Raw genomic sequence first — 57,063 nt, forward strand, 5'->3', positions numbered from 1 at the left:
TCATCCTCCTGATGATATGCCAAGTATCGTTTCTTTTTTTCGTGGACATCAAATTTGTACACCCGAACGAATCACTTGTCGAATCAGATTTTAACCAAATGTAAATAGGTTATTTTCTGGCCTCCTCCACCGCCATATTCTGCGGGAAGGAGATAAAACCCAATCGAAACAACATCTTCTCCCTGGCGCGCTCTTGTTTCGGTTCCCGGCCGCCCTTGCACTGCGGAAAAACGTGCAGCCGCGTGGATTTCCACCGAAACCGCAAAAGAAACTGTTGCATTCCAAAAACGATTGAGCGATATAGCACCCGTCGCCGCTTCGGTGGCCCACGGTTCAGCGAACTACCCCGGACCGGTGGATTTGAGCGGGTGTAGCTCAGGGGTAGAGCACAACCTTGCCAAGGTTGGGGTCGAGGGTTCAAATCCCTTCGCCCGCTCCAGTTTTCCCAGCAGATACAGAACTATCAAAAAAGAATTTCAGCTCTGCACCATGATTGGCTGTGCCACAGGCATGGCGTTCAGCCGCATTGCGCGTTGAACAGAGGCCGGAAGATGCCACTGATCACCTCACGCCATCAAAGTATTATTCATTACTTTTACATAATTTATTCAAAGTAAAAATGAATATTAAATACATATCCGCTAATAATACATAATTATTTCTTAATTTGCCAAGTATATAATTCCCCATCAAAGTGCATGATGCCGACACAGAACCCATGAAGGGATCAATTTCCTATCGGAGTTGTTGCCATGAGAAATATTCCTGTCGTTGGAAAATTCCTGACGGTATTTGCGCTGTTCGGCATTTGCGCAATCTTGATCGCGGCTTATTCCGCAGTGCAGATCAAGACAATCGACAAGAGCTATAGCGACCTTATCGAGCATGACAGCGCGGCAGCCCTCAACCTGGCACTGGCAAACCATGCCTTGTTGAACGGACGCGCCGCTTTGGCCGATATGATGATTGCCTTTACGGAAGAGGGCAATGCCGCCGCCGAAGTCGAGGCAAAGGCCACGCGTGGGGAATTTGCCCATTTGCTGGATAAAGCCATCGCCTCGGTCCCCGGTGACAGCCGTCTGCCCGCACTCAAGGACGAAGCGCTGAGACTCTACAATATTACGTGCAAGAATGCCTGGAATCTGGGCCGCACCGCATCGAACGTGGAGGAGGCACTGGCATCGCAAAAGGCATTCGGCATGGAATGCCAGCCGGTCTTCGCCAGGATCGGCGCGAAACTGACGCAGATCGCCACGGAAATCACAACCCGCAACGACACGGAGAGCGGCGCTCTGACGGAGACGAGCGACCAGACCGCGCTGATTACGGTCGTAGCGGTCATCCTCGGTTTCCTTACGGTGGTCGTCGCCGGATATTTCGCGATCCGCACCTGGCTTGTCACGCCGATGCAGGGGCTTGCCGGCACCATGCAGAGGCTTGCCAATGGCGACCTTTCCGCCAACATCGACGGAACGGACCGGCGCGATGAGGTCGGCACCATGGCCAAGGCCGTGCAGATCTTCAAGGACAACGAGCTGAAGGCCCGCCGGCTGGAAGCGGATGCGGCCCAGGTGCGCGACCAGTCCGAAGCGGACCGTCAAAGGGCCGCCGATATAGACCGCAGGCGCGCGGCGGAAATGGCGGAGGCGACAAGCGGTCTGGCAGGCGGCCTGAAGCATATGGCCGACGGCGACCTCTCCTATCAGCTGACGACGCCTTTCGCGGCGGATTTCGAAAGCCTGCGGGCGGACTTCAATATGGCCGTCGGTCAGTTGAACAAGACATTGCTCTCGGTTGCCGAGGTCACGGCGACGATCGATGGCGGCTCGCAGGAACTGAATTCGAGTGCGGGAGACCTGTCGCACCGTACCGAAACACAGGCCGCTTCGCTGGAGGAAACAGCCGCCGCGCTCGACCAGATCACCAGCAACGTCAGCAATTCGACGAAGCGCACGGAAGAGGCGCGAAGCGTGGCGGTGGAGGCGAACCGATCGGCGCAAACCTCCGGTCAGGTCGTCGCAAATGCGGTTGACGCCATGAAGCGCATCGAGAGCTCCTCAAGCCAGATTTCCAACATCATCGGCGTCATCGACGAGATTGCGTTCCAGACCAACCTTCTGGCGCTCAATGCAGGGGTCGAGGCAGCCCGCGCGGGTGAGGCGGGCAAAGGTTTTGCGGTTGTCGCGCAGGAAGTGCGTGAGCTGGCGCAGCGTTCGGCGCAGGCGGCCAAGGAAATCAAGGAGCTTATCCGCAACTCCGCCGACGAGGTTCAAAACGGCGTCAAACTCGTGACCGCCACGGGCGATGCCCTGAAGGTCATTGAAGGTCACGTCATCGCCATCAATACGCAGCTCGACGCCATCGCAACCTCCGCAAGGGAGCAGTCGGTCGGCTTGGCCGAGGTCAACAGCGCGGTCAACCAGATGGATCAGGTGACGCAGCAGAATGCCGCGATGGTCGAAAGGGCCAAGGCCTCCAGCACATCGCTTGCCGGCGATGCCGAGACGCTCCGCGAAATCATCGGCCAGTTCAGGCTCGACGGCACCGCCGCAACCGCCCGCAAAACCCGAAACGCCCATCAGCCATCGACGCAGCTGCGCGTTGCGGACAATGCCCAGCCGAGACCATCGCCGGCACGGCGCATGATGGGCCAGGTGGCCGCGGCACTCGGCGTATCGACCGCGTCAAAAGAGCAGAGCTGGGCCGAATTCTGATCCCACCCGCTCAAAAGACACCCGGATCATTATCCGGGTGTCTTGAAGTTGGTGACAAAGGTTGAAAACCTCCTCCGTCATGCCGGGCTTGACCCGGCATCCAGCCATGGCGCGTCGGTGCCATGAAAAGAATCTTCCACGATCAATGACTTGATCGCACTGGACCCCGGATCAAATCCGGGGTGACGGCACTAGGAGTTCCCATGCCGGCCCTGATAATCAGGCAGCCTCGTCCCACTCAGGCGCGAGCCCATCCGGCGAGACAATGCGGCCATCCTGCTTGGCGAGCGCATGGATCGCCGCCATTTCATCGGCCGAAAGCTCGAAATCGAAGATGGCGAGATTTTCATCGACACGGGCTTCGCTGACCGTTTTCGACAGGGCGACGACACCCTGCTGCTGCACGAGCCAGCGCAGCACCACCTGCGCCACCGACTTGCCTCGGCCTGCGGCGATCTCGTTCAGCACCGGGTCGGCAAAGACCTTGCCATCGGCCATGCCGTAATAGCCCGTTACCGACATGCCGGCAGCCTTGGCGGCAGCGATAACCACATCCTGATCGATATAGGGGTGGTATTCGATCTGGTTGGTCACGATCGGAGCCTTGGAAAGCTTCACCGCCTCGGCCATCAGCGCCGTATTGAAGTTGGAGACGCCGATATGGCGCACCTTGCCGGCTTGCCTCACCTCGTTCAGCGCTCCGATCTGTTCGGCGAGCGAGACCGCGTCGTTCGGCCAATGCAGCAGCAGCAGGTCGACATAGTCGGTCTTCAGCTTTTTCAGGCTTTCATCGACGGAGGCGAGGAAGGCCTCGTGCTTGTAGTTCTCGACCCAGACCTTGGTGGTGAGAAACACCTCGCCGCGTGCAATGCCCGAAGCAGCAATGGCTTCGCCGACCTCGGCTTCGTTGCCATAGATCTGGGCGGTATCGATATGACGGAAACCGGCCTTCAGCGCATGCGGAACGATGCGCAGGACATCGGGGCCGGGAATGCGGAAGGTGCCGAAGCCGAGCGCCGGGATCGAAGCGCCATTTGCGGTGACATCAAACATATATTTTCTCCTTTGAGGTTGCCCGGCCAGCCTGGGACATGGCCGGGAATTTTGCGAAAAGCTCAGGCGGTTTTCAGCGTCAGCGCGGCACGGCGGTCGAGCGCGCTGCTCCAGAGGGTCAAAAGCAGGGCGATGGCGACGAGGATGGCGCCGACCCAGGGCGTTGCAGCAAGGCCCATCGGCGATTCCACCACCAGACCGCCAAGCCATGCGCCAATCGCGATGCCGAGATTGAAGGCGGCGATATTGAGCGCCGAGGCGACATCGACCGCGCCGGGACGGTGTTCCTTGGCAAGCTGCACGACATAAAGCTGCAGGCCGGGAACATTGGCGAAAGACAGGAAACCGAGCGCGGCAAGCGTGATGAGCGTCAACACCGGCGAGAAGGCCGTGAAGGAGAAGACTAGCAGCACGATGGCTTGCGCGAGGAAGAGACCGATCAGCGCCTTGGCCGGGTTATGGTTGGCGATCCTGCCGCCGCCAATATTGCCGGCCGCAATGGCGATGCCATAGAGCACGAGGATCAGGCTGACGCTCTTTTCCGAAAAGCCGGTCACATCCTGCAGGATCGGCGCAAGGAAGGTGAAGGCGACGAAGGTGCCGCCGTAACCGAGCGCGGTCATGGCGAAAACGATGAGCAGGCGGCCGGAACCGAGAACGCGGACCTGATCGAAGAGGCTTGCCGGCGGCGCTTTCTTGAGCGTGTTCGGCAGAAGCGTGGCGATGCCCAGGAAGGCAATCACGCCAAGGGCGGCAACAGCCCAGAAGGTTGCGCGCCAGCCGAAGACCTGCCCGATATAGGTGCCGAGCGGAACCCCGGTGACGATGGCGACCGTCAGCCCCATGAACATCATGGCGATGGCCGAGGCGCGGCGGTTTTCCGGCACGAGATCGGCGGCGATGGTGGAGCCGACCGAGAAGAAGACGCCATGGGCGAAGGCGGCAATGACCCGGGCGACGAGCAGCATCTCATAGCTCGGCGACAGGGCCGCAGCGCTGTTGCCGACGATGAACAGGGCCATGAGGCCGAGCAGCAGCGGCTTTCTTTCGATCCGGCCGGTCAGCGCTGTCAGGATCGGCGCGCCGAAGGTGACGCCAAGCGCGTAGACGCTGACGATGAGACCGGCCAGCGGCAGGGTGATGTGAAGATCGTTGGCAACCGTCGGCAGCAGGCCGACGATGACAAATTCCGTTGTTCCGATCGCATAGGCCGCGATCGTCAGGGCAAATATGGCCAATGGCATGATGACTACCTCTCCGCCCGGAGCGGGATCGCGGGCGTTCTGGACAGCAGGACTGTCGGTTTGGATCATTTGGACAGCGGCGCTGTCCGGTTGGATCAAATCTATGGATGCAATATGGGCGAAGGGGACTTGCATGATAATCGGCAAGATCGGATAAACGCCTTTGAATTGATTTCACAGATGGTGAGGCGATGGACAACAGGGCCGGAGAAATGGAAGTCTTCGTGGCAGCGGCGGAACTCGGCAGCTTTTCCGCGGCCGGACGCAGGCTGAAGCTTTCCCCCTCGGCGGTGAGCAAGCTTGTCACACGCATCGAAGACCGCCTCGGCACGCGACTGCTGGCCCGCTCCACCCGGCTTGTCACGCTCACACCGGAGGGCGAAGTCTATCTGGCGCGGGCAAGGCGCATTCTCGCCGACATCACTGAAACGGAGCAGATCGTGGCGAGCGGCGGCAAGGTGGTGCCGCACGGCCTGCTGCGCGTCAACGCGACGCTGGGCTTCGGGGAACGTTATCTCCTGCCGCTTGCACCGGAGTTTCTGTCGCTTTATCCGGAGATCGAGCTGGATATCTCGCTTACCGATGGCGTCATCAGCCTGATCGAGGAACGCACCGATATTGCGATCCGCTCCGGCGCCATGGGCGATTCATCCCTGAAGGCAAGAAAGCTGAAAGAAGTCCGCCGCGTCATCGTCGCCTCCCCTGCCTATATCGAAAAACGCGGCATGCCGGAAAAACCGCAGGATCTGGCGCAGCACAATTGCCTGAGCTTCAATTTCAGCCGCAGCCTCAACGAATGGCCCTTCCGCGATCCCGGATCGACGGAGGTGTATCGCTTCCCCATCACCGGCAATGCATCGGTCAATAGCGGCATGGCGATGCGCAGGCTCTGCCTCACGGGTCTCGGACTAGGAAGGGTCGGGGAATTTCATATCGAACCCGATATCAAGGCCGGCCTGCTCGTCCCTGTCCTTGAGGACTATAATGCCGAGGACATGGAGGTAATCCATGCGGTTTATGCCGGCCACGAGCATCTCGCCGCCCGCGTGCGCGCCTTCATCGATTTCCTCGCCACAAGGGTCGGGCGCTGATTGGGCCGGAAGATGATTGGCCGTCTCACACCAGGCCGTGAACGAGCTTTGCCAGCCAGTCGACGAAAACGCGGACCTTGTTGGTCACATGCCGGGTTTGTGGATAGACCACATAGATCGGCATGGCCTCGCGCCGCCATTCGGAAAGCACCGGTACCAGTTCACCCCGCGAAAGCGCATCCCTCACCATGAAGACGGGAAGCTGCACGATGCCCATGCCGGCCAGTGCCGCGTTGAGATAGGTACGGCTGTCATTGACCGAGACGACATAGTTCGGGGTCAGTTCAACGCTGCGCACACCATTGTCGAAGGATGCCGGCATGATCTGGCCGGTGGTGGCATTGAGGTAGCCCACCGAATAATGATCCTTCTCCAGATCCTCCGGTTCTCGCGGCATGCCGAAGTTTTCGATGTAGGATGGCGAGGCGAATGTTTCGAACCGGAGTTCGCCCACTTTTCGGGCAATCAGCGACTGATCGCGCAGCACGCCGACGCGCAGCGCACAGTCGACATTCTCCGCTATATAATCGACCAGACGGTCGCCGACACCGAGATCGAGACGGATATGCGGATAACGCTGGTAAAATTCGCAAAGATGTGGGATAACCACCAGGTCCGCGAAGACACCGGCCATTTCCACCCGCAACCGGCCGGATGGCTGCACCTGTGCGCTGGACATGCTGCCGTCAAGTTCTTCGATTTCCGATAAAATCTGTGAGGCCCGCTCATAATAGAGAGCGCCGTCCGTTGTCAGCATCACCCGGCGCGTGGTGCGGTTGAGAAGTGTGGTGTGCAAATGCGCCTCAAGCGCCTGCACCATGTTGGTGACAGTGGTTTTCGGCATGTTCAGCGCGGTGGCGGCGCGGCTGAAATTGCCGGTTTCCACAACTCGCGTAAAAACCCGCATGGCGGAGAGCTGATCCATTCACTGCCTCGGAGATATGATTATCCGTGATTTCGGAATAGTGTTTTCAAATTTGCATGCTTGATCGTTTCGATCCGAACAATAATATGGATTTCAGATTTTGCAATACGATCCGCCTATTGGTGGCGGCGCAAAGGATCTGGAGTCATGAACGCGCATTGGGAAAACATCGGCAGCAGCGAGGCGTCCGCGCCGAAGCTCTCCGTGCGCCGTTATGAAGGTTCCTGCCTCTGCAGCCATCCGCCTGTCGTGCTTTATCTGCGCGGCGGATCCTTTCTGGAACCCGGCCTCGAGCCGGGCGGCAATTGCCCCGAGCTTCCGGTGGCCCGCGCGCTTGCGGAAAGCGGTGCAGTGGTCGTGGAAGCCGATTACAGCAAGCCGTCCGGCAACGAGTTTCCGATGGTGATCGACTGCGCCTATGAGGCGCTCGATCATCTGAGCCGGGATCGCAAGCACTATGGCGGCGCGAAATCGCTGCTGTTTGTGGCCGGCGAAGAAGCAGGCGGCAATGTGGCGGCGGGGCTTGCCTTGAAGGCCCGTGACCGCATGCCGGGCAAGCTCGCAGGCCAGATTCTTCTGTCGCCCATGATCGACCCGATGATGACGACGGAATCCTTCCGCGACGCGGACAGGATCGGCATGCGCCAGCGTTGGGCCGATGGCTGGAGCCATTACCTTGCCAAGGCGTGCGGGTTCTTCCACCCCTATGCCGCGCCCTGCCAGTGCACGCGGCTGAACCGGGTGGCGCCGGCGCTGATCTTTACGGCCGAGGACGACCCTCTGCGCGACGAAACGGTCAATTATGCAGACCGCCTCATCGCCTCAGGCGTCAGCGTCCGGCAGCATGTTTTTCCCGCCGGCGTCGGCTGGACGGGGCTCTATCAAGGAGAGGGCGGCGGATGGGTCTCATCCGTCTGTTCGGAATTCAAGACCTTCGTTGACCAGTTGAAACACTGAATACCGCATTTATTGAGAAACTGACCGGCTCCTGATCCGAGCCAAGGAGAAACCCATGACGCTGAACACCAAGCGCCGGGCCCTGACGGGTGCCGGTATCGGGCTGGCTATGTCCGTTGCAGCCGCAGCATTGTTTTTCGACCTCCCCACCAGCCGCGATGCAACGGCCGCTTCCACCCCGGCTGAAACACCAGCGATCCCGGTTACCGTCGCCAAGGTGGAAAGCCGTGACGTGATGCGCTGGGAAGAATTTTCCGGCCGTCTCGAAGCCGTTGACCGGGTGCAGATCCGCTCCCGCGTCGCCGGCCAGATCAAGGCCGTGCATTTCCGCGAAGGCGCGCTGGTGAAGGAAGGCGATCCCCTCTTCACCATCGATCCGGCCCCCTATCAGGCTGCCGTTGCAGGCGCTGAAGGACAGGTCGCTTCCGCCGAAGCCAAGGTCAGCCTGGCGAAGACGGAACTCGACCGTGGCCGCAGGCTTTCCGACAACCGCACCATCTCCCAGAGCGATCTCGACCAGCGCCAGAGCTCGTTTGCGGATGCCGAAGCCCAGCTTCGCGCCGCCCGCGCAGCACTGACCACGGCCCAGCTTGATCTCGGTTATACCGAAATCATCGCACCGGTTTCCGGCAGGGTCGGCCGCATCGAAATCACCGCCGGCAACCTCGTCGCCGCCGGCTCGACCTCGCCTGCACTGACGACGCTGGTATCGGTCAACCCGATCTATGCCAGCTTCAACGCCAGCGAAGGCACGGTTGCGAAGGCGCTTGCCGAACTGCCGAAAACCGATGGCGCCCTGCCCGCTCTCGAACAGATCCCTGTCGAAATCGGCACGCTTTCGGATGAGGGCACGCCGATCAAGGGCACCCTGCACCTGATCGACAACCAGGTGGATTCGGCAAGCGGCACCATCGGTGTCCGCGCCATCTTCGACAATCCGGACGGCAGGCTCATTCCGGGCCAGTTCGTGCGGGTGCGCATGGGCGAACCGAAGCCGGAAAACCGCATCGTCATCAGCGACCGCGCCATCGGCACGGATCAGGACAAGCGTTTCGTCTTCGTGGTCGATGCCGAAAACAAGGTGAGCTACCGCCAGATCAAGCCGGGTGCACCGGCTGATGGCCAGCGCATCATCGACAGCGGCCTTGCCGCCGGTGATACGATCGTCGTCAACGGCCTGCAGCGCATTCGCCCCGGTGCAACCATCGCACCACAGGCGGAGGACAAGGTTGCTGCCTCGCAGTAAGTAACCGCCTTTTTGATCAATAAGCGTCCCGCCCTCCCGCGAGACGCCCCTTCAGACAGAACCGGCCTTCACCGGCGGCAGAAAAGCCGCCGGAACGGCCTTTGCATTCCAAAATATACCCGGAGAGGGACTGGATATGAATATTTCCAGATTTTTTGTCGACAGGCCGGTATTCGCCGGCGTTCTGTCGATCCTGATTGTGGTGGCAGGCCTTCTTGGCATGCGCGCCCTGCCGATTTCCGAATATCCGGAAGTCGTTCCGCCATCCGTCGTCGTCCGCGCCACCTATCCGGGTGCGAACCCGGCCGTTATCGCTGAAACCGTCGCCACGCCGCTTGAAGAACAGATCAACGGTGTCGAAGGCATGCTCTATATGGGCAGTCAGGCGACATCCGACGGCGTGCTGACGTTGACCGTGACCTTCAAGCTCGGTACCGACCCCGACAAGGCGCAGCAGCTGGTGCAGAACCGCGTTTCGCAGGCCGAACCGCGCCTGCCGGCGGAAGTCCGCGCACTCGGCATCACGACGGTCAAGAGCTCGCCCGACTTCATCATGGTCGTCAATCTGGTGTCGAAAACCGACGCCTATGACATCACCTACCTGCGTAACTACGCAACGCTGAACGTCAAGGATCGCCTCGCCCGCATCGAAGGCGTGGGCCAGGTGCAGGTCTTCGGCGCAGGTGACTATTCCATGCGCGTCTGGCTCGATCCGCAGAAGGTCGCCGAACACGATCTGGCTGCCAGCGACGTCTCCGACGCCATCCGCCAGCAGAACGTACAGGCGGCAGCCGGTGTCATCGGCGCTTCGCCGAGCCCCAACGGCGTCGACCTGCAGCTCAACGTCAATGCCCAGGGCCGTCTGACGACGCCGGAAGAATTCGGCAACATCATCGTCAAGAGCGGCGCCAACGGCGAAATCACCCGCCTGCGCGATGTCGCCCGCATTGAACTCGGTGCTGCCGATTACACGCTGCGCTCGCTGCTCGACGGTGAACCCGCCGTGGCTGTGGCAGTTCTCCAGGCTCCCGGCTCCAACGCCATCGAAATCGCCGATAATGTCCGCGCCACCATGGACAATCTGCAGCTGGCAATGCCTGATGGCGTAAAATACGAGATCGTCTACGACACGACGAAATTCGTGCGCTCCTCCATCGAGAAGGTTGTCGATACACTCCTCGAGGCCGTTGGCCTCGTGGTGCTTGTGGTCATCCTCTTCCTGCAGACATGGCGCGCATCGATCATTCCGCTGATCGCCGTTCCGGTCTCGATCATCGGCACCTTCGCCGTCATGTATGCTTTCGGGTTTTCCATCAACGCGCTAACGCTGTTCGGGCTTGTGCTCGCCATCGGCATCGTGGTGGATGACGCGATCGTGGTCGTCGAAAACGTCGAACGAAACATCGAAAACGGGCTCTCGCCGCGTGACGCCACCTATAAGGCGATGCGCGAAGTGTCCGGACCGATCATTGCGATTGCGCTGGTGCTGGTCGCGGTTTTCGTGCCGCTTGCCTTCATCTCCGGCCTGTCCGGCCAGTTCTACCGGCAGTTCGCACTGACCATCGCCATCTCCACCGTCATTTCGGCGATCAATTCGCTGACGTTGTCACCCGCTCTTGCGGCGCTGCTGCTCAAGGAACATGGTGCACCGAAAGACTGGCTGACCCGCTTCATGGACCGGATTTTCGGCTGGTTCTTCCGCGGCTTCAACCGCGCCTTCGGCGCCGCCTCCAATGGCTACGGCAAGACCGTGGGCGGGCTGGTGACGCGCAAGAGCCTGGTGATGCTGGTCTATATGGCGCTGGTTGCGGCAACCTACGGCATGTTCACGACAGTTCCGAGCGGCTTCGTGCCGGCGCAGGACAAGCAATATCTCATCGGCTTCGCCCAGCTTCCGGATGGAGCAACGCTCGACCGCACCGAAAGCGTTATCAAGCGGATGAGCGACATTGCGCTCGAAACACCCGGCGTCAGCCACGCCATCGCCTTCCCCGGCCTGTCGATCAACGGCTTCACCATCGGCTCCAATTCCGGCATCGTCTTTGCGGTTCTCGATGACTTCGAAAAGCGCAAGACACCGGAACTGTCCGGCGGCGCCATCGCCATGCAGCTGAACCAGAAATATGCGGGCATTCAGGATGCCTTCATCGCCATGTTCCCGCCGCCGCCGGTCAACGGTCTCGGCCAGACGGGCGGCTTCAAGCTGCAGATCGAGGACCGCGCCGGTTACGGCTACCAGACGCTTGACGAAGCGGCGAAAGCCGTGATCGCCAAGGCATACCAGACGCCGGAGCTGGCGGGCATCTTCTCCAGCTTCCAGATCAACGTGCCGCAGCTCTTCGCCGATCTCGATCGCGCCAAGGCCGAGCAGCTGGGCGTTTCGGTCAGCGACGTCTTCCAGACGCTGCAGATCTATCTGGGTTCGCTCTATGTCAACGACTTCAACGCCTTCGGGCGGACATACAGCGTGCGTGTGCAGGCGGATGCGCAGTTCCGCGCCCATGCGGAAGATATCGGCCGCCTGAAGGTTCGCTCCGCAACGGGTCAGATGATCCCGCTTTCGACGCTGCTGAAGGTGGATGCGACGACGGGACCGGAACGCACCAACCGTTATAACGGCTTCCTTGCAGCCGATATCAACGGCGGTCCGGCACCGGGCTATTCCTCTGGACAGGCGCAGGCGGCGATGGAGAAAATCCTCGCGGAGAACCTGCCGGCCGGGATTGACTACGAATGGACGGACCTGACCTACCAGCAGATTCTGGCCGGCAACTCCAGCATCGTGGTCTTCCCGCTGGCGCTGCTCTTGGTTTACCTCGTGCTGGCTGCGCAATATGAAAGCCTCACATTGCCGATCGCGATCATTCTGATCGTGCCACTCGGTGTGCTCGCGGCCCTGACCGGCGTCTGGCTGACGGGAGGGGATAACAACATCTTTACGCAGATCGGCCTTGTCGTCCTTGTGGGCTTGTCGGCGAAGAACGCGATCCTGATCGTGGAATTCGCCCGCGAGCTGGAATTCGAGGGACGAACGCCGCTTCAGGCGGCGGTCGAGGCAAGCCGGCTTCGCCTTCGCCCGATCCTGATGACCTCGCTCGCCTTCATCATGGGCGTGGTGCCGCTGGTCGTCTCGACAGGTGCGGGTGCCGAAATGCGCGCGGCCATGGGTGTCGCTGTCTTCTCCGGCATGATCGGCGTGACGTTCTTCGGCATCTTCATGACACCGGTCTTCTACGTGCTGGTGCGCAAGCTGTCGGGCAACCGCCCGCTCATCCAGCACAAGCAGGAAGAACCGGCCAATTCGGACTACAAGCTCGAAAAGGCCGGCTGAGACCATACTCCCATCCACCGCCACCTTCGACGCAAGCCCGCCGCGCATCCCCCCGGATGCGCGGCGTTTTTCATGGGCGGGAACGTCTATGCAACCATCCTGAAATAGAATCAGATTCAAATGCTTAAGTGGCAAATACGGCTATATTGCCCCGCTTTAAAACTGTCGAAAATCAATATAGAGCCATCACACGAAGAGAACCGCAAGAAACAGTGCTATTTTATGCTTTGTATTTTGTGGTAATTTCCAAGAACAGGGTGATTCGGACTAAATGATTTAGTTCAGGGGCTACATGATGGAGCAGGACTACGAAAGCTGGGCAGCGACCGTTGCCTATTCGATAGTGATGCATGAAGGTCTGGATCTGGCGCTTTCCGCGCAGAACCTGGACAGGGGCAAGACCAAGAACAATCGCGAGCGGCTGATGGAGGCCATTCGAACATCGTTGCTTGAGGCACGTTTTCGCAGCCATCTGACGGCAGCGCACCGGCTCTGAACGCTGCGCCTGATATCGCAGCGGCTTAGACCGGAAGCAGGTCGGTCCGAACCGCGGCCTTCAGCGGCAGATGGTCCGAGGCGATACGCGCCAGCGCGCTGTCATGCGCCTCCACCTGCTCGATCAGCCCTTTTCGATTGGCGATGATCCTGTCGAGCGCCAGCACCGGCAGGTTGGACGGAAAACTCGGCACCGCCGGCGGCAGGGCGCCGAAAGCATCCCGGAACGTATTGAGCGACGAACCGTTGCCGAGACGCCATTCATTCAGGTCTCCCATGAGAATGGTCGCACATTCGTTGCGCGCTTCCAGAAGGCCGATCAGCGCTTTCGCCTGCTGGGCGCGGGAATGCCTGAGAAGGCCGAAATGGGCGGCGATGACCCGCAGCGTGCCGCCGCTTTTCAGATCCAGTTCCACGACGAGCGCGCCGCGCGGCTCCAGCCCCGGCAATTTCAGCGTATGCACATCCCTGACGGCGCCTTCCTTGAACAGGACGACATTGCCGTGCCAGCCATGGGCCTTCACACCGGCCAGCACCGGCACTGGGATGAGGCCGCTTTCCCGCTCCAGCCGGGCGAGATCAAGCAGGCCGGTGCGTTCGCCGAAACGGCTATCCGCCTCCTGAAGCGCGATGATGTCAGCGCCGATTTCCTGAATGACGCGGCTGGTTCGATCGGGATCGAACTTGCGGTCACGACCAACGCATTTATGCACATTGTAGGAGGCGATGACCGGGAAGGAATGGTCTTTCGTCGCCGGCGCCGCACTCTGCCGCTGACGGCGGTCGCGCAGCGACTGCATGACGAAAGCGGACAGGCTGGTGTTTTTCGTCAAAGCCGTTTTTTCATCCTCCAGCAAACCGTTCTTTTTCACGCGTTTATGCCTCCGGTCTCGCGCTGCGCCTGTCGGACACACCGCACTCTAAAGATAAGGCGAAGCGAGCCACAGGACACGCTCCACAAAACGGACAACGAATGGCCGCGCATTCAGTTCGCTGAGCCGCACGGGCAAGGCGGTCGCACGTGCATCCCGGATGCGCTCCCCGATCGTTGCTGCGAATTCCTCATCCATAACTTCGAGATCGATCTCAAAGTTCAACCGCAAAGAACGCGGATCGAGATTGGAAGAACCGATGTAGCTCCAGCGCCCGTCGATCACCAGAAGCTTGGAATGGTTGAAAGCCCCCGTCGCCCGCCAGATGCGGCAATAATTCTTCAGCATCTGGTCGAATTGCGCCGTCATCGCCCTGTCCACAAGCACCAGATTGTTGCTTTTCGGCACGATGATATCCACCACGACCCCCCGCCTTGCTGCGGTAATGAGCGCCGAAATAAGCTCCCGATCGGGGAGAAAATAGGGCGACATGATGAGAATGGAGGAACGGGCGACGGAAAATGCCCCCATCAGCATCTTGTGACTGGTCTCGATGCTCCTGTCCGGCCCCGAGGAGCAGACGCGGGCGACGATCTGCGAGCCCGGCACGCCGTCGGGAATGGCGATATCCCAGACCGGCGCATCCAGAAGCTCCTTTGTCGTGAAGCGCCAGTCCTCCGCCGCGATGGAGAAAAAATCCGATACCACCGGTCCGGTGATCTTGAAATGCGTGTCGTGCGACTGGCTTTCGCCGCCAAATTCCAGCGTGAACCCCTCGCGGATATTCATGCCGCCGCTAAATGCAATGCGCCCGTCCACCACGAGGATCTTGCGGTGGGTGCGCAGATTGGCATAGGGCAGCCGCAGCCCCATGATGACATTGCCGTTGAAGACATCGCAGACGATGCCCTTTTCCCTGAGCGTCGGCAGGATGCTCGGCACGGAATAACGCGCGCCCACCGCATCCACCAGCACACGCACCTCCACGCCGCGAAACTTCGCCCTTTCGAGCGCCGCGACAAAACGGGCGCCGATCCGGTCATTGTCGAAAATATATGTTTCGAGAATGATCGACCGCTTCGCCTCCCCGATCGCCTCCAGCATGGCGGCATAGGCCGCGTCTCCGGTCACAAGCGGCTCGATACCATTGCCTGTCGTCAACGCATGGCGCGTCACCCGGTCGCCCAGCGTCTTCATCGCCTCGAAACGCCGTCCGAAGCGCGCGGCGATCATGTCCCCGCTCGCATCCAGACGCGCCACGCGATCCATGATCTCGTCCAGCATGAAGGACCGCTTCTGCGTGATATTGGACCGGCGGATGCGGTTGATGCCGGCAATCGCATAGATGACCGCACCGACGATGGGCGACAGAACGATAACACCGACCCAGCCAAGCGCGGAGCGGACCTCCTCCTTCGTCATCGTGGCATGCACGGCCGCCACGGTTCCCATCAAAATCGAGAGAACGGCAAGGATATGCGGCCAATAGGCAATGACGAGATCAAGCATGGTACAACTATAGAGTACTTCGGCAATCCCGCAATGACACGCAGGAAACGCTGGCAGAGACAAAGAACCTGACCGCGCCATGCTTTTGCGGGACAGACCCTTGCGGGATTAACGGTGGAAACCGGCCTTGCGATATGTCATGAGAGCGCATCTTGATCTTTGGCAGTGGCAGGGCGAGGTGCACTTGCGGGCTTTCTGCCTCGTTTGAAAGCAAGAAGGCCGTGATGCAGGAAAATACACAGGGCGCTGTCATCGTCATTTCCAGCCATGTCATGCGTGGCTCCGTCGGCAACCGCGCGGCGGTCTTTGCGCTTGAGACGCTGGGTTATCCTGTCTGGGCGGTGCCCACCATCGTCATGCCCTGGCATCCCGGCCACGGCCCGTCCACCCGCATGCGCTTTCAGGACGACGATTTCGACAAGGCAATGACCGACCTCGAAACCGCCAAATGGATCGGCGAGGTCAAGGCTGTCCTGACCGGTTATTTCGGCAGCGCGGCGCAGGTGCGCTCCGTCGCAAGGCTGATCCGCAATCTGAAGGAAAAGAACCCGTCGCTGATTTATGCCTGTGACCCGGTCATGGGCGATCTGGGCGGGCTTTACATTCCCCTTGAGACTGCCGAAGCCATCCGTGATCACCTCATCCCGCTTGCCACGGTCGCCACGCCAAACCGTTATGAACTGGCCTGGATGAGCGGCGCCGAGCTTGAGACCAACAATGCCATCATGGATGCCGCACTTTCCCTCGGCCCGCCGAAAATGCTGGTCACCTCAGCCGTGCCGATGATGACGGGCGGCACCGGCAACCTCTACCTCAGCGGCCGCCACGCACTGCTTGCCGAACATCGCGCCATCGAAAATGCGCCGAACGGTCTCGGCGACCTGATGTCCGCGCTGTTCCTCGCCCGCCTGCTGGAAGGTCTCGATGATGAAAAGGCGCTGCAGCTGGCAACCGCCAGCGTCTTCGAAATTCTGGCCCGCACCAAAAAACGCGACATGAACGAACTGACGCTGGAGACCGACTCTTCAAGTCTCTCCACACCCATGGCCATGGTGCAGATGCGTCATCTCTTGCATCCTTCGCGCAGCAAGCGCAAATAGCGACTAGAGCATTTCCAGGAAAAGTGGCCCCCGGTTTTCCGGCTGGAAATGCGGAAACAAGGAGTTGGAGCGGCTTCGCGGTTCGAAGAAAAGCGAAAATGCTCCAAAGGATTGGTCTTCAACGCACCGAGTTCTTCTCTTGATCTTGGTCCAAGCACAACGGTACTGCGATAGATGAAAGATTTTCCGGAAAACCTTCTCAACGGCTACAAGAACTTCATGAGCGGTCGTTATGTCGACGAACGCGAAAGATATCGCGTTCTGGCCGAGACCGGACAGAAACCGCAGACCCTGTTCATTGCCTGTTGTGACTCCCGTTCGGCGCCGGAAACCATTTTCGACTGCGGACCGGGAGAGCTTTTCGTCATGCGGAACGTCGCCAACATGGTGCCGCCCTATGAGCCGGATGGACAGTACCACGCCACCTCCGCCGCCATCGAATATGCCGTGCAGGTTCTGAAGGTGAAGGACATCGTCGTCATGGGCCACGGCCGCTGCGGCGGCATTCAGGCAGCACTCGATCCCAATCTCGAGCCACTGTCACCCGGCGATTTCATCGGTAAATGGATGAACATGGTCAAATCGGCGGCCGAACAGATCCAGAGCAACGACATCATGACCGCCTCCGAGCGCCAGACAGCGCTGGAGCGCGTTTCCATCCGCAACTCCATCGCCAATCTGCGCGGCTTCCCCTTCGTCAAGGCGCAGGAAACCGCCGGCAAGGTGAAGCTGCACGGCGCATGGTTCGATATTTCGACCGGAGAATTGTGGGTGATGGACAGCAAAACGGGCGACTTTCGCCGCCCGGACCTGTGATTGAAGCGGATTGAGAGAGCGAGACGTCCTGGGTGGCCATTAATCTGCCCGGCAATCAAACCTCTCCTTCGTCATCCTCGGGCTTGACCCGAGGATCACGTCGGTTATGCGGGAAGCCTCTGTCGGACGCTACGTCGCTGGATGCCGGATCAAGTCCGGCATGACGAAAGCGAAATTTTAGTCCGCAGAAACAGCCTTATTGGCCGTCGATCGCCTTGCCGATGAACGCAATGGCCTGCTGGTAGACGCTTGCAGCGTTCCAGCCCTGAATGGCGGCATAGTTCACCTGACCCTGCTGATAGCCCGCACCACGCTGCCAGCCATGGCCGACGAGGAAGTTCGCGGTGGAAGCCAGCGCATCGGCGCGCGAGCCGACGAGATCGATACGGCCGTCGCGGTCGAAATCCACGCCATAGCGCACGACGTTCAGCGGCAGGAACTGCGTCTGGCCGATTTCACCATGGGCAGCGCCCTTGGCGTTGACGTTCAGCGAGCCGCTGCCAACGAGCTTCAGCGCCGCATAAAGCTGCTCGGTGAAATAATCCGAACGACGGCAGTCGAAGGAAAGCGTCGCAACGGCGGAAAGCGTATGCTGGTTGCCCATGAAGCCGCCAAAACCGGTTTCCATGCCCCAGATGGCGAGCAGCGGACCAGCCGGCACGCCATAAGCGCGTTCGATGGACGCAAACAGAGCTGCATTGTTCTTCTTCATGGTCTTGCCGCGTGAAATGATCGTCTGACCACCGCGCTTCTGCATGAACTGTTCGAAGGACAGCTTGAAGCTGTGCTGACCGCGATCGGCGCGGATCGTCGCCTGGTTGTAGGAGACGCCGGAGAAGGCACGGTCAAGCACCGAGGCGCTGACGCCGCGGCCCGCTGCTTCCTGCTTGAAGGCGCCGACCCAGGCATCAAAGCCCGCCGAGGTGTTGCTGCATTGCGCAGCCATAACCGGCGTCGCTGCCAGAACCGAAACCATGGCCACACCAGCCAGAATTACCTTCATTGCCCGCATCAAAATCTGCCTTCGATATCCTTTGGGGAATTTTTCCCGAGAACCAAACCGTCAATACTGTATGATTCAGGTGCCAAAACTGTCTTTTGGCGGCCTAAATTGCCTTTCGACAGCAAGGCCTGCAAATAAACTGGCCGTGATCTCGCCAATTATAAAACCCGCCTGCCCCACACAGAACAGACGGGTTATACTTAACGAACCTTAAAAAATCGTATCAAGCCGCCGCCTTGCGGGGCTTGATGAGACCACGATTGACCAGGAGTTCGGCGATCTGGATGGCATTGAGGGCAGCGCCCTTGCGCAGATTGTCCGAAACAACCCAGATGTTGAGGCCGTTTTCAACCGTCGCATCTTCGCGGATACGCGAGATGTAGGTTGCGTCCTCACCGGCGGATTCGACCGGGGTGATGTAGCCGCCATCTTCATGCTTGTCGATGACGAGGCAACCTGGCGCTTCGCGCAGGATGTCACGCGCCTGATCGGCGGTGATCTCGTTTTCGAACTCGATGTTGACCGATTCCGAATGACCGATGAAGACCGGAACGCGCACAGCCGTGCAGGTTACCTTGATCTTCGGATCGAGCATCTTCTTGGTTTCCGCCAGAACCTTCCACTCTTCCTTGGTATAGCCGTCTTCCATGAAGACATCGATATGCGGAATGACGTTGAAGGCGATACGCTTGGTGAACTTCTTGGTTTCGACCGGATCGGCCACGAAGACGGCGCGGGTCTGCTGGAACAACTCGTCCATGCCTTCCTTGCCGGCGCCGGAAACGGACTGGTAGGTGGAGACAACGACGCGCTTGATCTTGGCGAAGTCATGCAGCGGCTTCAGCGCAACGACGAGCTGTGCCGTGGAGCAATTGGGGTTGGCAATGATGTTCTTCTTGGTGAAGCCCGCTACCGCATCGGCGTTGACTTCGGGAACGATCAGCGGAACGTCCTGATCGTAGCGCCATGCGGACGAGTTATCGATGACGACGCAGCCCTGCTGGCCGATCTTCGGCGACCACTTCTTGGACACATCACCACCGGCCGACATCAGGCAAATATCCGTGTCGGAAAAATCGTAGTTTTCGAGGTTCGAGACCTTCAGCGTGCGATCGCCATAGGAGACTTCCGTGCCCTGCGAACGGGCGGAAGCAAGCGGCACGACTTCATCGGCGGGAAAACCGCGTTCGGCCAGGATATTGAGCATTTCGCGACCGACGTTGCCGGTGGCGCCTGCAATTGCAACTTTGAAACCCATGATCAAGCTCTCTTTCTGTCTCTCCTCTTTTTGGTGAGGTGGGAACCCGCATTAGATCGCGGCTTCCACGATCCCCGGCCAAACCGGGGAGAGAGCGGTGGCCAGAGACGTCAGACGGTTTTAATCGTCGTTTTGGCCGTAATTCGGATAGAATAAGAAAGGCGCGGATCATCGCCGGCGGATTGTGCCGGTCCTTCCATGACGAACATGTCTGCAACATGCATGTGCAAGGTGATGCTCCTTCTTCGCCAGAAGCTATTAGAAGGTTTCTTGTTTGTGTCAAGAAAAAAGGCGCGTTTCAAGCCATCCGGTGCGGGCAGGCCAAAACCGCCCGGCGACATTTTTGCACATTATACATTAGACTAAAGTCATAATCCGAAAGCATCGCTCTTATTGGGGTTAATTTTCTGTCACTCTGACATCACGCGCATTGCAGCCGCAAGGTTTGCCCGGAGGAGAGAGATGGGCTCCGCAATGCGCCGATTGGGACATCTGTGGAGGACAGACAATGGCAAATGTTGCAGCCGTAAGCGGCGCAGCCCGTCCGATGACGGGTGAAGAGAAGAAGGTGATTTTCGCCTCTTCTCTCGGAACGGTCTTCGAATGGTATGACTTCTATCTATACGGCTCGCTCGCGATCTATATCGGTGCGAACTTCTTCAGCCAATATCCGGAAACGACACGCAACATCTTTGCGCTTCTGGCCTTTGCCGCCGGCTTCCTCGTGCGCCCCTTTGGTGCACTGGTGTTCGGCCGCTTGGGCGACATTGTCGGCCGTAAATATACCTTTCTCGTCACGATCCTGATCATGGGCGTTTCGACCTTCCTCGTCGGCGTGCTGCCCAGCGCATCGCAGATCGGCATCGCCGCTCCGATCATCCTGATCGTTCTGCGAATGCTGCAGGGTCTGGCGCTCGGCGGTGAATATGGCGGTGCTGCAACTTACGTGGCCGAACACGCGCCCAACGGCCGCAGGGGCTATTACACCTCGTGGATCCAGACGACGGCGACGCTCGGCCTGTTCCTCTCGCTGGTGGTCATTCTCGGTGTGCAATTCGCACTCGGCAAGGAAGCCTTCGCCGCCTGGGGCTGGCGCATTCCCTTCCTCGTTTCCGTTCTGCTGCTCGGCGTATCCGTCTGGATCCGCCTGAAAATGAACGAATCCCCCGCCTTCAAGAAGATGAAGGAAGAGGGCAAAACCTCCAAGGCCCCGCTCAGCGAAGCCTTCGGCCAGTGGAAAAACGCCAAGATCGCCCTGCTTGCCCTCGTCGGCGCCGTCATCGGTCAGGCCGTCGTCTGGTACACCGGCCAGTTCTACGCGCTGTTCTTCCTGCAGAGCATTCTGAAGGTGGACGGGCAATCGGCCAACATCATGGTCGCGGCGGCCCTCATCCTCGGCACCAGCTTCTTCGTTATCTTCGGCTGGCTTTCCGACAAGATCGGCCGCAAGCCGATCATCATGGCCGGTCTCGTTCTCGCAATGCTGACCTACTTCCCGCTGTTCAAGGCGCTCACATGGGCGGGCAACCCGGCACTTGCGCAAGCACAGGCCAGCGTTCGCGCCACCGTGACCGCAGCTCCGGGCGACTGCAAGTTCCAGTTCAACCCGACGGGTACTGCGAAATTCACCACATCCTGCGATATCGCCACCTCGTTCCTGACGCGCAACTCCGTTCCCTATGACGTGGTTGCCGGAGCGGCCGGCGAGCCGGCAAGTGTGAAGATCGGCGACGCCACCATTGCCAGCTACGACGCCATCGCAGCCGGCGCGGATGCTTCCGCGAAGGACAAGGCCTTCCAGAAGCAGGTCAACACCGCGTTGCACAACGGCGGCTACCCGCTGGTGCGCGGTGCGGCACAGGTGCCGGATGCGAAACTGGACGCCTTCATCGCAGCCAACCCGGAGCTCAACCTCAATGCGGTAGCCGTTCGTGCCGCCGACAAGAAGATGGTCGCAACCGACAAGCTGGTGGCGGACAAGCTGCTGACGCCGGCCGAGACCGCCGGAGCGACTGAGATGGCCGTCTACACCATTGCCGGCGGCGGCGCCTTCGCCATGGTGGCCGATCCGGCCGCCGTGAACTGGGTCGTCATCATCGCGGTCCTGACCGTGCTCGTCATCTATGTGACGATGGTCTATGGCCCGATCGCGGCCCTGCTGGTCGAACTGTTCCCGACCCGCATCCGCTACTCCGGCATGTCGCTGCCCTATCACATCGGCAACGGCTGGTTTGGCGGCCTTCTGCCTGCCACCGCCTTCGCGATGAGCGCGGCGAAAGGCGACATCTATTACGGCCTCTGGTATCCGATCGTTTTCGCAGGCATCACGCTCGTCGTCGGCCTGCTGTTCCTGCCGGAAACCAAGGATCGCGACATCCACACCATGGATTGAGCGACAACCTGAAGGACATTTTCGGAACCCGGCGCGCAGGCGCCGGGTTTTTTTATTGCGCCACGGGCCAGCATATCGAACGAGCCCGTCGCAGGGGGCTGTCATTCCGTCGCAGGCAAGACAAAATCAATATGGAGACAAAGCCCCCCTGAATGGGTTATGACCCCCCTGTATTTTCAGGCAGAGGGAGAGCCATTTTGAAGATCGGGACGCCTAAGGAATTATATGAGGGCGAAGCGCGCGTCGGCATGACGCCCGACAGCGCCCAGGCATTGCAGAAACTCGGATATGATTGCATCCTCGAAACCGGTGCAGGCAAGGCGGCGGGATTTTCCGACGACGCCTATCGCGCAGCCGGTGTGACAATCGTCGACAGCGCCGATGCGCTTTACGCCGGTTCCGACATCATCGCCAAGGTTCGTCCGCCGGAAACGTCGGAGATTGATCGCCTGTCTTCTGACAAGACGCTGATCTCGTTCTTCTATCCCGCCCAGAACAAGGACCTTCTGGAGCAGGCCAAGGAAAAGGGTGCAAATGTCATCGCCATGGACATGGTGCCGCGCATTTCCCGCGCCCAGAAGATGGACGCGCTGTCCTCCATGGCCAACATCGCCGGTTATCGCGCGGTCATCGAGGCCGGCAATAATTTCGGCCGCTTCTTCACCGGTCAGGTGACCGCCGCCGGCAAGGTGCCGCCCGCCAAGGTGCTGGTCATCGGCGCTGGCGTTGCCGGTCTTGCCGCCATCGGCACGGCCACCTCGCTCGGCGCCATCACCTATGCCTTCGACGTTCGCCCTGAGGTAGCCGAACAGATCGAGAGCATGGGCGCCGAATTCGTCTATCTCGATTTCGCCGAACAGCAGGATGGTGCCGCCACCGGCGGTTATGCCGCCCCCTCCTCGCCGGAATTCCGCGAGAAGCAGCTCGAAAAGTTCCGCGAACTCGCTCCGCAGATCGATATCGTCATCACCACCGCGCTCATTCCGGGCCGCGACGCCCCGAAGCTGTGGCTGGCCGACATGGTGGCGGCAATGAAGCCGGGTTCGGTCATCATCGACCTTGCTGCCGAGCGCGGCGGCAATTGCGACCTGACGGTTCCCGACCAGCGCGTCGTTTCCGACAACGGTGTCATCGTCATCGGCTACACGGATTTCCCGAGCCGCATGGCGACGCAGGCCTCGACGCTCTATTCCACCAACATCCGTCACATGATGACCGACCTGACGCCCGCAAAGGACGGCAAGCCGGTTCACAACATGGAAGACGACGTCATCCGCGGCGCGACCGTCACCTATCAGGGCGAGATCACTTTCCCGCCGCCGCCGCCGAAGATCCAGGCCATTGCCGCGCAGAAACCCAAGGAAAGAGCAAAAGAGCTTACGCCTGAGGAAAAGCACGCCAAGGAACGGGCCGAGTTCAAGGCGCAGACGAAAAGTCAGGTCGGCCTGCTCGTCATCGGCACGGCGGTTCTGCTTCTCGTCGGCCTTTATGCGCCGGCAAGCTTCATGAGCCATTTCATCGTCTTCGTACTCGCCTGCTTTATCGGCTTCTCTGTCATCTGGAATGTCAGCCATTCGCTGCACACGCCGTTGATGGCGGTGACAAACGCGATTTCCGGCATCGTCATTATCGGCGCGCTGCTGCAGATCGGTTCCGGCAACTGGCTGGTGGTGCTCCTTGCCTCGCTTTCCGTCCTGATCGCGACGATCAACATCGTCGGCGGTTTCCTCGTGACACGGCGCATGCTCGCCATGTTCCAGAAGTCCTGAGCCGTGTAGGGGACACTTTATGACCATTGGTATCGTTTCCGCGGCCTATGTTGCCGCAGCCGTTCTTTTCATCCTTTCCCTCGGCGGCCTTTCCGGACAGGAAAGCGCCAAACGCGCCGTCTGGTACGGCATAACAGGCATGGGTCTTGCCATTGTCGCCACGGTCTTCGGACCTGATGTCGGCAACTGGTTCATCGTGCTTCTGATGCTGGCGGGTGGCTCCGTTCTCGGCTACTTCGTCGCAAACCGCGTGCAGATGACCGAGATGCCGCAGCTTGTTGCAGCCCTTCACTCCTTCGTCGGTCTTGCCGCCGTCTTCATCGGCTTCAATGCCCATATCGAGGAAGCGCATGTCGCTTCGCTCGATGAGACGGCGCGTTCGTTGCTAACAGGCTTTTCCGCCCTCCTCGCCCACAAGACGCCGGTGGAACTGGCAATCATGAAGGTCGAGGTCTTCCTCGGCGTCTTCATCGGCGCTGTCACCTTCACCGGTTCGGTCGTCGCCTTCGGCAAGCTCGCCGGCAAAGTAGACGGTAAGGCTAAGAAGCTGCCAGGCGGACATGTCCTCAATGCGAGCGCCGCGATCCTGTCGCTCGTGCTGCTCATCATGTATTGCAACGGCGCCGGCGCATGGACGCTGGTGCTGATGACGCTTGCCGCCTTCTTCATCGGCTACCACCTGATCATGGGCATCGGCGGCGCTGACATGCCTGTCGTCGTCTCGATGCTGAACAGCTATTCCGGCTGGGCGGCAGCGGCCATCGGCTTCACGCTCGGCAACGATCTCCTGATCGTCACCGGCGCGCTGGTCGGCTCCTCGGGTGCGATCCTGTCCTACATCATGTGCAAGGCGATGAACCGCTCCTTCATCTCGGTCATCCTCGGCGGCTTCGGCGGCACGACGGGTCCGGCGATGGAAATCGATGGCGAACAGGTAGCAATCGACGCCGAAGGCGTTGCTTCGGCGCTGAACGATGCCGACAGCGTTATCATCGTGCCCGGTTACGGCATGGCGGTGGCACAGGCACAAAGCGCGGTGTCCGAACTGACCCGCAAGCTGCGTGCTGACGGCAAGACCGTGCGTTTCGCCATCCACCCGGTGGCAGGCCGCCTTCCCGGCCACATGAACGTGCTGCTGGCCGAAGCAAAGGTGCCTTACGACATCGTGCTGGAAATGGACGAGATCAACGACGACTTCCCCAATACCGACGTCGTCATCGTCATCGGCTCCAACGACATCGTCAACCCGGCGGCACAGGACGATCCGAACTCACCCATCGCCGGCATGCCGGTTCTGGAAGTGTGGAAATCCAAGCTGGTCATCGTCTCCAAGCGCGGTCAGGGAACGGGTTATTCCGGCATCGAGAACCCGCTGTTCTACAAGGACAATACCCGCATGTTCTACGGCGACGCCAAGAAGTCGATCAACGATCTTCTGCCGCTGATCAAGTAACGGAAAGGGCGTTTCCGGGAGACCGGAAACGCCCTTTCGAATTCTGAGAACGCATTCCACCTTGACGTCATCCGCGGGCTTGACCCGAGGATCCATCGCGCGTCGGGTTGTGGATCCTCGAGTCAGGCCCGAGGATACGACGGTGGGGTTCGGGCTGGTAATCAGCCAAAACGGTCGCTTCAAAGCACCCGGTAACGCCGGTTGAAATACAGCAGCGCTTCTTCGCCCTCATTAATCTTCATATCGACGACATCGCAGATCAGGATATCGTGCGTGCCGCCATCATGCGCCTCGCGGATGCGGCAATCGAAGGAAACGAGCGCGTCTTCCAGAACCGGAGCGCCGGTTTCGAGCACACCCCAAGTACCGGCGGCGAAACGTTCTTCCGCCGGCGTCTTGCCGCCGAACAGGGTGCTCAGCGCCTCGTGCTTTGAGGCAAGCGTGTTGACGCAGATGACGCCGTTGCTCTTCACCACCTTGTAGGCGGAAGCATTGCGATTGAGGCAGACGAGTAAGGTAGGCGGATTGTCGGAAACGCTGCAAACGGCCGTCGCTGCAAAACCCGCACGTCCAGCCACACCATCAGTGGTGACGATGTTGACCGCCGCACCGAGCCGCGCCATGGCGTTCCTGTATTCGAGGCTGCGCTGCTCAGCAGTCTTCGTCTCCATTTCCGCTTCCTTTTCAAGAGACATCATCCGCATCTAACCCATCCTTCCTTAACAGGCCATCAAGCCAGTACACAGGCGTCTTCAAAGCCAAGGCGCGGCAGGCGGCCAAAGAGCTTGGACGGATCGCCGTAACCGAGATTGATCAGGAAGTTGGACTTCCACGTCGTGCCTGCGAAAAACGCCGCATCCACCTTGCCTTTGTCAAAACCGGACATCGCCCCGGTATCCAGTCCCAACGAGCGGGCCGCAATAATGAGATAACCCGCCTGCAAAGTGGCATTGCGGAAGGCCGTTTCCTCGGCAACGGCCGGGCTGGAGGTAAACCACGAACGCGCGTCGGCATGTGGAAACAGCACCGGCAGTTTCTCGTAAAATTCGCGGTCGATAGCAGCGATCACCGTCACCGGTGCAGCCATGGTCTTTTCGAGATTGCCCGAAGAAAGCGCGGGCCTCAGCTTTTCCTTGGCTTCCGGGCTGCGCACGAACACGAAACGCGCCGGCGAGCAATTGGCCGAGGTCGGCCCCATCTTCGTCAGATCGTAAAGTGCTCTCAGTGTCTCGTCGCCGACCGGCTTGTCAGCCCAGCCATTATGGGTGCGTGCCGCGGTGAAAAGTGCTGCAAGTGCCTTGTCGTCGAGTGCTGTCGTCATTGTCTTAAAAATCCTGTCAGAATGGCCGTGTTGCCGGCAGCAGAAACCGCAAAAGCCGCGCGTTGAAAAGGTCAGTCTCGGTGATATTGACCGCATGCGCCCCGAAATCGAGGAGGCAAAGTTCGCTTTGCGGCAAACCCTCCGCAAGACGCAGCGACCGGGTATAGGGCACCAGAAGATCGTCTTTCGTCGCCACCAACAGCACCGGATTGTCGATCTCGCCAAGACGGGTATCGATATCGAAGGCCCTGAGTGCCGCGATGCGCCGAAGCACATTTGCCTTGCCCTGAAAATGCGCGACACCATGCGCGTCGTCCCGCGCCAGCCTCTCCTGATGGTCCGACATCCACGCCGCCGGATAAAGAAACAGCGGCTGGGCCTTCACGAAAGCCTCAACGCCGGATTTTTCCAGAAGCTCAATCCGCACATCGAAGCAGCGCCCGGAATGCGGATCGGCCTTGCTCCAGGCGTTGATAAGTACAAGCCTGTCGATGAGGCCGGGCTGGCGCAGCGCGATATCGAGGCCGATCAGACCGCCAAGCGCGTGGCCCATGAAGTGAAATTTTTCGAGGTTCAGAGCCGAGACGATCTCAAGCACATCATCCGCCATGGCCGATATGCCGCCATCCACCGGCACCTCGCCGCCGGTCCTGCCGGTTCCGCGATGGTCATAGGTGACGATCCGGAAATGATCGGAAAGGGCTTCGATCTGCGGCGCCCAATAGGTGCCCGATCCGCCCAGTCCCGATGACAGCAGGATAGTGGGCGCCTCAGGCTCGGCCCGGCCATGAACCTCGAAATGCATCATCTTGCCGCTTCGCCCTATTTGCCGATATGGGCGACGGTGGCGATTTCCACCAGAGCGTCAGGCTTCACAAGGCCGCACTGGATGCAATAACGCGCCGGCTTATCGCCGGGGAAATATTCGGCATACACCGTGTTGACGGCCTGGTAATTCGCCCAGTCGGTGATGAAGATGTGGTTCATCGTCACGTCTTCCATCGTACCGCCGGCGGTTTCGATGACGGATTTGATGGTTTCGAGAACATGGCGGGTCTGGGCGCTGGCATCACCCACATGCACGACATTATTGTCCTTGTCGAAGGGAAGCGTGCCCGAAACGTAAACCACGCCATCGGCAAGGGTTCCCGGCGAAAAGGGAGCGATGGGTTTGCTGGTACCGGCAGGCACCACGATCTTTTTCGGCATTTCGTTCTCCTCTTTGTGTTTCTCAATCAATCAGTGACGGGTGCGGCCTGCGAGATGACGCCGCAGAAATCATTGACGGTCGCCACCCAGCCGAAAAATTTCTCGACATTGTAGACCGTCGCCTGCTGGATATAGTCCGGGCCAAGATGATGCGTGGCATCCTCCAGCATCACCCCGAAATATTCGAGATGGAAAGCGTCGCGTAGTGAGCTTTCGACACAGACATTGGTGGCGATGCCGACGAAGACCAGATTGCGGATGCCGCGGGCGCGCAACACGCTGTCCATATTGGTGTTGAAGAAACCGCTGTAACGCGTCTTCGGCACCAGAATATCGCCGGGCTGCGGCTGCAACTCGTCGACAATGGCGTAATCCCACGTTCCCTTGGCCAGCAACTGGCCCTGCAGTTCCGGCCTTTTGCGCATCGTCTTCAGCGCATTGGACTTGTGCCAGTTGGGCGAACCCGGCCCACCGGCCTCGACATAGTCCTTGTCCCAGCCATTCTGGAAATAGATGACCTGAACACCCGCCGCCCGCGCCGCATCCAGCGTCTTCTTGATGTTGGCGATGGTGCCCTTGGCCCCGGAAATATCGAACCCGGCAAGGTCGACATAACCGCCCTCGGTCGAATAGGCGTTCTGCATGTCGACCACGACAACGGCGGTCTCGCTGGGCTTCAGGGTAATCGGCTCAGGCCTTGCGGGAAGCGTCACGCTTTCCGAACGGCTTTCCGGCCCCTTGTAACCCGCCACGACGGCTTCGCTCATTCCGCAGCCTCCAGTTCGGCCTGAACATGCGCCCTGCTCTTCATCAGCGGCTGCACATATTTGCCGAATTTTTCGACGCCTTCGAGGAAGTCGTCAAAGGTCAGCATCACGCCGCCCGTTCCCGGCACTTCGCTCATCTCGTCCAGCATGGCCGCCACCTCCTCATAGGAGCCGATCAGCGTTCCCATGTTGATGTTGACCGCCGAGACGGGGTTGGACATGTGCCGGACATTGGTGTCGGAGCCGGATTTGGTGTCGACAGAACTCTGCAGGCCGAGCCACTTGATCGCGTCTTCATCCGCGCCCGCCTTGTAATGCTCCCACTTCGCCCAGGCATCCTCGGATTTTTCTTCCGCGAGGATCATGGTCAGCACGACGGATTTAACCTCGCGACCAGACTTTTCCGTTGCCGCCAGAAGTCGCTCATTGGTGGGTGCAAAAGCCTTTGGCGTATTGACGCCGACGCCGAAGCAGAAGCTGTAATCGGCGAATTTGGCAGAGAACGCCATGCCGGAATTGGAGGAACCGGCGCAGATGAGCTTCACATCCCCCTGCGGCACCGGCTTCATGCGGCAATCATCCATCTGGAAGAACTTGCCCTTGAAGTCCGACTGCCCTTCCGTCAGCAACTCTTTCAGCACGGAGGTATATTCGCCGAGATATTCATAGCGATCACCGAAATAATCGTCGCCCGGCCAAAGCCCCATCTGGCTGTATTCAGGACGCTGCCAGCCGGTAATCAGGTTGATGCCGAAACGCCCGCCGGAAATGGAATCGATCGTCGTCGCCATGCGCGCAACGATGGCCGGCGGCATGACCAGCGTGGCGGCAGTGCCGAACAGCTTGATCTTGGAGGTCACGGCGGCGAGGCCCGCCATCAGGGTGAAGGATTCCAGATTATAGTCCCAGAACTCGGTCTTGCCGCCAAAGCCGCGCAGCTTGATCATCGACAGTGCGAAATCGAAGCCGTACTTTTCCGCCTTCAGCGTGATTTCCTTGTTCAGGTCGAAGCTTGGCTTGTATTGCGGCGCGTTCTCGGAAAGGAGCCACCCATTATTCCCGATCGGTATAAAAACACCAACTTCCATCTTGCTGTTCCCTTTTTTGGCATCAGGCGTTTTCCTGATTTGAAGAAAGAGTAGCAGGTTCCGTGCCAGACGAAAAAAAATAATTTTATCAATTGGATAATTTTTTGGAGGCCAATTTCTTTTTACCAAAAGATAAAAATTTTATCATTTGGTAAATTAATATGCCTGTTTATTCGGCAAATATCGAACGCAATGTGCGGGAAATGAGCGGCTCTCACAATGGTTCTGAAGCGTTGCACGACAGCCGAAAACCACTCCTCCGTCACGCCGGACTTGATCCTGTATCCAGCAGCGGCCCGTCCGCGCCGCCAATAGAGCCCCGCGCGATCAAACACTTGATCGCAATAGACCCCGGACCAAGCCCGGGGTGATGGCGTGAGGATGCTAAGACGAGGTGAGCACGAATGTGCAACGAGGCATTTCAAGCGCTGTGAAGACAACCAGCGACAAGCTATGCCAAAACTTCAACCGAGGCGTTGCTGCGCGTAGGCATGCACGGCCCTGAAGGCGGCTTCGGCGCCAGCGACGACCCGCTCCTCTTCTTCGATGGTCAGCGAAATTTCATCGAGCGCGGCCGTAAAGGTACGCCAATGCAGGCCGCGCCCTTCCGGAGCGCCGGCCAGATGGCGCGCGCCGAATTCTTCGGTGAGGCCAAGCTTGGCTGCGTCTTTCAGAAGGAAAGCCGCGCCGAGATTCGAGCCTTCGACCACATAAAGCCAGCCCATGGCCTCAGGTAGATCGAACGGCGTTTCGCTGGTAAAGCGCGGCTCGTTTGTTTCAGGAATGGCGTGTCCCAGATCGGCAAGGTCCTGCTCTATCATGGAGAGACGGCGACGACCCTTAAGATCAGGCAGCAGGCCATCAAGCGTTTCATTGGAGAAAAACGCATCGAGGTCGCGATGGAAAAGATATTGCGTTTCCACGAATTTGCCGAAGTTCTCCCGGCTCTCGAACGGCTTCGCTGCCATGATGAAGGTATCGAGACCACCATGCGCGCCACGCGTGGCAGCCCTCAGGCGCTTCACGCGGCTCTGCTCGATCTCTTCCACAGGCGCTGATGGCTCCACAATGGTCATGACGCTTCCCTTTATCCCATATTCAGATTGCCTGATAAAAATCTTTACTTAAACAGTCAAATTTATTTTAGCATTTTTCCTGTGCATCGCTAAAAAATGGCATTCGCGTAAACCGGTGTAAACATTCCATGCCCCACCGGGCGCAACACCGATCCTGAGGCAGCTTTAGAAGCCAATTCCCCCCGTTCCAGCCTCCCGAACAATCATTCTGTAATTACCGCTTTACAACTAACATGTCAGTGTGCCATCAATCTGCAGCCATCTTGGAGGAGCATCTTAATTGACCCAGAAATTCGGCCTTTCGGCAGCACTGACGACCCCTTTCAAAACTGACGGAACCGTCGATACAGACGCGATGATCGCGCATGCCCGCCGTTGCCTTGCAAATGGTTGCGACAGCGTGACACTCTTCGGCACCACCGGCGAGGGATGCTCCGTCGGCAGCCGCGAACGGCAGGTCATTCTCTCCCGCTTCATTGAGGCAGGCATTGCGCCTTCCCGTCTGGTCACCGGCGTTCTCGTGGATTCCATCGAAGATGCGGCCGACCAATCCGCCGAGGCCCTGAACGCAGGTGCCCGCAATATTCTTCTCGCCCCGCCCTCCTATTTCAAGAATGTCAGCGATGACGGCTTGTTTGCCTGGTTCTCGGCGGTTTTCGAAAAGATCGGCAAGGGCGCGCGCGACATTCTCGTCTATAACATCCCTTCCGTGACCATGGTGACACTGTCGGTCGAGCTGGTGGGTCGTCTCAAGAAGGCCTTCCCGGGGATTGTCACCGGTGTGAAGGATTCCTCCGGCAATTGGGCACATACCGAGCGTCTGCTGAAGGAGCACGGTGATCTCGCCATCCTGATCGGCGATGAGCGCGATCTCGCCAAGGGCGTTCGCCTCGGCGGTCAGGGCGCGATATCAGGCGTCGCCAATTTCCTCACGCAGGAAGTGCGCGCCATGGCCGTTGACGGCAAGGACGACCCACGCATCGTCGATCTTGTTGTGGAACTTCTGAAGTTTCCGGTTACGCCCGCCGTCAAGGTGCTGGTATCACACACGACAGGGGAAAATATCTGGTCTGACGTGCGCGCGCCGCTCGTTGCCATTTCACCGGAGGACCGGCGGCAGATCGAAGGCGCATTTGATGCGTTGTTTCGCAGGCAGGCCGCCTGAACAGACCTTGAAAGGTTGAGCATGGACGATACCGGCGAACAGACATTGCGGGAACGGGCGTATGAAAGCTTTACGCATCACCTTCTCTCGCGCGACGTTCGTCCGGGGCAGTTCATCTCGCAACGCCGCCTCGTGGAATTGACCGGTTTGCCGCTAGGGGCGATCCGGGAAGCAATTCCACGGCTGGAGGCGGAAGGTCTGATCAAGACCGTGCCGCAGCGCGGGTTGCAGGTTGCCCATATCGACATCAACCTCATCCGCGAGGCATTCCAGTTCCGTATCTTTCTCGAAAAGGAGGCCGTGGCGCTCTTTACCCGTTCGGCCTCCGACGAGACCATCGCCAAGCTGTTGAAACAGCACCGCGATATTGCCGAAGCGGCTGAAAAAGGCGGTGAATCGCCGGAACTGGACCAGCACGCGCAGCAGGTGGACTGGGGCATGCACGACGCCTTTATTGATGCGCTCGGCAATTCGATCATCTCGAATGCGTACCGCGTCAATTCGATCAAGATGCGCCTCATCAATCAGGAGCGCTTTCGCATCGCCGGTCACGTCAAATCGGTGATGAAGGAACATCTCGCCATTCTCGAAGCCATCGAGAAGCGATCCGTCGAAGACGCCGTGGAGCGGCTCACCGCCCATATCCGCAACGCAAGGGACAGGGCGCTGGCGGTGTAGGGCAATTCCGGCAGGGACACAGAGGATCCTGCGCCGGAATTGCAAGAAAATAAGCAACAAGCCGGGGTGAGGAGAATTTCCGGCTAACTGGAGGAGAACTGACATGAAGCATTCATTGCTCAACCCCACGCGTCGCGCCTTTCTGGCAGGCACGGCGGCGCTTGGCGGCAGCGCGGCGCTCGGCATTCGCCCCGCATCGGCGGCGGTGAACTGGAAAAAACACGCCGGCACCACCCTTGAAGTCAACCTCGTCAAAAGCCCGCGCAGCGAAACGCTGATCAAATATCTCGGCGAATTTGAAGCGCTGACCGGCATCAAGGTCAATGCCGAAGCAACGCCGGAACAGCAGCAGCGCCAGAAAGTCGTGATCGAGCTTTCCTCCGGCAAGCCGAGCTTCGACGTGGTGCATCTGAGCTATCACGTGCAGAAGCGCCAATTCGAAAAGGGCAAGTGGCTGGCCGATATCAGCGGCTTCCTGAAGGACCCGTCGCTGACCGATCCTTCGCTCGTGGAGAAGGACTTTGCCGAAGCCGGCATGCTGTTTGCCAAGGATAGCGACGGCGTGCTGCGCTCGCTGCCTTTCTCGGTGGATTACTGGATCGTCTACTGGAACAAGGAACTCTTCGAAGCCAAGGGCCTGAAATACCCCGAGACCTTCGAGGAACTGGTGACGGCGGCGGAAAAGATCACCGATCCCGCAACCAACACCTATGGTTTCGTCGCACGCGGCCTGAAGAACGCCAACACCCCGGTCTGGACCTCACTGATGCTGGGTTACGGCGCAAAGCCGATCAGCGCGGACGGAAAGATCGACACCGAATCCAAGGAAGCGGTCGAGGCAGCAAAACTCTATCAGCGCCTGATGACCAAAGCCGCCCCTCCCGGTGTCTCCGGCTTCAACTGGGCGGAAGCACAATCGGCCTTCCTGCAGGGCAAGATCGGCATGTGGTTCGATGGCGTCGGTTTCGCACCGCCGATCGAGAACCCGGAAAAATCCCGCGTGGTCGGCAAGGTCGGTTACGGCGTCATGCCGAAGGGTCCGGCAGCACAGGCCGCCGGTACTTTCGGCGATGGTCTGGGTGTTGTCGAAGCCAGCAGCAAGAAGGAAGCCGCCTATCTCTTCTGCCAATGGGCGATCTCGCACGAAATGGGTGCGCGTCTCTTGCAGGCGGGTGCCGGCGTTCCGTTCCGCCAGTCCATCCTTGAAGACCAGAAGGTGCGCGAAGGCGTGAAGATGCCGGCCGCCTGGCTGGATGCGGTCGTCGGTTCCGGCAAGGTCTCACAGCTTGCCCTGCCCGTCATCATTCCGGTGACGGAATTCCGCGACATCTACGGCGTCGGCCTCACCAACATGATCGGCGGCGCAGACCCGGCAGCCGAATTGAAGAAGGCGACGGAACAGTTCGCACCCGTTCTGGCGCGTAGCGAGGGATAATGGCCTCCGTGAGCATCGAAAACACCAAAACAGGCGTCAGTCGCAAGGAAGGGAGCAGGCCGGCAAGGCTTGCCCCCAACTACTGGCCCTTCGTCATACCGGCACTTGTCGTCATCTCGGCGGTGATCGTTTTTCCATGGGTCTTTACGCTATGGATGAGCGCGCATCGCTGGACGCTCGGACAGGAGCAGAGCTTTATCGGTTTCGAGAACTACATCCGGCTCGCAAGTGACGGACGCTTCTGGGAATCGCTTTGGCACACGCTCATCTATACCGTGCTGTCGGTCGTCGCCCCGCTGTTCCTTGGAACCTTGGCGGCGCTGGTTTTCGATGCGCAGTTTCCGTTGCGCGGTTTTCTGCGCGGCGTCTTCGTGATGCCGATGATGGCAACCCCGGTCGCCATCGCGCTCGTCTGGACCATGATGTTCCACCCGCAGCTCGGCGTTCTGAACTATCTCTTGTCCTTCATCCATATCGGACCGCTGGAATGGATCTACAACCAGTCCACCGTCATCCCCTCTCTGGTGCTGGTGGAAACCTGGCAGTGGACGCCGCTTGTCATGCTGATCGTGCTCGGCGGACTGGCTGCAGTACCCCGCGAACCCTATGAGAGCGCCGAAATCGATGGTGCCAACGCCTGGCAGAAGTTTCGTTACCTGACCATGCCGATGATCGCGCCGTTCCTGATGATCGCCGTCATCATCCGTTCCATCGATGCCGTCAAAAGCTTCGACATCATCTACGCGATGACGCAGGGCGGCCCTGGAACGGCCTCGGAAACCATCAACATCTACCTCTACAACACGGCGTTTTCCTACTACGACATCGGTTACGGCTCGGCCATGGCTGTCGTCTTCTTCATCATTATCGTGGCGCTGTCCTTTGTGCTTTTGATGGTGCGCCAGCGTGCGCAATGGAACGAGATGGAGGATCGCTGATGGCTCGCCAATTGCTCAAACGTAAAAACCTCGACCGCATCGGCCTGTTTTTCGTGGCGCTGGTGATGATTTCGCCTGTCATCCTGTTCTTCATCTGGATGATCTCGCTGTCGCTGAAATATGAAATCGACAACGGCGCCTATCCGCCGATCCTCATCCCCGAACGCTTCGCATGGTCGAACTATGTGAAGGTGTTCGAGGAGAATAATTTCTTCCTCTATTTCTGGAATTCGGTGCTCGTCACCGGTGCGGCCACCATTCTGGCGCTGGTGATCGGCGTGCCTGCCGGTTACGGCATCGCCCGGCTGAAGGCGGAAAAGTCGGCTGTCGTCATAATGATCGCCCGTATGACGCCCGGCCTCTCCTTCCTCATTCCGCTATTCCTGCTGTTCCAATGGCTGAACCTGCTCGGCACACTCTGGCCGCAGATCATCATCCATCTCGTGGTGACGGTTCCGATCGTGGTCTGGATCATGATCGGTTATTTCGAAACGACGCCGAAGGAACTGGAAGAAGCGGCAAGCATCGATGGCGCATCCTCCTGGCAGGTGTTCCGGCTGGTGGCGTTGCCGATTGCCAAGCCCGGCATCGTCGTCTCCTTCATTCTGGCGGTCATCTTCTCGTGGAACAACTTCGTCTTCGGCATCGTGCTGGCCAGCCGTGAAACGCGCACCCTGCCGGTGGCGGTCTACAACATGCTGTCCTTCGAACAGGTGAGCTGGGGACCGCTTGCCGCAGCCGCGCTGATCGTGACGCTGCCGGTGCTGCTGCTCACCATGTTCGCGCAGAAACAGATCGTGGCGGGCCTGACCGCCGGCGCCGTCAAGGGCGGCTGAATCAACCAATTAAAAATACGGGAACCAAAAACATGGCACCGGTCAATATTCTAAACGTCCAGAAGCGCTTCGGCGCGGTCAACATCATCCACGGCATCGATATCGATATCAAGGATGGCGAATTCGTCGTGCTGGTCGGCCCTTCCGGCTGCGGCAAATCCACCCTGCTGCGCATGATTGCGGGGCTTGAGGAAGTCAGCGACGGCGAAATCCACATCGGCGCGCGTGAGGTCAGCAACCTGCCCGCCCGCGACCGCGATATCGCCATGGTCTTCCAGAACTACGCCCTTTATCCGCACATGACGGTGAAGGATAATATGGGCTTCGCGCTGAAGCTGAAGAAGGTGAGCGCCGACGAAACCAAGGCCAAGGTCGACAAGGCCGCCGCCATTCTGGGGCTGGACAAGCTGCTCGACCGTTATCCGCGCCAGCTTTCCGGCGGCCAGCGCCAGCGTGTGGCCATGGGACGCGCGCTGGTGCGCGATCCGCAGGTCTTCCTGTTCGATGAGCCGCTTTCCAACCTCGATGCCAAGCTGCGCGTGCAGATGCGCGGCGAGATAAAGGCCATGCACCAGCGCATCGGCACCACCACCATCTACGTCACGCACGACCAGGTGGAAGCCATGACCATGGCCGACAAGATCGTGGTGCTGCATGACGGCGTGATCGAGCAGATCGGCGCACCGCTCGAGCTTTACGACCGTCCGGCCAACCTCTTCGTTGCCGGTTTCATTGGTTCGCCTGCGATGAATTTCATTCGTGGACGCGTCGAAGAAGGCGTGTTCCGCACCGTGAAGGGCCTGAGCCTTCCCCTGCCCGCAAACGCCGATATTGCTGCACTGGGTGGCCGCGACCTCGTCTACGGCGTGCGCCCGGAACATATCCGCGCGGCAAGCGGCGGCATCGAAGGCCGGGTCGAACTGGTCGAAGGCACGGGTTCGGAAATCTATGCCAAGCTGAACTGCAAGGGCGACGAGATCGCCTGCCTGTTCCGCGAGCGGCTGGATGTACGGTTTGGCGATACGATCCATATCGCCATCGACCCGGAAATGGTGCATCTCTTCGACAAGGCAAGCGGCAAGCGCATCTGAGATGCATTTCCAGTAAAAGTGCGTAGCGGTTTTACGTCCGGAAAATGCGTAAAACAAAGAAATAGGATGACGGGCATGGATAGCCAACACGAGAGCCGCAGGCATGTGCTGTGCGTGGGCGCTGCCGTGCTCGACACCCTGTTTCGCGTGCACGAGATGCCAAAGGGCGAAGGCAAGGTCCTGCCCTATGAGATGCTGCAGATCGCCGAGGGCATGGCGTCCAGCGCAGCCTATGCGGTGCATCGCATGGGCGGCCGCGCGAGCCTCTGGGGCGCTGTGGGTGACGACGAGACCGGTACCCGTATCCTGCGCGATCTCGCCGAAAGCGGCATCGACACCACAGGCATGACGGTCGCCGCCGGCGCACGCTCCGCACTCTCGACAATCATCATCGATGATCGCGGCGAGCGGCTGATCGTGCCTTTCTACGATCACCGGCTGCACGAGAAGAAGCGTTCCTGCACGCCAGCAGACCTCGCGCCTTTCGACGCCGTTCTGGTGGATGTGCGCTGGCCGGAACTGGCGCTCGATGTGCTGGATGTGGCGCGCTCGCTCGGCAAACCCGCCATTCTCGATGGAGACGTCGCGCCTGTCGAAACACTTGAGAAGCTTGCGCCTGCCGCAACCCATATCGTCTTTTCCGAACCAGCCGCCGCCCGGTTGACGGGACTTGAGACGGTAAAGGACATGCTGCCGGTACTGCACGCCCGCTATCCGCAGACCTTCATTGCCGTCACTGCCGGACCGGCAGGCTGCTACTGGACGGAAGCAGGCGACCCGATTGTCCATTTTCAGGAAACGATGCAGATCAAAGCGGTGGATACGCTGGCGGCAGGCGATATCTTCCACGGCACCTTTGCGCTGGCGATGGCCGAAGGCATGGAAAGCCGCGCCGCCATCCGGCTCTCCTCCGTTGCCGCTGCGCTCAAATGCACCGTCTTCGGCGGCCGCATCGGTGCACCCACACGCGACGAGACCGAGGAAGCCATGCGGCAATGGCTGGAGCGGGAGCGTGAACGGGGACCGGCGCTACGCGCCTCCTGAGCACATCCATTGCCCGCATAAAACTATTCCATTTTTGCGATGCCGTTTCCCGGCGAACTAGGCTAACGTCAAGTCAGAGCAAAGCTTTTCGCAAGCCGCGCTTGTTCCACCTTGAGCCTGCATTCCGCAAAAGTGATCGCCCGATGCATCAGACGACCCGCCCGAGACTGCGCGATATCGGCTTGCCGCCCGGCCATTTCGAGACCGGCCCGCTCAATGCCATCACCGATGTTGAAGGCGTGACCATCGGCCATTCGACCGTCATCGAAGGCGACAAGATCCGCACCGGCGCAACCGCGATCCTGCCGCATGGCGGCAATCTTTTTCAGGACAAGGTGCCCGCCGCCTTCGCCGTCTATAACGGCTTCGGCAAATTTGCCGGCTCGACCCAGATCGAGGAACTCGGCGAACTCGAAACGCCTGTCATCCTCACCAATACGCTTGCAACCGGCCGGGCAATCGAGGCGATCAACCGCCACACACTGGCGCAGCCGGGTAACGAAAAAGTGGTGTCCATCAATGCGGTCGTCGGAGAGACCAACGATTCCCGCCTCAACGATATCCGCGCTGGACGCCCGACCGTCGAGGAAATTTCGGCCGCGCTGAAAAACGCTGCCACAGGCCCGGTGGCCGAGGGTGGCGTTGGAGCCGGAACCGGCACGGTGGCCTTCGGCATGAAGGGCGGCATCGGAACTGCATCCCGCATCGTCCCCATCGCCGGGGAGGCCTACACGCTCGGCGTTCTCGTGCAATCCAATTACGGCGGCCATCTTTTGGTTTGTGGCAAGCCCTATGTAAGCCCTGATCATAAAGACAAGGATGGCTCCATCGTCATCATCGTCGCAACCGATGCGCCGCTCTCTTCCCGCAATCTGAAGCGCCTGGCCGCCAGAAGCTTTGGTGGGCTGGCCCGCACGGGCGCAGCACTGAGCAATGGATCTGGCGATTACGCGCTGGCATTTTCCACCAACGAGCGCCTTCGCCGCACGCCTGCACGCCGCAAGGCTGTCACAGACTATCCCGAGCTTTCCAACGATGCCATCTCGCCGCTCTTCGAAGCGGCAATAGAGGCAACCGAGGAGGCGATCCTCAACTCGCTCTGCGCGGCCACAACGACATCAGGTTTCAATGCCGGCACCGGCAAGGCCTCCACGGTCGAAGCCATTTCCATCGACGCCCTTAAAACCCTTCTTTCAGCCTGACTTTTCCAGACGGAGTTTTCATGACTAGCCCATCCGGTCGCATTGTTTACGTCAACGGCGAATTCCTGCCCGAAGCGGACGCCCGCCTTTCCATCTTCGACCGCGGTTTCCTGTTCGGCGACGGCATTTATGAAGTCACCTCGGTTCTGGAAGGCAAGCTGATCGACAGCGACCTGCACATGGCCCGGCTGGAACGCAGCGCCCGCGAAATCGACGTGGCCCTGCCGGTTACCACGAAAGAGATCGTCGAGGCCGAACGCCGCCTGATCGCCGACAACAACCTCGTTGAAGGCATGATCTACCTGCAGCTGACGCGTGGCGCCGAAGACCGCAACTTCCTGTTCTCCGCTGATCTGAAGCCAACGCTTGTCATGTTCACCCAGGCGAAAAAGCTGATCGGCACCCCGGTCGAGGAAGCCGGCATCGCCGTCAAATCGGTGCCCGACCAGCGCTGGGAACGCCGCGACATCAAGACCGTCTGCCTTCTGCCGCAGGTCATGGCAAAACGCATCGCCAAGGCCGAAGGCTGTGACGAGGCGTGGATGATCGAGGATGGTTTCGTGACCGAAGGCGCGTCCTCGACCGCTTACATCGTCACCGCCGATAAAAAGATCATCACCCGTGGCAACAGCAACAAGACCCTGCCCGGCTGCACCCGCCTCGCCGCCCTGCAACTGGCCAAGGAAGCCGGCTTCACGCTGGAAGAGCGGCCCTTCACGCTGGAAGAAGCGCTGAACGCTGACGAGGCCTGCCTGACCAGCGCCTCCAACTTCGTGGTTTCAGTCACGAAGATCGACGGCAAGCCGGTGGGTAACGGCAAGCCCGGCCCGATGGTGAGCCGCCTGCGCGCCCTCTACCTCGAAAACGCCCGCCGCACGGCGATCTGATCGAAAGCGTTTGTTTGTCGCATTTCCGGACGGAAAACCGGAGTCCACTTTTCCTGGAAATGCTCTAACCCTCGAGAACCGCCCAGATGCGCTCGACCACGGGCCGGCGGTTCTCCTTCGAACGATAGAGCCTGATATCGACCGCAATATCGAAGGTGGGATCGGCGGCGCGAACCAGCGTGCCGCTATCCAGCTCGTGCCGCATCAGGCTTTCCGGCACCCAGGCGACACCCCAGCCGGCCATCGCCATGGCTTTCAGCCCCACCGACATGCTGCCCTCATGCACCCGCTCGAACTGCGGCAGGCGCGCGCTCAGGAGATCGCGCAGCAAAGGCCCGAAGAACGAGGCCTTTTCATAATCGAGATAGGCGAAGGGTTTTCGCGCATTTTCCACCAGCGCATGCAACGGCGAACCATCTTTCGCCGGCGCGGAAACGGGAATGATGTTTTCCGCGCCGAGCACGCGGAACTCGAAGGTCTGCGCATCGAGCAACATCGGCACTTCGGGGTGCGCATAGGTCAGAAGAAAATCGCTTTGCCCGTCCACCAGCGAATTGAGGTTTTCCTCCATGCTGCCGGAATCGGGGCGCAATACTGAAAATAGCGGCCCGGCCGTCTCGTTCACCCGTTTCAGCCAGTCGGGAAAGAAGGTGAAGGACAGGGTATGCAGGGCCGTCAGCCGAACAGTCCTGGCATCGGCCCCTTCTTCCTGCAGCAGGGTGCGCCGCGCATGATAAAGCTGCTTCAGCGTTTCCTGCGCCACCGGCACGAACTTCACGCCCGCCTCGGTCAGCCGCGACGGATAGGAGGCGCGATCGACCAACGTCGCGCCTACCCAGGCTTCAAGCTGCTTGATACGCCGGCTGAAGGCAGATTGCGTGACATGCCGCTCCTCCGCCGCTTTCGAGAAATTGAGCGTTCCGGCCAGCGCCAGGAAATCCTCGAGCCATTTGACTTCCACGGCTCACACTCCCAACAAAAATATCTTTCCGGTTATTCAGAAGCGTCTTTATTAGGTGCAATGAGGCGTGAATGAAACCCTCTTGTAAGGCGCGGGGCTGCGGCCAATCGCCGGATCGGCCTGACGACCTAGCGGCTTCGATAATATTCGATCATCCGCGCCCGACTGGAGACCAGCTCGATCCGGTCATCGCCCAGCCGGTTGAGGCAGACGCGCTTCGTCCAGGGGCCATCTGTGAGCGTGAAGAGAAAGCGGCCGTTACCGAGCGCCTTCAGGACCATACTGCGGCGGGTCGGACCGATGCCCATCGTCAGCGACGAACCGCTGATCGAAAATTCTGCCCCCTCATCCGAACGCCACGTTCCCGAAAGATCATCCGGCACGGCATGATCGGCGACAGGCAGGAAGCAGCGGGCGGCGTGACCGGCCTCGCCGACAATGGCATCGCCCTCAAGCCTGAGACGCATCGGAGAGGATGCGGAGCGGGAAGAGACCCAGCCATCGGCATCTTCATAAAGCGTGTCGTCGCCATCGATGAAAGTGGAGGTGCTGCCCTTGATCTCCAGCCACCACGGTCCGCTTTCGGTCACGTAAAGACCATCAGGCAGGCTGGCGGGCTTGGGCAGCGGCAGACCGGTCAAAGCCGCCATGCTTTCCAGCGCGATCTTGAAGCCGTTGGTATCCTCGCGGTTGGATACCACGACGAAACCCGTGCCGTTTTCGGGATCGAGCAGGAAGTAAGTCTTGTAGCCGGGATGCGAACCGCCATGACCGACGAAACGCGTATCCCCCAGATGCGACCAGCGCAGGCCGAGGCCATATTCGCTCATCCGCCCGTCGGCAAGCGGCCGCTCAGCCGAAAGCCTGTCAAGAACACCCGCAAAGCTACCCTCGCCCCGCATCAGCCCCTGCAGCCAGCGGGTCAGCGCTTCGGCACTGCCGGCAAGACTGCCCGAAGCGGAGATATGCAGACCGGCCGCCGACAGCTGCCAGTTGTCTTCCGACTTCCAGTAACCCGGCACAAGGCCGTCGACCGGATCGTTCCAGACATCCGGCGCCTTCAGGAACACGCCGAACGGACCGGCAATTTGCGTCTGCACGAAATCATCGAACCGGAAACCGCGACGCTCCAGCGCCGCTTCCACCAGACGATAACCGGTATTGGAATAGGACACCTCACTGCCGGCATCGAAATTCAGTCGGGTCAGCCGGGACAGATAGCCGAGAAGCGGTCCGGCCTTCGTTTCGGTGTAAACGGAAAGGCCAAGCAGCGAGAGGCATTCCCGCGTATCCGGCAACCCGCCGCTCATATCCAGCGCCTGCCCGACAGTGACGTCGCGGAGCGGCGATTGCAGCTCCGGCAGATGTTTGCCGAGCGGATCGTCAAGCTCGATCAGGTCGGCATGGGCAAGCACCATGGCGCAGAAGGCGTGTTTGGTGACGGAGGCATAACGCACCACGCTTTTCGGCGTGAACGGCGCAAAGGTCGAAAGGCTCTCAACCCCACCCGCATGGGCAAACCGGATGCCGCTGAGATCGAAACCAATCACCGCCCCGCCCGGCTCGTTGCCCGCCCATTGCGAGACGAAGCTCTTGGCAAGCGTTGAAGCGGCGTTCCAGTCGAGTTGCTGTGACATTGTTCGGTCTCTTGTGTCTTCATTGAATGCCGGACGGACATAGGAACCGACACGGCATATTCGGGCTTGACCCGAGGATCCACCTCTCACGGGTGCATGGATCCTCGCCTCAGGGGCGAGGATGACGGAGGAAAGCTTGTGCTGCCTCTCCATCATCCCCAAAGACCTATCTCAGGCCGGCTCTTCCAGCCGGATGCTCAGGCTGCGCAGCTCTTCCGTATGCGGATGTTTGATGCGGCCCTCGCGCAGATCACCGGCGCTCAGTTTCTCGACCATGTCGCCATTCAGCATCACGCCCACCTGCGGGCAAAGATGCGCAATGACCGCGAGATTGTGGCTGACGAGGATATAGGTGAGATTGCGCGCCGCACGCAAATCCTGCAACAGGTTCAGGATTTCCGCCTGCACCGAAACGTCGAGCGCCGAGGTCGGCTCATCGAGCAGCAGCACCTGCGGATCGGCGATCAGGGCGCGCGCGATGGCGACACGCTGGCGCTGGCCGCCGGAGAGCTGGTGTGGAAACCGGAAGCGCACCGCCTGCGGCAAGGCCACGTCAGACAAAGCCTGCTGGATGCGTTTTTCGATATTGTCCATGCCATGAACCAGCGGCAATTCGCTGAGGATACGGTCGATGGTCTGGCGCGGATGCAGCGAACCATAGGGGTCCTGAAACACCATCTGCACCTGCCGGAAGAATTCCGGCGTGCGCTTCAGCGGCGCATCCTTGCCGGCAAAGGCGATGCGGCCTTCCCAGCTTTCATTAAGGCCGGCCATGGCGCGCAGGATGGTGGACTTGCCCGAGCCGCTTTCGCCAACGATGCCGAAGCTGCCGCCCTTTTCCACCGAAAAGGACACGCCCTTCACCACTTCACGGTCGCCGAACTTGATACGGAGATTTTCGACGTCGATCATAGGCTGGACCACGCTGCATCACGGTTGAGAACGGGAAGACGCTCGCGCGGATGCGTCAGCGAGGGAATGCAGTTCAAGAGACCCTGCGTGTAAGGATGCTGTGCTTTCAGGAGTTCGGAAGCCTTCAGTTCCTCCATCACCCGGCCGGAATACATGACAGCCACGCGGTCGCAGAAATGCGAGACTAGCGGCAGGTCGTGGCTGATGAGGATGAGACCCATGCCGCGTTCCGATACCAGCTCCTCGATCAGCCGCAGGATTTCCGCCTGCACCGTGGCATCGAGAGCACTCGTCGGTTCGTCGGCGATCAGAAGCTCGGGATCGGGCGCCAGCATCATGGCGATCATGACACGCTGGCCCATGCCGCCGGAAACCTCATGTGCATAGGACGAAGCGACCTGACGCGGATTGCGGATCTTCACCTGATCGAGCAGGGCGATTGCCGCCTCCATGGCCGCACGCTTGCTTCCGCCCTTGTGGGCGCGCCAGGCTTCCGCGATCTGTGCACCCATGGTCTTGACCGGGTTCAGCGAATATTTCGGATCCTGAAGGATAAAACCCGCCCGCTTGCCACGAATCTGGCGCATCTGCTTTTCACTGGCGGAAAGCACGTCGATACCGTCAAAGGAGAGCTTGTCGGCCCTGATATCGGCATTGGAGGGCAGAAGCTTCATCAGCGCGCGCGCCGTGAGGCTCTTGCCCGAACCGGATTCACCGACGATGCCGAGCTTTTCTGTTCCGAGCTTCATGGAAACACCGCGCACCGCCTCGAAGCGGCTGGTGCGGGTCTGGAACGCGATCTTCAGATTTTCGATTTCGACCAGCATGGCTCAATGTCCCTTCGGGTCGAGCACGTCGCGCAGACCATCGCCAAGGAAGTTGAAGGCGAGCGAGACGAGGAAGATGGCGATGCCCGGAATGGTGGCGACCCACCATTGTTCGAAGATGAAGCGCTTGGCCGTCGCAATCATCGCACCCCATTCCGGCGAAGGCGGCTGCGCGCCCATGCCGAGGAAGCCGAGGCTTGCGGCGGTGATGATGATCGAGCTCATGTCGAGCGTGATGCGCACGATGAGGCTCGGCACGCAGAGCGGCGCGATGTGACGGGCGATGATGCGCCAGGCGGAAGCGCCTGTCAGCCGGTAGGCCGCAACGAAATCGCTGCCGCGAACCGTCATGGTTTCGGCGCGAGCGAGACGCGCATAGGGCGGCCAGGCGGTGAGCGCGATGGCGAGAATGGCGCTTTCGACGCCAGGCTTCAGCGCCGCGACGAAGGCAAGCGCCAGGATGAGGCGCGGGAAGGCCAGGAACACATCGGTCACCCGCATCAACACCGTATCGACGATACCGCCGAAATAACCGGCGATGCAGCCGATGGCGAGACCGATCGGCGCAACGAGAACGACGACGGCAATGACCATGCCGAGCGTGACGCGACCGCCATAAAGAATGCGGGAAAGAATGTCGCGACCCAGCTCATCCGTGCCGAACCAGTGCTCGGCACTCGGGAAGGCAAGGCGGTTGCCGAGGTTCTGCGCGGCCGGATCGTGAGGCGCGATGAACGGCGCCAGCAGCGACAGCGCAATGAAGACGATGATGATCGTGAGACCGACCACCGCCAGCGGATTGGACTTGAGGTTCAGCCAGATGCGGTACCGGTTTCCCCAGGCAGCCTGCCTGCGGGAATGCGGCGTCTCATCCAGAGCCCAGTTTCTGAAAGTTGCTAACATCATCGAACGCGGGGATCCATTACTCGGTAAAGTACGTCTGCGAGCAGGTTGAGGCCGACATAGATCAGGCCGATCAACAGGGTCGCTCCGACGACAGGGTTCATGTCCGCGTTCATGAGCGAGACGGTGAGATATTGGCCAAGGCCCGGCCAGCTGAAGACGGTTTCCGTCACCACGGCACCTTCCAGAAGGCCGGCATAGGTGAGTGCGAGAACCGTGACGAGCTGTACGGCAACCGTCGGGAAGGCGTGCCCCCAGATAACGGTCATTGCCGAAAGCCCCTTGGCACGGGCGGTAATGACATATTCGCCCTTCAGCGCATCGATCATGAAGGCGCGTGTCATGCGGGTGATATAGGCCATGCTGAAATAGGCAAGGATGCAGACGGGCTGCACCATATGGGCGATGGCGTCGTAAAACGCGTCCCAGTCGCCGGCAAGCAGCGTATCGACCGTCATCAGGCCCGTGACCGGCGAGATCATGCCGTCATAGATGATGTCCTGCCTGCCCGGTCCGGGTGCGACGCCAAGCGTGGCGTAAAATACCAGCAGCGAAATCAGCGCCAGCATGAAGACGGGCACGGAATGGCCGGCAAGGCAGACGACGCGGATGATCTGGTCCGTCAACTTACCCTGCTTCACGGCGGCCCATACGCCGAGCGGAATGCCGATCAGCGCAGCGAGAATGAGTGCTGCCGTAGCAAGCTCGAAGGTGGCGGGGAAAACGCGCTTGATATCGATCCAGACCGGGTTGCGGGTCAGGATGGAATTGCCGAAATCACCGTGCAGCACCTGCGACACATAGTGGAAAAACTGAACGACCAGTGGCTGGTCCAGGCCCATTTCGGCCCGAACCCGCACAATGACGTCTTCAGGCGCGTTGTCGCCGACTGCCGCGATGACAGGATCGACAGGCATGACGCGCCCGATCAGGAAGGTGATGACCATCAACCCGAACAGCGTCAGAATGACGCTGCTCAGTGTCGACGATATGCTTTTGACGCGCTTGTTCAATGTTACGCTTTCTTAGCATCGTGGTAGGAATTGCCCTCGGAGAGAACGCCGAGTTCAAAGCCGGAAACGCCCTTGCGGAACGCGGCCGTCTTCGTCGTCTGGAACATGAAGACGAAGGGGCTGTTTTCCATGTGCTCGCGCTGCAGCGCTTCATAAAGCTCGATGCGCTTTGCCGGGTCCTTCTCGTCACGGGCGGCTTCTGCCTTCGCGGCAAAGTCGTCGTTCTTGAAGCGCGAACGCCACAGGAAGGGCTTGGACTTGGCGTCGTCGCCATTGTCCTTGTTGATGTTGAAGACATCGGCATTGGAATGCGGATCGAAATAATCCGTGCCCCAGGCGGAAAGCGCCATCTGGTGTTCGCGGCCGCGCATCTTGGTCAGAACCTGACGGTTCTCGGCAGATTGCAGACGCACCTTGATGCCGATATCGGCAAGATTTGCCTGGATGGCCTGCGCCAGATCCGGGTAAGGCTGGGCGGAATAGTGATCCATGGTGATTTCGAAACCGTCGGCAAGACCGGCTTCCGCCATCAGCGCCTTGGCCTTTTCGACATCGCGCTGGTACGGCGTGTCGTTAACGGCGCCGGGGAAACCTTCCGGCTCGAAGCTCTGGTGAACCTTGTGCGTCAGCGGCACAATGTTTTCCTGCATGCCCTTGTAGTCCAGCGCCCATTTGATGGCCTGCCAGACCTGTGGCTTGGCAAGGTTCTCATTGCCCTGATTGAGCGAGATCAGCACCAGCGAGGCGATGCTCTTGCGCTGCAACTCGATGTTGGCGTCGTTCTGGACGGTACGCAGCTGTTCCGAGGTCAGGTCGCGGGCAATGTCGATATCGCCCTTCTGCAACATCAGAAGCTGGGAAGACGGATCGGTGACATGGCGCAGGATGACGCGCTTGATGTTACCCTTGTAGGGGCCATTCGGGTTGACGGTGAGCGCTACGCTCTCGCTCGGCTTCCAGGCCTGCAACATGAAATCGCCGGAACCGGCGCTGTTTTTCTGCAGCCAGCCATTGCCGAGGTCTTCGCCCGAGGCATTTGCCAGCACGGCCTTCTTTTCAACGATCGCGCCGATATTGGCGGAGAGGCAATAGAGCAGGAACGAGATTGCGGTCGGCTTTGCCGTCGTCAGCTTCACCGTCTTTTCGTCGGCGGCAACGATGGTAGTTTCGGCATTGTCAGGCGTGAAGCCGAACTGGCCGATGATGAAGGCCGGGCTCTTGTTCATCTTGATGGCGCGCTGCAGCGAAAAGGCCACGTCTTCCGCGGTCACTTTCGCACCGCTCGAGAAGGTCGCATCGTCACCAATCACAAAGGTGAAAACCTTGCTTTCCGCATCGGCTTCCCAGGACTTCGCGATGACCGGATCGACCTTGGTGGAATCTTCACGGTTCGCCCGCACCAGCTTCTGGTACATGTTGGACATGATTTCACCGCCGACGGCTTCGAAACCCTCATGCGGATCAAGGCTCGTCATGTTGTCCAGCTGCTGCGCGACCACCAGAATATCCTTGGGTGTCGCAGCAAATGCCGGAATGTGCGCATAGGACAGGAACGGTACGGCAGCGCCGGCAATCAGCAGGTTGCGTCTTGAAATCATCGAAAATCCCCTTTCGGACCTTATTTTTCGGAAACGGTATGGGTTCGCCCCAATCCAGTCATTTTTTTTATGTTTTCCCGCGATTACCACGAGCAAACGAGGCCCGACCAATTCCAAATTTGGCAGAGCCTATGCACGGATTGCATTTGCTCCCGCCTTGACCTTTCCTCTACCAATTCCCAAAAGTCTGAATAGGTGCGCGCCCGCACCCTCCCCCTATCCGAAGGTGAATGACCATGACCGATCAAAAACCCGTACCCGTCTTCGACGGCCACAACGACGTGCTTCTGCGGTTATGGCGATCGGGCAATGCCTCTCCCGAAACGCTCCTCATCGAAGGGGATACCGTCGGCCACATCGATCTTCCGCGCGCGAAGAAAGGCGGCCTCGCTGGCGGCCTCTGCGCCGCCTATGTGCCTTCACCCAGCATGGACAAGGACGCTAACGGCGACTATCCGACACCCACCGAGGCGGACGCGCTGAAGGCGACGCTCGCCATGGCCGGCCTTTTGTTCCGGGCCGAGAAACAATCAGCAGGCGCGCTCAAGGTCTGCCGCACGGCCGCCGATATCCGCGACGCCATGGCGAAAGGCGCTTTCGCCTCCGTCTTCCATATCGAGGGCGCGGAAGCGATCGGCGCCGATCTGGATGCGCTTTACGTTCTCTACGAAGCGGGCCTTCGCACGCTTGGACCGGTCTGGAGCCGCCCGAACATCTTCGCTTACGGCGTGCCCTTCCGTTTCCCCTCGACGCCGGATATCGGCCCCGGCCTGACGGAGGCCGGCAAGCGGCTGATAAAGACCTGCAACGAACTGAAAATCATGGTCGACCTGTCGCACATGAACGAGCAGGGTTTCTGGGATATCGCCAAGATATCGGATGCGCCGCTGGTGGCATCCCATTCCAACGCCTATGCGCTCTGCAATCACAGCCGTAACCTGACGGATCGTCAGCTGGACGCCATCCGTGACACGGGCGGTCTCGCCGGCATCAATTTCGGTGTTCTGTTCCTGCGCCAGGACGGCGTGAAGAACCCGAATACCGATCTGAACGAGCTGGTGCGCCATGTAGACTACATCGTCAACCGTATCGGCATCGATCATGTCGCACTCGGCTCGGATTTCGACGGCACCACCATTCCCGCCGCCATGAAGGATGCAGCCGACCTGCAATTGCTGGTCCAGGCCTTGCGAAATGGTGGTTACGACGACGAGGCGCTTGCCAAGATCTGCCACGGCAACTGGATCCGCGTGCTCGAAAAAACCTGGGGCGCGTGAGGCGTAAATTGCAATTCATCTCCGGCGCTGAGCGCCGGAGACAGGAAGCGGCAGGCCCTTAAGCCTTTGCCGCTTTTTTCTTGCCGCTCGCCCGGAAAGCCAGAAGCCCGGCGACAACACCGATCATCGCCCATTTCATCGGCAGCACATCCGCCGTCTCGCTGCGGATCGGCAAAACGGTCACGGTGCCCGGACGGGATTCATAACCCATCTGCCCTTTCGCCTTGGCCTCCGCAATCTGCTGCGGCGAAACGACCCATTCGGCACCGCGCATCTTGTCCACCGCCATGTATCCGCCACCGGCCACGAGGGCGACGACGAGTGAAACAACTATTCTTGTGGGCATGTTCATTGGCATCTCCTTCAATCGAAAGGAGCGTGTAATCGCATCAAACGGCACCACCAAGCAACCACAACGGTCAATTTGCCGCCTTTCGGAACAATCCCGTAAACCATGCATTCCACAGTTGTATTTCTCGCTCCAGACTTGTTGAAATTCGCGCATGATCGGACACAAACTTCACATCGACACTTCATGCTTTTCTGCTAATCACATTTCCGCAACAGAAACGAATTAGCGACACAATCCTATGGTTCGCCAACAGGAACGGGCGCTGGGCAAAGTAAATGGCAGACAAGAGCGAAATTACACAAACCGATGTTACTGAATCCGCGGTTGAAAGCTTTTTTGCCAGAAACCGTCCTTATCTGACCGCGATTGCCATCACGCTGGTCTTCGTGATGATGACCTTCGCCATCTATCACCTGACCTCCGAAGTCCGTTATGACGACGTCATCGATGCGCTGACGCAGACCTCGACTTCGGCGGTGCTGCTCGCCATCGTTTTCACCGCGCTCAGCTTTCTGGCGCTGATATTCTATGATGCCAATGCGATCGAATATATCGGCCGCAAGCTGCCCTTTCCGCCCATGGCGGCAACAGCCTTTGCGGCCTATGCCATCGGCAATACCGCCGGTTTCGGCCCTTTGAGCGGTGGTGCCATCCGCTTTCGCGCCTATTCGCGGCTGGGTCTGTCGCCCGGCGAAATCGCCCGCGTCATCGCCTTCGTCACGCTGTCCTTCGGGCTTGGCCTGCTTTCGGTCAGCGCCATCTCCACCTTCATCGTTGCACCGCGCATCGCCGCCATTATCGGCGTTGATGCCGTCATCCTCAGAGGTGCGGCGCTCGCCATCATCGCGGTTCTCGTGGTGGCGGCCTATGTCGGGCGTAACGGGCACGCAATCCGGCTTGGCAAATGGCGCCTGCGCCTCCCCGACAGCCGAACCTCTTCCCGCCAGTTCCTCGTCTCCGCCTTCGATATAGCCGCCTCCGCCTCCGTGCTTTATGTCCTCCTGCCCGACACGCATCTCGGCTGGCCGACATTTTTTGCAATCTACGCCACCGCGGTCGGCCTCGGCGTCCTCAGCCATGTACCGGCCGGTCTTGGCGTCTTCGAAACCGTGATGGTCGCGGGACTTGGCAACGCCATCAGCGTCGACCAGCTGCTCGGAAGCCTCGTTCTCTACCGCGTGATCTATCACGTCCTGCCGCTTGTGGTTGCCATTCTGGTCATGCTCGTCTCGGAGATGAAGCAGTTCGCGGCAAAGCCTGTTGTCTCCGATATCAGCCAGCTTGCCGTCAGGCTCGCGCCGCCGCTGTTATCGACCTTCGCGATGATCCTCGGCACCATGCTGATCTTCTCGAGCGTGACGCCGACACCCGACAGCAATCTGGATTTCCTGTCCAATTTCGTGCCGCTGCCGATCGTTGAGGCGGCGCATTTTCTGACCAGCATTCTCGGCCTCGTGCTTGTCGTCGCCTCGCGCGGCCTCGGGCAGCGGCTGGATGGCGCCTGGTGGATTGCGCTGGTCGCCGCCTCGCTGGCGCTGGTTCTCTCCCTCCTCAAGGCCATTGCCGTGTTCGAAGCCGCCATTCTCGGCGTCTTCATTGCGGCACTTTCCGTCAATATGCGCAGCTTCAACCGTCATGCCTCGCTGGTGAAACAGGCGCTGGGCCCAAGCTGGCTCGCCGCCATGGCCGTCATCATTGCCGGCGCAGCGACAATCCTGCTCTTCGTTTACCGCGACACGGATTACAGCCAGACATTATGGTGGCAGTTCGAATTCTCAGAGGAAGCGCCGCGCGGATTGCGCGCCCTTTTAGGCCTCGTGCTTGCGTCCTCCACCATCGCCATTTTCAGCCTGATGCGGCCGGTGGCCTTCCGGCCGGACGCCATCAAGGCCGACGACGTCACGAGTGCAACCGGCATCGTCATGACACAGGATGCGGCCGACGCCAATCTGGTGCGCATGGGCGACAAGCATGTGATGTTTTCCGAAAGCGGCAACGCCTTCATCATGTACGGCATTCAGGGCCGCTCCTGGATCGCGTTTGCCGATCCGGTCGGCGATGAGGATGATTTCCCGGATCTGGTCTGGCAATTTGTGGAAGCCGCCCGCGCTGCCGGTGCACGCGCCGCCTTCTATCAGATTTCACCTTTCCTCCTCTCCCATTGCGCCGATGCGGGCCTGCGCGCCTTCAAGCTGGGCGAACTGGCGCTGGTCGATCTCACCGCATTCGAGCTGAAGGGCGGCAAGCTCGCCAATCTTCGCCAGTCGCTGAGCCGCGGCGCGCGCGACGGACTGACCTTCGAGGTGATCGAGCAAGCGCAGGTGGCGGATATTATGGATGAGCTGAAACAGGTCTCCGACGGCTGGCTCGCCCACCACAATACCCGGGAAAAGCGCTTCTCGCTCGGCGCTTTCGAGCCGGATTACATCCTGTCGCAACCCGTCGCCGTGCTGCGCAAGGATGGAAAGATCACCGCTTTCGCCAATCTGATGGTGACCGCCACGAAAAAGGAAGCCACCGTCGATCTCATGCGTTTTTCGCCGGATGCGCCACGCGGCTCGATGGATTTTCTCTTCGTCAGCATCATGCAATATCTGCGCGAGGCCGGCTATGAGAGCTTCAATCTCGGCATGGCTCCGATGTCCGGCATGTCGAAGCGCGATGCGGCACCCGTCTGGGACCGCATCGGCAGCACGCTTTTCGAACACGGCGAACGTTTCTACAACTTCAAGGGACTTCGCGCCTTCAAGGCAAAGTTCCACCCGAAATGGGAACCGCGTTACCTTGCCGTGCAGAACGGCGCAGACGCCGCTCTGGCGCTGATGGACGCGACGGTTCTGATTAGCGGCGGCGTCAGAGGAGTGATCGGAAAATGAGAAAATCCAGCATGTTGAAAGCGGTCCTTGCCGCCTCCGCCCTGTTTGCCTCCACCGCAGTTTTTGCTGAGGACAAGCCCGCTTACGAGACCGGCATGATCCCCGCCGAGCACATCATGGTGCCGGATGGCGAAATTCTCGCCAGCGTCTTCCTGATTTCCGACGCGGACGGATGGACGAGCACCGACGAGACCCGCGCCAAGGCGCTGGTGGAAAAAGGCGCCGCCGTGGTCGGCATCGACTTCAGGGAATATCTGAAGGCGCTCGAGGCCGATGAAGACGAATGCATCTATATGATCTCGGACATCGAGTCGCTGTCGCAGCAGATCCAGCGCACCGCCGGCACCAGCAGCTATCGCCAGCCCATTCTCACCGGCATCGGCAAGGGCGGAACGCTGGCACTGGCGATGATTGCGCAGAGCCCGGTCTCGACCATCAGGGAAGCCATAGCCGTCGACCCCAAGGCCGGCCTGCCGCTGGAAAAGATCCTCTGCACCCCCGCCACCAAGGACAAAGCCGATGGCGAAACGGTCTATGGCCTGACCGATGGCCCGCTGCCCGCCCCCGTGAGCGTGCTGTTCACGCCGGCTGCGGACCAGAAGGGCCGCGACCACGTCAACGCGCTCGTCAAGCTGCATCCCGATATCGACGTGACGGATGTGGATGACAAGGCGGACGAGGTTCTGACCCAGACCCTGTCCGATCAGGTCGATGCCGCAGGCGACACCGACAGCCCGCTCGGCCTGCCGATCAAGGTTCTGGAAACCAGCCCGGTGATGGACACCATGGCGGTGATCTATTCCGGCGACGGCGGCTGGCGCGATCTTGATGAAGAAGTGGGCGGCGCATTGCAGAAGCAGGGTATTCCCGTGATCGGCGTCGATGCGCTGCGTTATTTCTGGAAAGAAAAACAGCCACAGGAAGTGGCGGGCGACCTTGCACGCATCATCGACACCTATCGCAAGGAATGGAAGGTTCGCAACGTCGTGCTGATCGGCTATTCCTTCGGCGCCGACATCATTCCCGCCACCTATAACCTCCTGCCGGAACGGGCGAAATCACATGTCGTGCAGCTCACTCTCATGGGCCTGTCCACGGAAGTGGATTTCGAAATTTCCGTTCAGGGCTGGCTCGGCGTTGCCGGAGAGGGCAAGGGCGGCAAGACCGTGGATGATATCGCCAAGATCGATCCGAAACTGGTGCAGTGCATCTATGGTACGGAGGAAGAGGATGAAGACCCCTGCCCCGGCCTGAAGGCGAAGGGCGTGGAAACGCTCGGCATCGAAGGCGGCCATCATTTCGACGAGGATTACGAGGCGCTTGCCAACAAGATCGTGGCAGCGCTGAAGACCCGACTGCCGAAGTAAGCCGGCCAATCGCGGCAGGCTTGGCAGACATTCCGAAGCCGGCTGAATAATGCCGCTGGATTTTACCGGTATGAACCATGGAAGCCGGCAGCATTTTCCAGCTTCCTGGGCGAGCGACGCCGCTCGGAAACCGTTTCCCATATTTTCCTAAATCACCGCCATGCTTGCGGAATCGGTCAAACTATTATTCAAAAGAAATCGGCCTGCGGCGAATGTTCATCATATTCCCGCAACCATGCTGTTGTTGATCGCCAAAGATGGATTTTATATTTCCCGACCGGTTCAGGGAGCCGCCGCATGCCCGCCTTAAAACGAAAAACAAAAACACCGGTCCTCGTCGAACGCATCGATCAATTCGTTGGTAAGGTCAGGGAGGCGATGAAAAGCGATGAGACGCTGCGAAACAGAAAAATCCGTGATCTGTGGGATGCCGAGGTCCGCTATCATTTCGACAATGGCCGCACCGAAAAGACGCTCGAACTCTACATCATGAAATACCGCTATGCCCTGAAGGCTGAATTCGGCCCAAAGAGCACCCCGCTTGCCATCTGCAACATGAAGAAGCTGCGCGAGCGGCTGAAAACCTATATCGAACGGGCCGACTATCCGAAAAACGGCGTCGCGACATCGATTGTCGAAAAAATCGAGCGGGCGGAATTCAATACCGCCGGCCGCAAGCCGACCGTTCTTCTGCGCATCGCGGATTTCATTTCGGCGATGAATGGCATGGGAACGAAAGACGAGATGCAGACCCTGTGGAATGCTGAAATCAGCACCATGAAGGGCAGAGCCCAGACCACGATCATCTCCTATATCACCAAATATCGTAACGCCATCCGCGAGGCCTTCGGCGACGATCACCCGATGTTGAAGATCGCCACCGGCGATGCCGCGATGTATGACGATGCACGCCGGGTGAAGATGGAGAAGATCGCCAGAAAGCACGGCGCACTGATCACCTTCGAGAATTATCGGCAGGTTCTGAAGATCTGCGCCGATAAACTCCTGTCCGCCGATCCCCTGATGATCGGCATCGGCCTGATCGGCATGACCGGACGCCGCCCCTATGAGGTCTTTACCCAGGCGGAATTTTCACCTGCCCCCTATGGCAAGGGCGTTTCCAAATGGAGCCTCCTGTTCAACGGTCAGGCCAAGACGAAGCAGGGTGAGGGAACGAAATTCGGGGTGACCTATGAAATCCCGGTGCTTGCCCGCTCGGAAACCATTCTGGCTGCCTATAAGCGCCTGCGCGAAAGCGGGCAGGGAAAATTGTGGCATGGCATGTCGATCGATGATTTTTCGTCGGAAACCCGCCTGCTGCTCAGGGATACGGTTTTTAACCTGTTCGAGGATCTCTGGCCGAAGGAAGAACTTCCCAAGCCGTATGGCCTCCGGCATCTCTATGCCGAGGTGGCCTTTCACAATTTCGCGCCGCCGCATGTGACCAAGAACAGCTATTTCGCCGCCATTCTCGGACACAACAATAACGACCTCGAAACGTCGCTTTCCTATATGACCTATACGCTGCCGGAAGATCGCGACGATGCGCTGGCACGGGCCAAACGCACGAACGAACGGACGTTGCAGCAGATGGCGACGATCGCACCGGTTTCCCGTAAGGCATGATGAGTTAGAGTTTTCTAGTATTCTCCGGGCGTAAAACCGCTCCGCAGCTTTGCCGGAAATGCTCCGGCCGCGGATTTCAGTCCTCCGCGGCCAGCCGTTTCATTCATCAAACCCGCGCGTCACCGGAGGTGCGGTAAAGCAGGGTCAACACCGTCAGCATCAGCCCCACGAGTGCGACCGACCCGAAAATGTAGAAATTCCACTCGGGCGCCAGACCCCGCTGCAGCACGAGGCCGCCGATCATCGGGCCGGCAATGCCGCCGAGCCGACCGACCGCCAGCGAAAAGCCGAGACCCGTACCGCGAATATGGACGGGGTAAAGCCGTCCCACCAGAACATTGGCGAGAATCTGCGTGCCGATGGTGCCCGCACCCGCAAGGGCGACGAAGGCATAAAGAAGCGGACCCTTGTTCACCGTCAGGGCGAAGATCGAGGCGGCGCCGATGGCAAACAGGATCGCCACGACCACCTTGACGTTGCCCTTATCCGCAAACCGCCCGCCGATGAGAATGCCGATCGCAGCCCCGACATTGAGCATGACGGAAAAGCTGAGCGCCGAGCTGATGTCATAACCCATCCTGTTCATGATGGTGGGCAACCAGTTGACCATGCCGAAGGTGAGAAGCAGCGAGCAGAAGTGGATGCCCCAGGCATTCAGCGTCGAGAGCAGCCGGCCTTCCGAGAATAGCGCGCCGACACCGCCCTTTTGAATTTTCGCATGCGGCGCGATGCGTTGCAGACCGTAGCTGTCGCAAATGCCGTCAGCTTCCGCCTGCCGGCCCTTGCTTGCCAGCCATTCCGGCGATTCCGGCAGAAACCGCATGAAGATCGGCAGAAGAACAAGCGGCAGACCGCCGATCAGCATCAAGGGCCGCCAGCCATAGGTCTCCAGAAGGAGGATGCCCATCACGCCGGAGATAATGCCGCCGATAAGATAACCGAGGAAGGAGAGAGAATTGGCCTGCGCCCTGCGCTGCGGCGGCGAAAATTCCAGCACCAGCGCGGTAACCGTCGGCAGCAACGCGCCCAGCCCCAGACCGGCAAAGAAACGCGTGATTTCGAAGGCGAGAAAATTCGGCGTCATGGCCGAGGCGATCATCATCGCCGAAAAACCGGCGAGGCTGAGAAGAACCACCTTCCGGCGGCCGATGCGATCGGCCATGGTGCCGGCAAACAGCGCGCCTAGCAGCATGCCCACCAGCGTCAGCGCCGCTGCGCGCCCGACCATGGCGGGGTTGAGCGCCCATGCGCTTTCTTTCAAGAGCGCCGGTGCGACCGCGCCATAAACGACGAGATCGTAACCGTCAAACATGATCATCAGGCCGCATGTCGCGATAACGCCGGCCGGGTTCTTCGTCCGCACTGACGCGGCGCTCAGATAATTCGTGGACATGTTCCTCCCTTTCACGCATGAACGCGCCATCCGGAATGGATAAGCGTCTTCCCGTCCCTGCGATATCCTCCGTGAGTGCCCGGCGTGCTCCACCCTGATATGTGTCCCGCTCCTGTCAAGCCACATATCGCCGGCATCACCCGCCTTCGATTAAATGTTGCATTTGCAAAAATTGCAAATGAAATATTAACAAACGCCAAGCACATCGCGCCGACGAAATTCAGTCGGGTTCCAGCCCGGAAATTATCGACAGTGTCGGCGTCCAGCTCAAAATATGAATGCGGTTATAGACACCGTGAATGACGAATGGATCGGCATCGCTGAAGGCGATGACGTCTTCGATCGAGAGCGCCTCG

At 59.6% G+C, this 57,063-nt stretch carries 50 protein-coding genes and 1 tRNA gene (2 of these 51 only partly in view); 26 read left to right on the plus strand and 25 right to left on the minus strand.

The window, feature by feature from the left end; genetic code table 11:
- The 3 genes from MRBLRC7O_RS10615 to MRBLRC7O_RS10625 form a co-directional block, all read left to right on the plus strand.
- Nucleotides 1–12, plus strand: the 3' portion of a protein-coding gene (locus tag MRBLRC7O_RS10615) for a hypothetical protein (protein ID WP_174014737.1). It extends 258 nt beyond the left edge of the window; 12 of the gene's 270 nt are visible here — the last part of the coding sequence; its start codon lies off the left edge, out of view; it ends in the stop codon at nt 10–12.
- Between the two features lie 352 nt (nt 13–364).
- Nucleotides 365–439: transfer RNA gene (locus MRBLRC7O_RS10620), tRNA-Gly, on the plus strand.
- Nucleotides 440–752: 313 nt separating this feature from the next.
- Nucleotides 753–2,714 (plus strand): methyl-accepting chemotaxis protein, encoded by a 1,962-nt coding sequence (locus MRBLRC7O_RS10625; protein ID WP_004429888.1) that lies wholly within the window; start codon nt 753–755, stop codon nt 2,712–2,714.
- Between the two features lie 219 nt (nt 2,715–2,933).
- Here the strand turns inward: MRBLRC7O_RS10625 and MRBLRC7O_RS10630 are convergent, their stop codons facing one another.
- Both MRBLRC7O_RS10630 and MRBLRC7O_RS10635 read right to left on the minus strand, forming a co-directional pair.
- Entirely contained in the window at nt 2,934–3,767 is an 834-nt protein-coding gene (locus MRBLRC7O_RS10630) for an aldo/keto reductase (RefSeq protein WP_080866417.1), read from the minus strand.
- A gap of 62 nt (nt 3,768–3,829) precedes the next feature.
- Nucleotides 3,830–5,011, minus strand: a complete 1,182-nt coding sequence (locus MRBLRC7O_RS10635; protein WP_080866418.1) for an MFS transporter — start codon at nt 5,009–5,011, stop codon at nt 3,830–3,832.
- Nucleotides 5,012–5,202: 191 nt separating this feature from the next.
- On the opposite strand from MRBLRC7O_RS10635, the gene MRBLRC7O_RS10640 reads away from it, so the two are divergent.
- Nucleotides 5,203–6,102, plus strand: coding sequence for a LysR family transcriptional regulator (locus tag MRBLRC7O_RS10640; RefSeq protein ID WP_080866419.1), 900 nt, complete (start codon nt 5,203–5,205; stop codon nt 6,100–6,102).
- Between the two features lie 25 nt (nt 6,103–6,127).
- Here MRBLRC7O_RS10640 and MRBLRC7O_RS10645 read toward each other — a convergent pair whose 3' ends face one another.
- The gene (locus MRBLRC7O_RS10645) at nt 6,128–7,027 is read right to left on the minus strand and encodes a LysR family transcriptional regulator (RefSeq protein WP_003504061.1); all 900 of its coding nucleotides are present in this window, start codon (nt 7,025–7,027) and stop codon (nt 6,128–6,130) included.
- Between the two features lie 147 nt (nt 7,028–7,174).
- On the opposite strand from MRBLRC7O_RS10645, the gene MRBLRC7O_RS10650 reads away from it, so the two are divergent.
- The 4 genes from MRBLRC7O_RS10650 (at nt 7,175) to MRBLRC7O_RS10665 (ending at nt 13,057) form a co-directional block, all read left to right on the plus strand.
- Nucleotides 7,175–7,984 carry an alpha/beta hydrolase fold domain-containing protein gene (locus MRBLRC7O_RS10650; RefSeq protein WP_020011674.1) on the plus strand — a complete coding sequence of 270 codons (810 nt, stop codon included), beginning with the start codon at nt 7,175–7,177 and terminating at the stop codon, nt 7,982–7,984.
- 55 nt (nt 7,985–8,039) lie between these two features.
- Nucleotides 8,040–9,230 carry an efflux RND transporter periplasmic adaptor subunit gene (locus tag MRBLRC7O_RS10655; RefSeq protein WP_080864148.1) on the plus strand — a complete coding sequence of 397 codons (1,191 nt, stop codon included), beginning with the start codon at nt 8,040–8,042 and terminating at the stop codon, nt 9,228–9,230.
- 136 nt (nt 9,231–9,366) lie between these two features.
- The gene (locus tag MRBLRC7O_RS10660; protein ID WP_080866420.1) at nt 9,367–12,561 is read left to right on the plus strand and encodes an efflux RND transporter permease subunit; all 3,195 of its coding nucleotides are present in this window, start codon (nt 9,367–9,369) and stop codon (nt 12,559–12,561) included.
- Nucleotides 12,562–12,853: 292 nt separating this feature from the next.
- Complete coding sequence (locus MRBLRC7O_RS10665; protein WP_162690810.1) at nt 12,854–13,057, plus strand: hypothetical protein; 204 nt, start codon at nt 12,854–12,856, stop codon at nt 13,055–13,057.
- Nucleotides 13,058–13,082: 25 nt separating this feature from the next.
- Here MRBLRC7O_RS10665 and MRBLRC7O_RS10670 read toward each other — a convergent pair whose 3' ends face one another.
- The gene (locus MRBLRC7O_RS10670; RefSeq protein ID WP_020810175.1) at nt 13,083–13,928 is read right to left on the minus strand and encodes an endonuclease/exonuclease/phosphatase family protein; all 846 of its coding nucleotides are present in this window, start codon (nt 13,926–13,928) and stop codon (nt 13,083–13,085) included.
- A gap of 48 nt (nt 13,929–13,976) precedes the next feature.
- Nucleotides 13,977–15,437 (minus strand): phospholipase D-like domain-containing protein, encoded by a 1,461-nt coding sequence (locus MRBLRC7O_RS10675; protein ID WP_003504048.1) that lies wholly within the window; start codon nt 15,435–15,437, stop codon nt 13,977–13,979.
- 224 nt (nt 15,438–15,661) lie between these two features.
- Here MRBLRC7O_RS10675 and pdxY point away from each other — a divergent pair, with 224 nt between their 5' ends.
- Nucleotides 15,662–16,537 (plus strand): pyridoxal kinase PdxY, encoded by an 876-nt coding sequence (gene pdxY / locus MRBLRC7O_RS10680; protein WP_080866422.1) that lies wholly within the window; start codon nt 15,662–15,664, stop codon nt 16,535–16,537.
- Nucleotides 16,538–16,711: 174 nt separating this feature from the next.
- A complete protein-coding gene (locus MRBLRC7O_RS10685) occupies nt 16,712–17,353 on the plus strand; it encodes a carbonic anhydrase (protein ID WP_003504043.1) in 642 nt (213 codons plus the stop codon).
- Nucleotides 17,354–17,549: 196 nt separating this feature from the next.
- Here MRBLRC7O_RS10685 and MRBLRC7O_RS10690 read toward each other — a convergent pair whose 3' ends face one another.
- The 3 genes from MRBLRC7O_RS10690 to MRBLRC7O_RS10700 form a co-directional block, all read right to left on the minus strand.
- On the minus strand, nt 17,550–18,365 hold the full coding sequence (locus MRBLRC7O_RS10690; protein WP_080866423.1) for a lytic murein transglycosylase: 816 nt from the start codon (nt 18,363–18,365) through the stop codon (nt 17,550–17,552).
- A 214-nt stretch (nt 18,366–18,579) separates the two neighbouring features.
- Complete coding sequence (locus MRBLRC7O_RS10695; protein ID WP_003504038.1) at nt 18,580–19,614, minus strand: aspartate-semialdehyde dehydrogenase; 1,035 nt, start codon at nt 19,612–19,614, stop codon at nt 18,580–18,582.
- A 110-nt stretch (nt 19,615–19,724) separates the two neighbouring features.
- The gene (locus MRBLRC7O_RS10700) at nt 19,725–19,955 is read right to left on the minus strand and encodes a hypothetical protein (protein WP_080866424.1); all 231 of its coding nucleotides are present in this window, start codon (nt 19,953–19,955) and stop codon (nt 19,725–19,727) included.
- Nucleotides 19,956–20,122: 167 nt separating this feature from the next.
- Between MRBLRC7O_RS10700 and MRBLRC7O_RS10705 the strand changes: the two genes are divergently transcribed.
- The 3 genes from MRBLRC7O_RS10705 (at nt 20,123) to MRBLRC7O_RS10715 (ending at nt 25,228) form a co-directional block, all read left to right on the plus strand.
- A complete protein-coding gene (locus tag MRBLRC7O_RS10705) occupies nt 20,123–22,006 on the plus strand; it encodes an MFS transporter (protein WP_162686293.1) in 1,884 nt (627 codons plus the stop codon).
- Nucleotides 22,007–22,203: 197 nt separating this feature from the next.
- The gene (locus MRBLRC7O_RS10710) at nt 22,204–23,775 is read left to right on the plus strand and encodes a Re/Si-specific NAD(P)(+) transhydrogenase subunit alpha (protein WP_080866425.1); all 1,572 of its coding nucleotides are present in this window, start codon (nt 22,204–22,206) and stop codon (nt 23,773–23,775) included.
- Nucleotides 23,776–23,794: 19 nt separating this feature from the next.
- Nucleotides 23,795–25,228 carry an NAD(P)(+) transhydrogenase (Re/Si-specific) subunit beta gene (locus MRBLRC7O_RS10715; protein WP_003504029.1) on the plus strand — a complete coding sequence of 478 codons (1,434 nt, stop codon included), beginning with the start codon at nt 23,795–23,797 and terminating at the stop codon, nt 25,226–25,228.
- A gap of 179 nt (nt 25,229–25,407) precedes the next feature.
- Here the strand turns inward: MRBLRC7O_RS10715 and rutF are convergent, their stop codons facing one another.
- The 7 genes from rutF to MRBLRC7O_RS10750 form a co-directional block, all read right to left on the minus strand.
- A complete protein-coding gene (gene rutF / locus MRBLRC7O_RS10720) occupies nt 25,408–25,932 on the minus strand; it encodes an NADH-dependent FMN reductase RutF (protein ID WP_003504027.1) in 525 nt (174 codons plus the stop codon).
- Nucleotides 25,933–25,958: 26 nt separating this feature from the next.
- A complete protein-coding gene (locus tag MRBLRC7O_RS10725) occupies nt 25,959–26,549 on the minus strand; it encodes a malonic semialdehyde reductase (protein ID WP_003504025.1) in 591 nt (196 codons plus the stop codon).
- 16 nt (nt 26,550–26,565) lie between these two features.
- Complete coding sequence (gene rutD / locus MRBLRC7O_RS10730) at nt 26,566–27,357, minus strand: pyrimidine utilization protein D (protein ID WP_003504023.1); 792 nt, start codon at nt 27,355–27,357, stop codon at nt 26,566–26,568.
- Between the two features lie 14 nt (nt 27,358–27,371).
- Nucleotides 27,372–27,758, minus strand: a complete 387-nt coding sequence (gene rutC / locus MRBLRC7O_RS10735) for a pyrimidine utilization protein C (RefSeq protein ID WP_003492069.1) — start codon at nt 27,756–27,758, stop codon at nt 27,372–27,374.
- Between the two features lie 26 nt (nt 27,759–27,784).
- Entirely contained in the window at nt 27,785–28,525 is a 741-nt protein-coding gene (gene rutB, locus MRBLRC7O_RS10740) for a pyrimidine utilization protein B (RefSeq protein ID WP_060723695.1), read from the minus strand.
- Nucleotides 28,522–29,613 (minus strand): pyrimidine utilization protein A, encoded by a 1,092-nt coding sequence (rutA, locus tag MRBLRC7O_RS10745; RefSeq protein ID WP_080866426.1) that lies wholly within the window; start codon nt 29,611–29,613, stop codon nt 28,522–28,524. Before rutA ends, rutB begins: the two co-directional genes overlap by 4 nt.
- A 464-nt stretch (nt 29,614–30,077) precedes the next feature.
- On the minus strand, nt 30,078–30,689 hold the full coding sequence (locus MRBLRC7O_RS10750) for a biliverdin-producing heme oxygenase (protein ID WP_003514096.1): 612 nt from the start codon (nt 30,687–30,689) through the stop codon (nt 30,078–30,080).
- 280 nt (nt 30,690–30,969) lie between these two features.
- Here MRBLRC7O_RS10750 and MRBLRC7O_RS10755 point away from each other — a divergent pair, with 280 nt between their 5' ends.
- The 9 genes from MRBLRC7O_RS10755 to MRBLRC7O_RS10795 all read left to right on the plus strand — a co-directional run bounded on the left by MRBLRC7O_RS10755 (nt 30,970) and on the right by MRBLRC7O_RS10795 (nt 39,965).
- Nucleotides 30,970–31,854: a dihydrodipicolinate synthase family protein gene (locus MRBLRC7O_RS10755; protein ID WP_080866427.1), complete on the plus strand. Its 885-nt coding sequence runs from the start codon at nt 30,970–30,972 to the stop codon at nt 31,852–31,854.
- Nucleotides 31,855–31,875: 21 nt separating this feature from the next.
- Entirely contained in the window at nt 31,876–32,532 is a 657-nt protein-coding gene (locus MRBLRC7O_RS10760; RefSeq protein WP_020810419.1) for a GntR family transcriptional regulator, read from the plus strand.
- A gap of 103 nt (nt 32,533–32,635) precedes the next feature.
- Entirely contained in the window at nt 32,636–33,967 is a 1,332-nt protein-coding gene (locus MRBLRC7O_RS10765; RefSeq protein ID WP_020810418.1) for an ABC transporter substrate-binding protein, read from the plus strand.
- Nucleotides 33,967–34,905 (plus strand): carbohydrate ABC transporter permease, encoded by a 939-nt coding sequence (locus tag MRBLRC7O_RS10770; RefSeq protein WP_003504005.1) that lies wholly within the window; start codon nt 33,967–33,969, stop codon nt 34,903–34,905. Before MRBLRC7O_RS10765 ends, MRBLRC7O_RS10770 begins: the two co-directional genes overlap by 1 nt.
- Nucleotides 34,905–35,741, plus strand: a complete 837-nt coding sequence (locus MRBLRC7O_RS10775; RefSeq protein WP_003504003.1) for a carbohydrate ABC transporter permease — start codon at nt 34,905–34,907, stop codon at nt 35,739–35,741. The genes MRBLRC7O_RS10770 and MRBLRC7O_RS10775 overlap by 1 nt, the downstream gene beginning before the upstream one ends.
- A gap of 32 nt (nt 35,742–35,773) precedes the next feature.
- Complete coding sequence (locus MRBLRC7O_RS10780; protein WP_003504001.1) at nt 35,774–36,832, plus strand: ABC transporter ATP-binding protein; 1,059 nt, start codon at nt 35,774–35,776, stop codon at nt 36,830–36,832.
- A 75-nt stretch (nt 36,833–36,907) separates the two neighbouring features.
- Entirely contained in the window at nt 36,908–37,876 is a 969-nt protein-coding gene (locus tag MRBLRC7O_RS10785) for a sugar kinase (protein ID WP_080866628.1), read from the plus strand.
- Between the two features lie 143 nt (nt 37,877–38,019).
- A complete protein-coding gene (locus MRBLRC7O_RS10790) occupies nt 38,020–39,078 on the plus strand; it encodes a P1 family peptidase (RefSeq protein ID WP_003503998.1) in 1,059 nt (352 codons plus the stop codon).
- A 20-nt stretch (nt 39,079–39,098) separates the two neighbouring features.
- Nucleotides 39,099–39,965, plus strand: a complete 867-nt coding sequence (locus MRBLRC7O_RS10795) for a D-amino-acid transaminase (protein ID WP_003503995.1) — start codon at nt 39,099–39,101, stop codon at nt 39,963–39,965.
- 64 nt (nt 39,966–40,029) lie between these two features.
- Here the strand turns inward: MRBLRC7O_RS10795 and MRBLRC7O_RS10800 are convergent, their stop codons facing one another.
- The 7 genes from MRBLRC7O_RS10800 to MRBLRC7O_RS10830 all read right to left on the minus strand — a co-directional run bounded on the left by MRBLRC7O_RS10800 (nt 40,030) and on the right by MRBLRC7O_RS10830 (nt 47,816).
- Nucleotides 40,030–40,926 (minus strand): LysR substrate-binding domain-containing protein, encoded by an 897-nt coding sequence (locus MRBLRC7O_RS10800; protein ID WP_003503993.1) that lies wholly within the window; start codon nt 40,924–40,926, stop codon nt 40,030–40,032.
- A 128-nt stretch (nt 40,927–41,054) separates the two neighbouring features.
- The gene (locus tag MRBLRC7O_RS10805) at nt 41,055–42,563 is read right to left on the minus strand and encodes a serine hydrolase domain-containing protein (RefSeq protein ID WP_080866428.1); all 1,509 of its coding nucleotides are present in this window, start codon (nt 42,561–42,563) and stop codon (nt 41,055–41,057) included.
- A 171-nt stretch (nt 42,564–42,734) separates the two neighbouring features.
- Nucleotides 42,735–43,475, minus strand: a complete 741-nt coding sequence (locus MRBLRC7O_RS10810; RefSeq protein ID WP_080866429.1) for an ABC transporter ATP-binding protein — start codon at nt 43,473–43,475, stop codon at nt 42,735–42,737.
- On the minus strand, nt 43,472–44,302 hold the full coding sequence (locus tag MRBLRC7O_RS10815; RefSeq protein ID WP_003503986.1) for an ABC transporter ATP-binding protein: 831 nt from the start codon (nt 44,300–44,302) through the stop codon (nt 43,472–43,474). The genes MRBLRC7O_RS10810 and MRBLRC7O_RS10815 overlap by 4 nt, the downstream gene beginning before the upstream one ends.
- A 3-nt stretch (nt 44,303–44,305) precedes the next feature.
- On the minus strand, nt 44,306–45,208 hold the full coding sequence (nikC, locus tag MRBLRC7O_RS10820) for a nickel transporter permease (protein ID WP_020810410.1): 903 nt from the start codon (nt 45,206–45,208) through the stop codon (nt 44,306–44,308).
- Nucleotides 45,205–46,218 (minus strand): ABC transporter permease, encoded by a 1,014-nt coding sequence (locus MRBLRC7O_RS10825; protein ID WP_003514118.1) that lies wholly within the window; start codon nt 46,216–46,218, stop codon nt 45,205–45,207. The genes nikC and MRBLRC7O_RS10825 overlap by 4 nt, the downstream gene beginning before the upstream one ends.
- A gap of 2 nt (nt 46,219–46,220) precedes the next feature.
- Nucleotides 46,221–47,816 carry an ABC transporter substrate-binding protein gene (locus MRBLRC7O_RS10830; protein WP_003514121.1) on the minus strand — a complete coding sequence of 532 codons (1,596 nt, stop codon included), beginning with the start codon at nt 47,814–47,816 and terminating at the stop codon, nt 46,221–46,223.
- Nucleotides 47,817–48,052: 236 nt separating this feature from the next.
- Here MRBLRC7O_RS10830 and MRBLRC7O_RS10835 point away from each other — a divergent pair, with 236 nt between their 5' ends.
- Nucleotides 48,053–49,093 (plus strand): dipeptidase, encoded by a 1,041-nt coding sequence (locus MRBLRC7O_RS10835; protein WP_031233936.1) that lies wholly within the window; start codon nt 48,053–48,055, stop codon nt 49,091–49,093.
- 58 nt (nt 49,094–49,151) lie between these two features.
- Here the strand turns inward: MRBLRC7O_RS10835 and MRBLRC7O_RS10840 are convergent, their stop codons facing one another.
- Entirely contained in the window at nt 49,152–49,445 is a 294-nt protein-coding gene (locus MRBLRC7O_RS10840) for a hypothetical protein (RefSeq protein WP_003503976.1), read from the minus strand.
- 275 nt (nt 49,446–49,720) lie between these two features.
- On the opposite strand from MRBLRC7O_RS10840, the gene mprF reads away from it, so the two are divergent.
- The 3 genes from mprF (at nt 49,721) to telA (ending at nt 55,314) form a co-directional block, all read left to right on the plus strand.
- Entirely contained in the window at nt 49,721–52,321 is a 2,601-nt protein-coding gene (gene mprF / locus MRBLRC7O_RS10845; RefSeq protein ID WP_020810408.1) for a bifunctional lysylphosphatidylglycerol flippase/synthetase MprF, read from the plus strand.
- Nucleotides 52,318–53,688, plus strand: coding sequence for a virulence factor (locus MRBLRC7O_RS10850; RefSeq protein ID WP_020810407.1), 1,371 nt, complete (start codon nt 52,318–52,320; stop codon nt 53,686–53,688). The genes mprF and MRBLRC7O_RS10850 overlap by 4 nt, the downstream gene beginning before the upstream one ends.
- A 297-nt stretch (nt 53,689–53,985) precedes the next feature.
- Nucleotides 53,986–55,314: a telomere resolvase TelA gene (gene telA / locus MRBLRC7O_RS10855; protein WP_003503970.1), complete on the plus strand. Its 1,329-nt coding sequence runs from the start codon at nt 53,986–53,988 to the stop codon at nt 55,312–55,314.
- Between the two features lie 106 nt (nt 55,315–55,420).
- Here the strand turns inward: telA and MRBLRC7O_RS10860 are convergent, their stop codons facing one another.
- Together MRBLRC7O_RS10860 and MRBLRC7O_RS10865 are read right to left on the minus strand one after the other, a co-directional pair.
- The gene (locus tag MRBLRC7O_RS10860; protein ID WP_003503967.1) at nt 55,421–56,707 is read right to left on the minus strand and encodes an MFS transporter; all 1,287 of its coding nucleotides are present in this window, start codon (nt 56,705–56,707) and stop codon (nt 55,421–55,423) included.
- A gap of 220 nt (nt 56,708–56,927) precedes the next feature.
- Nucleotides 56,928–57,063, minus strand: partial view of a YciI family protein gene (locus tag MRBLRC7O_RS10865; RefSeq protein ID WP_020810406.1) — the 3' portion only. It continues 203 nt past the right edge of the window; 136 of the gene's 339 nt are visible here — the last part of the coding sequence; the start codon falls outside the window, past its right edge — the gene reads right to left on this strand; the stop codon is at nt 56,928–56,930.

Source organism: Agrobacterium radiobacter (assembly GCF_040801995.1).
Lineage (GTDB): Bacteria > Pseudomonadota > Alphaproteobacteria > Rhizobiales > Rhizobiaceae > Agrobacterium > Agrobacterium radiobacter.

What these genes read in the sequence shown, in the direction of transcription:
- MRBLRC7O_RS10625 (WP_004429888.1), top strand. Translation starts at nt 753, where the DNA reads ATGAGAAATATTCCTGTCGTTGGAAAATTCCTGACGGTATTTGCGCTG.
- MRBLRC7O_RS10630 (WP_080866417.1), bottom strand. Translation starts at nt 3,767, where the DNA reads ATGTTTGATGTCACCGCAAATGGCGCTTCGATCCCGGCGCTCGGCTTC.
- MRBLRC7O_RS10635 (WP_080866418.1), bottom strand. Translation starts at nt 5,011, where the DNA reads ATGCCATTGGCCATATTTGCCCTGACGATCGCGGCCTATGCGATCGGA.
- MRBLRC7O_RS10640 (WP_080866419.1), top strand. Translation starts at nt 5,203, where the DNA reads ATGGACAACAGGGCCGGAGAAATGGAAGTCTTCGTGGCAGCGGCGGAA.
- MRBLRC7O_RS10645 (WP_003504061.1), bottom strand. Translation starts at nt 7,027, where the DNA reads ATGGATCAGCTCTCCGCCATGCGGGTTTTTACGCGAGTTGTGGAAACC.
- MRBLRC7O_RS10650 (WP_020011674.1), top strand. Translation starts at nt 7,175, where the DNA reads ATGAACGCGCATTGGGAAAACATCGGCAGCAGCGAGGCGTCCGCGCCG.
- MRBLRC7O_RS10655 (WP_080864148.1), top strand. Translation starts at nt 8,040, where the DNA reads ATGACGCTGAACACCAAGCGCCGGGCCCTGACGGGTGCCGGTATCGGG.
- MRBLRC7O_RS10660 (WP_080866420.1), top strand. Translation starts at nt 9,367, where the DNA reads ATGAATATTTCCAGATTTTTTGTCGACAGGCCGGTATTCGCCGGCGTT.
- MRBLRC7O_RS10665 (WP_162690810.1), top strand. Translation starts at nt 12,854, where the DNA reads ATGATGGAGCAGGACTACGAAAGCTGGGCAGCGACCGTTGCCTATTCG.
- MRBLRC7O_RS10675 (WP_003504048.1), bottom strand. Translation starts at nt 15,437, where the DNA reads ATGCTTGATCTCGTCATTGCCTATTGGCCGCATATCCTTGCCGTTCTC.
- pdxY (WP_080866422.1), top strand. Translation starts at nt 15,662, where the DNA reads ATGCAGGAAAATACACAGGGCGCTGTCATCGTCATTTCCAGCCATGTC.
- MRBLRC7O_RS10685 (WP_003504043.1), top strand. Translation starts at nt 16,712, where the DNA reads ATGAAAGATTTTCCGGAAAACCTTCTCAACGGCTACAAGAACTTCATG.
- MRBLRC7O_RS10690 (WP_080866423.1), bottom strand. Translation starts at nt 18,365, where the DNA reads ATGCGGGCAATGAAGGTAATTCTGGCTGGTGTGGCCATGGTTTCGGTT.
- MRBLRC7O_RS10695 (WP_003504038.1), bottom strand. Translation starts at nt 19,614, where the DNA reads ATGGGTTTCAAAGTTGCAATTGCAGGCGCCACCGGCAACGTCGGTCGC.
- MRBLRC7O_RS10700 (WP_080866424.1), bottom strand. Translation starts at nt 19,955, where the DNA reads ATGTCGCCGGGCGGTTTTGGCCTGCCCGCACCGGATGGCTTGAAACGC.
- MRBLRC7O_RS10705 (WP_162686293.1), top strand. Translation starts at nt 20,123, where the DNA reads ATGGCAAATGTTGCAGCCGTAAGCGGCGCAGCCCGTCCGATGACGGGT.
- MRBLRC7O_RS10715 (WP_003504029.1), top strand. Translation starts at nt 23,795, where the DNA reads ATGACCATTGGTATCGTTTCCGCGGCCTATGTTGCCGCAGCCGTTCTT.
- rutF (WP_003504027.1), bottom strand. Translation starts at nt 25,932, where the DNA reads ATGCGGATGATGTCTCTTGAAAAGGAAGCGGAAATGGAGACGAAGACT.
- MRBLRC7O_RS10725 (WP_003504025.1), bottom strand. Translation starts at nt 26,549, where the DNA reads ATGACGACAGCACTCGACGACAAGGCACTTGCAGCACTTTTCACCGCG.
- rutD (WP_003504023.1), bottom strand. Translation starts at nt 27,357, where the DNA reads ATGATGCATTTCGAGGTTCATGGCCGGGCCGAGCCTGAGGCGCCCACT.
- rutC (WP_003492069.1), bottom strand. Translation starts at nt 27,758, where the DNA reads ATGCCGAAAAAGATCGTGGTGCCTGCCGGTACCAGCAAACCCATCGCT.
- rutB (WP_060723695.1), bottom strand. Translation starts at nt 28,525, where the DNA reads ATGAGCGAAGCCGTCGTGGCGGGTTACAAGGGGCCGGAAAGCCGTTCG.
- rutA (WP_080866426.1), bottom strand. Translation starts at nt 29,613, where the DNA reads ATGGAAGTTGGTGTTTTTATACCGATCGGGAATAATGGGTGGCTCCTT.
- MRBLRC7O_RS10750 (WP_003514096.1), bottom strand. Translation starts at nt 30,689, where the DNA reads ATGACCATTGTGGAGCCATCAGCGCCTGTGGAAGAGATCGAGCAGAGC.
- MRBLRC7O_RS10760 (WP_020810419.1), top strand. Translation starts at nt 31,876, where the DNA reads ATGGACGATACCGGCGAACAGACATTGCGGGAACGGGCGTATGAAAGC.
- MRBLRC7O_RS10765 (WP_020810418.1), top strand. Translation starts at nt 32,636, where the DNA reads ATGAAGCATTCATTGCTCAACCCCACGCGTCGCGCCTTTCTGGCAGGC.
- MRBLRC7O_RS10770 (WP_003504005.1), top strand. Translation starts at nt 33,967, where the DNA reads ATGGCCTCCGTGAGCATCGAAAACACCAAAACAGGCGTCAGTCGCAAG.
- MRBLRC7O_RS10775 (WP_003504003.1), top strand. Translation starts at nt 34,905, where the DNA reads ATGGCTCGCCAATTGCTCAAACGTAAAAACCTCGACCGCATCGGCCTG.
- MRBLRC7O_RS10780 (WP_003504001.1), top strand. Translation starts at nt 35,774, where the DNA reads ATGGCACCGGTCAATATTCTAAACGTCCAGAAGCGCTTCGGCGCGGTC.
- MRBLRC7O_RS10785 (WP_080866628.1), top strand. Translation starts at nt 36,908, where the DNA reads ATGGATAGCCAACACGAGAGCCGCAGGCATGTGCTGTGCGTGGGCGCT.
- MRBLRC7O_RS10790 (WP_003503998.1), top strand. Translation starts at nt 38,020, where the DNA reads ATGCATCAGACGACCCGCCCGAGACTGCGCGATATCGGCTTGCCGCCC.
- MRBLRC7O_RS10795 (WP_003503995.1), top strand. Translation starts at nt 39,099, where the DNA reads ATGACTAGCCCATCCGGTCGCATTGTTTACGTCAACGGCGAATTCCTG.
- MRBLRC7O_RS10805 (WP_080866428.1), bottom strand. Translation starts at nt 42,563, where the DNA reads ATGTCACAGCAACTCGACTGGAACGCCGCTTCAACGCTTGCCAAGAGC.
- MRBLRC7O_RS10810 (WP_080866429.1), bottom strand. Translation starts at nt 43,475, where the DNA reads ATGATCGACGTCGAAAATCTCCGTATCAAGTTCGGCGACCGTGAAGTG.
- MRBLRC7O_RS10815 (WP_003503986.1), bottom strand. Translation starts at nt 44,302, where the DNA reads ATGCTGGTCGAAATCGAAAATCTGAAGATCGCGTTCCAGACCCGCACC.
- nikC (WP_020810410.1), bottom strand. Translation starts at nt 45,208, where the DNA reads ATGATGTTAGCAACTTTCAGAAACTGGGCTCTGGATGAGACGCCGCAT.
- MRBLRC7O_RS10830 (WP_003514121.1), bottom strand. Translation starts at nt 47,816, where the DNA reads ATGATTTCAAGACGCAACCTGCTGATTGCCGGCGCTGCCGTACCGTTC.
- MRBLRC7O_RS10835 (WP_031233936.1), top strand. Translation starts at nt 48,053, where the DNA reads ATGACCGATCAAAAACCCGTACCCGTCTTCGACGGCCACAACGACGTG.
- MRBLRC7O_RS10840 (WP_003503976.1), bottom strand. Translation starts at nt 49,445, where the DNA reads ATGAACATGCCCACAAGAATAGTTGTTTCACTCGTCGTCGCCCTCGTG.
- mprF (WP_020810408.1), top strand. Translation starts at nt 49,721, where the DNA reads ATGGCAGACAAGAGCGAAATTACACAAACCGATGTTACTGAATCCGCG.
- MRBLRC7O_RS10850 (WP_020810407.1), top strand. Translation starts at nt 52,318, where the DNA reads ATGAGAAAATCCAGCATGTTGAAAGCGGTCCTTGCCGCCTCCGCCCTG.
- telA (WP_003503970.1), top strand. Translation starts at nt 53,986, where the DNA reads ATGCCCGCCTTAAAACGAAAAACAAAAACACCGGTCCTCGTCGAACGC.
- MRBLRC7O_RS10860 (WP_003503967.1), bottom strand. Translation starts at nt 56,707, where the DNA reads ATGTCCACGAATTATCTGAGCGCCGCGTCAGTGCGGACGAAGAACCCG.